This window comes from Streptomyces sennicomposti, assembly GCF_019890635.1.
Lineage (GTDB): Bacteria > Actinomycetota > Actinomycetes > Streptomycetales > Streptomycetaceae > Streptomyces > Streptomyces sennicomposti.
Genome location: NZ_JAIOAB010000005.1, coordinates 57672 through 112626, shown reverse-complemented (window position 1 = coordinate 112626; position 54955 = coordinate 57672). Strand labels below are relative to the sequence as shown.

The window sequence follows — 54955 nt, the reverse complement described above, 5'->3', positions numbered from 1 at the left end:
AGCCGCTCGAAGTGGTGGAACTCCGCCGACGCCATCTTCGCCAGCTCGGCCTTGTCCGCGAGGGTGGGCGCCAGCTTGGCGTCCTCCGCGAGCCGTTCGAACGCCGCCAGCTCGCCGTAGGCGAGGGCGCCGAGCAGGTCCACGACCGCGGCGCGGTACTGCGGGTCGGCGGCGGCCGTCGTCCAGTCCTGGGCGGCGATCTGGGTGCGTGCGGCGGAAGAGTCGGAGACGTGGTCGGGCTTGTCGGAGCTCGTCATGAAGCGCACAATAGCCCGCTCGCCGGGCCTCGGAAGGACCTGGTCAGGGAGTGTGACGACGACTACGTGACCAATTCGGCCATCGCGTGTGCGGCATTCCGGGGTATGGTGGTAATGCGCCCGCCGAGTACGCCGATGCATTCCGACGTATGCCGACAGGGCGCACGCATGAGGATGCCCGGTCGGTGGCCCGATCGGCTCCGACCCGACAGCCCTCCCTGACCGTACGGCACTGTGCGTACGACGATCGGAGGGAGACCCTCAGCGGTACGAGCGCTAGAGCGTCGGCTGTGGTCCTGTGCCATCGAGCCGCCCCCGAAGGCGGCCGACGTCCCCGGCACGGTCAGACGACACGACCCCCGCGCTCGCCTCGCGCCGCACATACACAGAAGAGGCAGCACCCTGACTACCACGTTCCGAGAGCTCGGCATCCTTCCCGAGACCGCCGAGGCGCTGGAAGCCGTCGGCATCACCACCCCCTTCCCCATCCAGGAGATGACGCTGCCCGTGGCCCTCACGGGCACGGACGTCATCGGCCAGGCCAAGACCGGCACCGGAAAGACGCTCGGCTTCGGCCTTCCGCTCCTCGAGCGCGTGACCGTCCCCGCCGACGTCGAGGCCGGCCGCGCCAAGCCCGAGGCCCTCACCGACGCCCCGCAGGCGCTGGTCGTCGTCCCGACGCGTGAGCTGTGCACGCAGGTCACCAACGACCTGCTGACCGCCGGCAAGGTGCGCAACGTCCGGGTCGTCGCGATCTACGGCGGCCGGGCCTACGAGCCCCAGGTCGAGGCCCTGAAGAACGGCGTCGACGTCGTCGTCGGCACCCCCGGCCGGCTGCTCGACCTGGCCGGCCAGAAGAAGCTCAACCTGAAGCACGTCAAGGCGCTCGTCCTGGACGAGGCCGACGAGATGCTCGACCTGGGCTTCCTGCCGGACGTCGAGAAGATCATCGGCATGCTGCCGGCCAAGCGGCAGACCATGCTGTTCTCGGCAACCATGCCGGGCGCGGTGATCGGCCTTGCCCGCCGCTACATGTCGCAGCCGACCCACATCCGTGCCACCGCGCCGGACGACGAGGGCGCCACGGTCGCGAACACCACGCAGTTCATCTACCGCGCGCACAACATGGACAAGCCCGAGATGGTCGCGCGCATCCTGCAGGCCGAGGGCCGCGGGCTGGCGATGATCTTCTGCCGCACCAAGCGCACGGCGGCCGATCTCGCCGACCAGCTCAAGCAGCGCGGGTTCGCCTCCGGCGCGGTCCACGGCGACCTCGGCCAGGGCGCCCGCGAGCAGGCGCTGCGCGCCTTCCGCAACGGCAAGGTGGACGTGCTCGTCTGCACCGACGTCGCCGCCCGCGGCATCGACGTCGAGGGCGTCACGCACGTCATCAACTACCAGTCGCCGGAAGAGGAGAAGACGTACCTGCACCGCATCGGCCGCACCGGCCGCGCGGGCGCCAAGGGTACGGCGATCACGCTCGTCGACTGGGACGACATCCCGCGCTGGCAGCTGATCAACAAGGCGCTGGACCTGGGCTTCAGCGACCCGCCGGAGACGTACTCCACCTCCCCGCACCTCTTCTCCGACCTGGGCATCCCCGAGGGCACCAAGGGCACCCTGCCCCGGTCCGAGCGCACCCGCGCCGGGCTGGACGCGGAGGTGCTGGAGGACCTCGGCGAGACCGGCGGACGCGGTGCGCGCGGCGGCCGTGGCGACCGTGACCGCGGTGGCCGGGACCGTGGCGACCGTGATCGCGGCGGCCGGGAGCGCGGCGGTCGTGACGAGGCGCGCGCCGGTGACCGCGAGGGCGAGCGTTCGGCGCGTACTCCGCGTCGTCGCCGCCGTACGCGGGGCGGTACGCCCCTGGACGCGGCGGCGCCCTCGGCCCCGGCGGCCACGCCGGCCGAGTCCGCGGTGACCGACGAGGCGAGTGCCACCCGCACCCCGCGCCGTCGCCGCCGCACCCGCAGCGGCGCCCCGGCGCAGCAGGTGGCGGCCACGGCGACGACGGCGAGCGAGCCGGTCGCCGAACCGGCCGCGCAGGCCGTGGCGGCCGTGGAGACCGTCGCGCCGGTGGAGTCCGCGGTCGCGGCGGCCGAGGCCGTCGAGGCCCCGGCGAAGCCGCGCCGCACCCGGACCCGCAGGTCCGCGCAGGACAGGGCGGCGACGCCGGTCGAGGCGCCGGCCGCGGCCGAGACGGTCACCGCCGCGCCCGAGGCGGAGGAGGCCGCACCGGCCCCGCGCCGCACCCGCAAGAAGGCGGCCCCGGCCGCCGAGGCGGCGGTGGACACGGCGGAGGCCACCGAGGCCAAGCCGCGCCGCACCCGGAAGGCAGCGGCGGCCCCCGAGGCGGCGGACGCCGCCGAAGGCACCGCCGTCGAGGCGGAGGCCAAGCCGCGCCGCCGCACCCGCAAGGCCGCCGAAGCCGTCGAGACGGCGGAGGCCGCCCCGGCGGAGACGGTGGAGGCCGTCGAGGTCGCACCGAAGCGGACCCGCGCCCGCAAGGCGACGGCCGCCGTGGCGACCCCTGAGGCCGCGGAGGTGGCCGAGGCCGCCGAGGCCGCGCCCAAGCGCACCCGCAAGAAGGCGGCCCCCGCCGCCGAAGCGGTGGCGGACACGGTCGAGGCCACCGAGGCCAAGCCGCGCCGCACCCGCAAGACGGCCGCCGCGACGGAGACGACGGAAGACGCCGAGGCCAAGCCGAAGCGCACCCGCAAGACCGCCGCCACGGCCGCCACCGCCGACGAGGCCGCGGAGCCCGCCCCCAAGCGAACCCGCGCCCGCAAGGCGACGGCCGCCGAGGCGACCGTCGAGGCCGGCGAAGCCGCCGAGGCCGCGCCGAAGCGCACCCGCAAGAAGGCGGCCCCGGCCGCCGAAGCGGCGGTGGACACGGCGGAGGCCACCGAGGCCAAGCCGAAGCGCACTCGCAAGGCCGCCGCCACCGCCGCCACGGCGGAGATCCCGGCGCAGGCCACCGGCGAGCCGGAGGCCAAGCCGCGCCGCCGCACCCGCAAGGCCGCCGAAGCCGTCGAGACGGCGGAGGCGACCGGCGAGGCGGCCGAGGCGAAGCCCGCCACGCGCCGCACCCGCAAGACGGCCGCAGCGGAGGCCTGATCCAACGCCCGCGCAAGCGGCACCCGCACCACCCGACGGCCCGGCCCCCCACCACGTGGGACCGGGCCGTCGGCGTACGCGCCCCGTCCCGCACACCGCACGGCCCCACGGCCGTTCGCCCGCGCCCGCACCCAGCACCCAGCACCCAGCACCCAGCACCCAGCACAAGCCCGCCACACGACCAGCCCGCCACACGCAATCGGTGCGGATCAACCCCTTGTGCGGTCCGTCCACACCGAGATCTCCTCGGCGCCCCGCCGGACGGCCTCTCCTCGCTCCCGCGCGAGCGTTCCGCAGGCCTCCGGCCCGTTCCTCTTCTCCGCCACCACCGGGCCGCGTCCCCTGGCCCCACGAAGGAGAGCAGGCCCCGGACCGATCCGCCGCCCCGCTCCTGGCCGAGACCCGGCGCCCCACGACAGGCGGCCGATCCGGCCCGGCCCTCGGGGCCGGTAGCCTCCTGGCATGAGCAGGCCTCCTTCCTTTGTTCCGCCCGCGGGTGCGCGGGCGTACCGGCTGCGTACCGTGCGGGGGGAGTTCGCCGTGGTCGACGCGCCCGTGGCGGGCGGGGTCGAGCCGAAAGGCGTCGCGCTGCTGCTGCCCGGGTTCACCGGCAGCAAGGAGGACTTCAACCCGCTGCACGAGCCGCTGGCGGCGCGCGGCTACCGCACGGTCGCCGTGGACGGACGCGGTCAGTTCGAGTCGGCCGGGCCGGTGGACGACGCCTCGGCGTACGCGCAGGAGGAACTCGCGCGGGACGTCCTCGCCCAGGCCGAGGCGCTCGGCGTTTCCCTGCACCTGGTCGGGCACTCGCTCGGCGGGCAGATCGCGCGGGCGGCGGTGCTGCTGGACCACGCCCCGTTCCGCTCGCTCACGCTCATGTCCTCCGGACCGGCCCGAGTCTCCGAGCCGCAGCAGCAGCGCGTGAAGCTGCTGCGGGACGCGCTCGGGGTGCTGACGATGGCCGAGGTGTGGGAGGCCATCCAGGCGATGGAGCCGCCCGAGGAGACCGACGCCGGTCTGGACGCCGGGCTCGCCGACCGGGCGGACCTGCGCCGCCGCTGGCTCGCCAACAGCCCCGCTCAACTCCTGGCCACCGGAAGCCAGTTGTGCACCGAGCCGGACCGGGTCGCCGAACTCACGGCGACGGGGCTGCCGTTCCATGTGCTGTCGGGCGCGCACGACGACACCTGGCCGGTGCCGCTCCTGGACGACATGGCCGTACGGCTCGGCGCACGGCGCACGGTGATCGAGGGCGCCGAGCACTCCCCCAACTGCGACCGCCCGCTGCCCACCGCCCACGCCCTGGCCGACTTCTGGGACGGGTGCTGAGCCCCGGCGTCCCGTAGCGCGGGACCGCGCCCGTACCGCTAGTACTGCGCCTGGAGGTGGTCCCAGAAGCCGTCGCGCAGGGCGCGCCGCAGGTCCGCCTGGCCGCGCAGCGAGTACCGCAGCAGGCCCTCGGCCTCGACCAGGAGGTCCTGGTCGACGGAGCCGGGCAGATACGGATGGCCGGGCAGGAGTTCGAGCACGGTGTCCCGGCCGCGCTCCATGAGCCACTTGGCGGCGATCTGCGCGCCGACGAAGCGGACGTCCTCGCGGGTGGGGCGGGCCGTGCCGGTCGGGTCGTAGGTGACCGCGGTGCGCCGGGAGACGTAGGGCTTGAAGAAGTCGAGGTCGAGGGTGCGCTGGCTGTCGACCTCCCACAGCAGCGGCTCGGCCTGGTTGCGGCCCTCGGGCGCCTCGATGCCCCACAGGTGGACCCGGGCGCCGTAGCCCTGGGCGGCCTCGACGGCCGAGACCAGGTCCTCGTCGCCGCCGAGCAGCGCGGCGTCGCTGATGGCGCGGTGCCGGGCCAGGGACTCCAGGTCGGAGCGGATGAGGGAGTCGACGCCCTTCTGCTGGTTGTTGGCGTTGAGGTTGCCGAGGCGGACTTTGACGTCGGGCAGTTCGGCGATGGACTGCTGCTCGGCGGTGTGGATACGGCGCCGGGCGCCGTCGTACCAGTAGACGCGCAGCAGCCGGCTGTCGGCGAAGACCGTGCGGGCGCGGTCGATGAGCGCGTCGATCAGGCCCTCGGCGTCCAGGTCGAAGGCACGGCGGTCCTCGGTCCCGGCCACCAGCCGGCCCGCGGCGGCGTAGAGGTACCCGGCATCGACGAAGATCGCATGGGTCGAGGGGGTCTTGGCCACCTCGGCGAGCATGCGCTCCAGCAGCTCGTTGGTGCGGTCGATGCGGGCGGCCAGCGCCGCGGGGTCCTGGTTCATGGCCTCGTTCATCCCTGCCATTGTCCCGGTGGTCACACTGCGAACACAACCGGTCCCGGTCGGTCGACGGACGCAACCCTCCCGATCCCGGTCGGGAGGCGGTGCTACCGGTGGGTAATTAGACGTTCGAAAAATTTATTTAGCGTAGGGAATGTTTGTGACGTGCGGCCCGTTAGATACGTATGGAACACGGGCACCGACGCCCCTGCGCCTCCATCACTAGTAATTCTCCGCAGGAGGATGACCAGACGAAGGGAGAAGCCCCATGCGCTTCGAGATCATGCGACTCGACGAGGTCGACGGGACCACCGTGGACACCACCGTCGTGGACGCCGCCTCCGTCAACCGGATCGTTCAGCAGGCCGCCGCGATCGGCCAGCGACTCTGGATCCGCCCGGCCGACACCCCGGCCTCATAACAGCGGGTCCGCTCCACAAGCTTCGAAGCCCCCGTACGGCGACCGGCCGTACGGGGGCTTCGTGCCGTGGGCCGGACGCCCGGGGCCGCCCGGGCGTCCGGCGGGCTCAGCCGCCGCGGACCACCTGGGTGATCCCGTTGATGATCTGCTGGACGGCGATCGCGGAGAGCATCATGCCCGCCAGCCGCGTCACCAGGACCACGCCGCCGTCCTTGATGACCCGGATGATCAGCAGCGAGTAGCGCATCACCAGCCACAGCACGACATGGATGGCGAGGATCGCCGACCACACCGAGATCTGCGTGGCGACGCTGTCGGCCTTCTGGACGGCGAGGATGACGGAGACGATCGCGCCGGGGCCGGCCAGCAGCGGCATGCCCAGCGGGACCAGGGCGACATTGACGTCCTTGGTCGCCTTGGGCTCGTCGGTCTTGCCGGTGAGCAGGTCGAGCGCGATGAGCAGCAGGAGCAGTCCGCCGGCGATCATGAGCGCCGGCACGGACACGTGCAGGTAGTCGAGGATCTGGTGGCCGAGCACGCCGAACACGGCGATGACGCCGCCGGCCACGCAGACGGCCTGGAAGGCCATCCGCTTCTGCACCTTGCCGGGGCGGCCGGCGGTCAGCGCCAGGAAGATCGGGGTGATCCCGGGGGGATCCATGATGACGAACAGGGTGAGGAAGAGGGAGCCGAAGACGGCAGCGTCGAACATGGGTGTGGAACAGCCTTGCGAAAGCAGCACGGGGACAGACCCGTACCGGGAAGTGGACAGGTGGCGCGGGGCGGGGGTCAGACTCCGCCGGCGCCCGGGACGGGGAACGCCCCGGTCGCCCGTCGCGTGATCTCCCCGTACACCTCGGGGTCGGTCGTGGACGCGCCGAGGGCGACGGTCTTGCGGCTGCCGTGGTAGTCGCTGGAGCCGGTGGTCAGCAGCCCCAGCTCCTTCGCGAGGCCGCGCAGCCGCGCCCGGGTGTCGGGGTCGTGGTCCATGTGGTCGACCTCGATGCCGTCGAGGCCGGCGGCGGCCAGGTCGGCGATCCGGGACTCGGGGACCGTACGGCCGCGCTTGGCGGCGGCCGGGTGGGCGAAGACGCAGACTCCGCCGGCGTTCTTGACCAGCCGGATCGCCTCGAACGGGTCCGTCTCGTGCTTGCCGACGTAGGCCCGGCCGCCGTCGGCCAGCCACTGGTCGGTGAAGGCGTCGCTCACGGTGGGGACGACGCCGAGTTCCACGAGGGCGGTGGCGACGTGCGGCCGGCCGACCGAGCCGTCGCCGGCGATCCGCGCGACCTGCTCCCAGGTGACGGGCACGCCGAGCGCGTTCAGCTTGGCGATCATGCCCTTGGCGCGCGGCACCCGGTCGTCGCGGACCAGCTCCCGCTCGGCGAGCAGGGCGGGCTCCTCGGGGTCGAAGAGGTAGGCCAGCATGTGCATGCTGATGCCGTCGATACGGCAGGAGAGTTCGGCGCCGGTCACGAGGGTGAGCCCCTCGGGCAGGGCGGCGAGGGCCTCGGCGTGGCCTCGGGTGGTGTCGTGGTCGGTCAGCGCCACGACGTCCAGACCGGCAGCGGCGGCGTTGCGCACCAGCTCGGCCGGGGTGTCCGTGCCGTCGGACGCGGTGGAGTGGGTGTGCAGGTCGATGCGCACGACACGGACTCCAGGCGGTGACGGGACGAAAGGGGACACCCAAGGATAACGGGAGCCCGGGAGTGCCCTGTCACACCCGCCACCCCGGCCCGCCCCCTACACCCAGGGGTGGCTGGGGGTGTCCCGGGGGGTGAGTGGTGGATTCGGGCCAGATCGAGGGACGCCAGTCGGACCGACCGCGCGACCGTGGCCCGAACCGACCACTCACCCCCGAATCCGTGACCGACCTCGCGGCGACCCGCCGCCCCTGCGGCGCCTGCCCCGCCTCACGGCCGCACCCCCGCCCCAGGGCCGCACCCCCGCCCCACGACCGCAGCCCCGCCTCACGGCCGCAGCAGCCGGGGCGACAGGGCACCGCACGGGACCAGGTCGACCTCCGCGCCCGCGTCCCGCAGGTCGGCGAGGACCAGTTCGTCGTACATCAGCAGGCCCGACTGCTCGGGCCAGACCACCGCCCACAGCCACAGTCCGCACGCCTCGCCCACGAAGACGGCGCGGTCGACCGGTGTGCCGGAGACGTGCCACAGCGGGGTGGGCCGGCCGCCGGCCAGGACCTTGGCGTCCGGCGGCTTCTCGACGTTGAGCCAGGGGCCGGGGTCCGGGCCGTCGAGACCGGCGTAGCGCGCGCCGAGGCCGACGCCGAGTTCCTCGGCGACCAGGATCAGCTCGCCCATGCCGCCGAGCGGGCCGGGCCCCGAGCAGGCCACGGCGGCGGCGCGACCGCCGCTGCGGTCGTCGCCGGCACTGGCCACGCCCGTGAACAGCCAGCCGACCGGCAGTGGCCACGGCATCCACACCGGCACCTGGGTGCGGTGCACGACGACGCCGAGAGCCTCGACGCTGGGCGGTATCACGGGCTGCACCGGGTGCACGGTCCCGTGGACGTCGCACTGCCAGGAGTCGTTGAAGAGTCCGGGAGCCCTGACCCGGCCACCGCACTTCGGGCAACTGGGTTCGCCCCTCATAGGGCTCCACGGTCCTACCCCGACCGCGTCACGTCAAGGACGATCACCCGTCCGGCGGGCACTCCCACCAGGCCGAACTAGATGCACGTTGCATTAATTAGCTGCGCTAACTTACTATGTGCATACACCAACTATCTGCCGTCGAGATCTCACCGGGACCCGTCCCGGGATTGGAGCAAGGCATGGCCTCGGACGACCCCTTCGACGCGGGGGCGGGCAGCCTCCTGCGGCAGCCGAAGGCAGTCTGGGCGACGGCCGGCGCGTCCGTCGTCGCCTTCATGGGCATCGGGCTCGTGGACCCGATCCTCCCCTCCATCGCCAAGGGCCTGAACGCCACCGCCAGCCAGGTCTCCCTGCTGTTCACCTCCTACTTCCTGATCACCGCCGTCGCGATGCTGGTGACCGGCTTCGTCTCCAGCCGCATCGGCGGCAAGAAGACGCTGCTGCTCGGCCTCGCCTTCGTCGTGGTCTTCGCGGGGCTGGCCGGCACCTCCGGCTCGGTCGGCCAACTGGTCGGCTTCCGGGCCGGCTGGGGCCTGGGCAACGCCCTGTTCGTCTCCACCGCGCTCGCGGTCATCGTCGGCGCGGCGGCCGGCGGCAGCGCGGCGGCGATCCTGCTCTACGAGTCGGCGCTCGGCCTCGGCATGGCCTGCGGGCCGCTGCTGGGCGCGCTGCTCGGCGACGCCAGCTGGCGCTACCCGTTCTTCGGCACCGCGTTCCTGATGGCCGTCGGGTTCCTGTGCATCACCGTGTTCCTCAAGGAACAGCCGAAGCCGGCCCGCAGGACCTCGCTGCTGGACCCGATCAAGGCGCTCGGCCACGGGGGACTCGCCTCGGCGGCCGTCTCCGCGTTCTTTTACAACTACACCTTCTTCACGGTTCTGGCCTTCACCCCGTTCGTGCTGAACATGACGCCGTATAAATCGGGTGCGGTGTTCTTCGCGTGGGGTGTGCTGCTGGCCGTGTTCTCGGTGATCGTCGCGCCGCGGATGCAGGAGCGGTTCGGGTCGCTGAAGGTGCTCGGCGGGTCGCTGGTGCTGCTGGCCGCGGACGTCGTCGTGCTGGGGTACGGCGATCACACCACCGCGATCGTGTGCACGATCCTGTCCGGGGCGTTCATCGGGGTGAACAACACGGTGTACACCGAGCTGGCGCTCGGGGTGTCCGACGCGCCCCGGCCGGTGGCGAGCGCCGGGTACAACTTCGTGCGGTGGTTCGCGGCCGCCGCCGCGCCCTATCTCGCGCCGAAGATCGAGGAGTGGAGCGACATCCACGTGCCGTTCGTCGTCGCGGGGGCGACCGCGGTGGTGGGGGCGCTGGTGGTGCTGGTGCGCAGGGGCGCGCTCGCGCACGAGGCCGAGGAGCTGCAGCCCCGGCACGCCACCGAGGACGGGGTCGCTGTCTTTGTGAAGTGACCTTCGGGGGCGAGGGGTTGACGGTGTCCGTCCGGGGGCGGGCGGTGGTCAGCGGGACGCGCGGTTCCCCGCGCACCCAGGTCGCCGCCCGCGCACCCAGGTCGCCGCCCGCGCCCCGGAGGCATTCACGTCACGCCGTGGGGTTCGTCACTCCAGCGGGACCGACGTGCGCCTCGGGTCTCTCAGGTCCGTGCCGTTCGTGAGCCAGCGTTCCTGGAGGGCCTGGGCGCCGTGGACCCGTTTCCAGGCGGCCTCGTTCGGGGTCATCGGGAGGAGGGGGAGGAAGCGGACCGGGTCCAGCGGGGCGTCCAGTTCCAGGTCCTCCACCAGGCCGCCCGGCTCGGCCACCAGGACCGAGGTGAACGGCGCGCCGGGCCACAGCGCGTCCCCCACGTCCAGCGAGGCGCCCGGCGCCACGACCAGGCCCTCGACCTGCGGGGACGCGCCGAGCACCGCGAGCGGGCGGAGCACCTTGTCGGTGTCGGCGAGACCGGCCCGTACCGACAGGACCAGCTCCGCGCGCGGCCCCTGGACGGGGTCGGCGACCACGGCCGTGGGGTCCGTCATGGGATGGGCGGACATGCCGAGCGTGGCGTAGCGGACGATGGCGCCCTCCGCGTCCGAGTCCCGGAAGCGCAGCACCTCGATACGGTCCGTGCCGAGGAAGGTGACCGCCGCGCGCGCGTCCGGTTCGCCCAGTGCGGAACGCAACCGGGCCTCGACCAGAGGAAGAACATCTGCCATGCCGCGAGCATAGAACTCGTCAGTACCCGGCAAAGCGGCACCTTGACACGTCGGCTGACTGATAGTCTTACCCGGCGGTTCGGGGCAGCACGCAGAAGCGTCGCGTATCGAGTCCCGACGCCGTTGAAACTCCCCTGACGGGGCACCCTTCAAACAGGGTATGGATCGTCCCTCACGAGGGACCGGCCGGAGGAGGTGGGGCTGTCATGGATCGAAGTCGACCGTGCAGTAGCACCCGCTCTTCCCGCCGCTGATGTAGCTGTTCTGGCTCCGGCTGACCCGCCGCCTCTCGCGTTCGTGCCTTTGTGCGCGTCATACGGAAGAGCACTTCGTCTCGTCCGCCGGATCGTCCGATCCGGCTGGTCCGTCTGGTTCGTCTGATCCGAGTCAGTGACGAAGCCCGCCACCGCGACGGTGCGGTGCTCCCCGCTTTGTGGACGTGCGAAACATCCTTCTTCTGCCCGACGGGCGGAAGACCCTTGGCAGGACGTCCTCATTCCGGGCAGTTCCGACCGGCGCCCGGCGTCACTTCGTCGCTCGTCACGAAGGAGCCCCGCCATGTCGATGATCCGTGACCTGCGTGCCGTAGTCCGCCCGTCCCGCCCGGCGCAGCGCAAGGACAACGGCGGCACGTACGACGCCACCCGCGACCCGGCGACGCCGTCGGCCGTCGTCGACTGCGCCGTCTACCGCGACGGCACGCGCCTTCAGACTCCCGCGCCGCTGACCCCGCAGGAGGCGGTGCGCCTGGTGCGGCGCGACGGGGGCTTCGTGTGGATCGGGCTGCACGAGCCGACCGAGGCCGAGTTCGCGGGCATCGCCGCGGAGTTCGGGCTGCACCCGCTGGCCGTGGAGGACGCCGTCCAGGCCCACCAGCGGCCCAAGCTGGAGCGCTACGACGACACCCTGTTCACCGTCTTCAAGACCATCCACTACGTCGACCACGACCGGCTCACCGCCACCAGCGAGGTCGTGGAGACCGGCGAGGTGATGTGCTTCACCGGCCGGGACTTCTTCATCACCGTCCGGCACGGCGGCCAGGGCTCCCTGCGCACCCTGCGCCACCGCCTCCAGGAGGACCCCGAGCTGCTGGCGAAGGGCCCCTCGGCGGTGCTGCACACCATCGCCGACCATGTCGTGGACGGCTACATCGCCGTCGCCCACGCCCTCCAGGACGACGTGGACGACGTGGAGACGGAGGTGTTCTCGCCGGGCCGGGGCGGCACCGCGCGCGGCACCGACGCCGGGCGGATCTACCAGCTCAAGCGCGAGGTCATGGAGTTCAAGCGGGCGGTGTCGCCGCTGCTGCGGCCCATGCAGCTGCTGAGCGAGCGGCCGATGCGGCTGATCGACCCGGACATCCAGAAGTACTTCCGGGACGTGGCCGACCACCTGGCCCGCGTCCAGGAGCAGGTCATCGGCTTCGACGAACTGCTCAACTCCATCCTCCAGGCCAACCTCGCGCAGGCGTCCGTGGCGCAGAACGAGGACATGCGGAAGATCACCGCGTGGGCCGCGATCATCGCCGTGCCGACGATGGTGTGCGGGGTGTACGGGATGAACTTCAAGTACATGCCCGAGCTGCACTGGCGCTACGGCTACCCGGTGATCATGAGCATCACGGTCGCGATCTGCCTCGGCATCCACCGCACGCTCAAGCGCAACGGCTGGCTGTGAGGCGGCCCGGCGGGGCCCCGCGCCGCCTCGCTACCCTGCTGCCATGACCAGCGCGCTGCTCGACCGGGCCCTCATCGAGGAGGCCACGAAGAAATCCGGCCTGATCTGGGTCAAGGGCCCCGGCACGCCCGCCCGCGCCCTGTGGCACGTGTGGCACGAGGGCGCGGCCTGCCTGGTCGGCGACGGTCCCGGCGAGCAGCCGCTGCCGGGACTGGCCGACGGGGCGGCGGCCGAGGTGACGGTGCGCAGCAAGGACAAGGGCGGCCGGCTGGTGACCTGGCCGGCCCGGGTCGTGGAGCTGGCGCCGGACTCGCAGGCGTGGCGGGAGACGGTGGCGGAGCTGAAGGGCAAGCGGCTCAACGCCCCGGACGGCGAGGCGATGCCCGAGCGGTGGGCCCGGGAGTGCCGGGTGCTGCGGCTGGAGCCGGCCGGGGCGACCGTGCCGCTGCCGGACGGTCCGCTGGCCGAGGCGCCGCTGCCGACTCCGGCGACCACTCGCCGCCCGGCCCCGGCGGGGCTGCCGCGGCTGCTGCTGAAGAAGCGCCGCCGCACGTGATCCCGGGCGGCGGGCGGCTCAGGACGTCGGGAGCTGTTTGCCGTAGTCGACCGTCTCGTCCTTGGCCGGTTCGGTCAGCGGGAAGTCCTTGTTCCACTCGGAGAAGCTGAGGGTGCCCGCGCCGCCGGCGCGTTCCAGGCGCAGCGGGTAGGGGGCGCCCTCCAGGGAGACGTCGAGGGCGCCGCCGGTGCCGTCGCCGCCGGTGAGGCGGATGGTGCGGACGCCGGACGCCTCGTGGTGGCCGTCGGTGGCCAGGGCGCCGTGCAGGGTGAGCAGGCCGTCGAGGAGCACCTTCTTGTCGGTGAAGCCGCTGAACCGCTGGTAGGAGGGGTCGCCCTGCGGGACCTTCACGTATTTGCCGTCGAGCTTGCCGGCGGCCCCGCTGTCGCTCTTGCCGTCGTCGGCGTGGTTCCAGAAGGCGGCGTCCGCCTTGAGGTACAGCTTCTCGCCGACCCGCAGCAGCCCGAAGGTGACGCCCTGGGCGGTGACCGAGCCGGTGCCGCCGTCGGACTTCAGGCGCATGTCGAGCCGGTAGGTGCGGCCGTTGCTGACGACGTTGCCGGACAGGTGGACGGCGCCGGCCGACTCGGCCGCCGTTCTCGTCTTCGCCTGGATCTGGGCGGGTGGCAGCTTGCCGACGCCGTTGGTGCCCGCGTCCGGGTCGTCCCCGGAGCATCCCGTCAGCCCCGTGCCCGCTGCGACGGCCACGGCGCACAGCGCGCCCCTCAGCACGGCCCGGCGGATACGGCCCTGGGGAATCGCAGTCACAGGTGGCGCTGCCTTTCTGACGCGAGCGGCGGGGTGCGCGGCGTACACGGGACACGCGGGGCGGGGCCGCGGATGCGCGGCGTACGCGGGCGGGCGCGGCGGGCGGCTCCCGACGCGGCGTACCGCAGCGTACCGGGGCCGCGGCGGGCCGGCGGAGCCAGTCCGTCCGGACCCCTCACCAGGGCGTATCCGAACGGGACGGGCTAGCCTGAACCCGACCTGAGCGGGCAGGGGAAGGGCACCGCGGAGAACACCACCCCACCCACGAGATGCCGTACGCATCACGCAGCACGCAAAGGAGGCGCACCCATGGCAGCCGGCGCCCCCCGGATCTTCGTCTCGCACCTCGCCGGCGTCGCCGTCTTCGATCCCAGCGGCGACCAGGTGGGACGTGTGCGCGACCTGGTCGTGATGCTGCGCGTCGGGCGCAAGCCGCCCCGGCTGCTCGGTCTGGTGGTCGAACTGACCACCCGGCGCCGGATCTTCCTGCCGATGACCCGGGTGACGAGCATCGAGTCCGGACAGGTCATCTCCACCGGTGTGCTCAATGTGCGGCGTTTCGAGCAGCGGCCCACCGAGCGGCTGGTCTTCGGCGAGCTGATGGACCGGCGGGTGACGCTGGTGGAGACCGGCGAGGAGGTCACCGTCCTGGATCTGTCGGTGCAGCAGCTGCCCGCGCGCCGGGACTGGGAGGTGGACCGGGTCTTCGTCCGCAAGGGCCGCAAGAGCAGCGCGTTCCGGCGCAACAAGGGCGAGACGCTGACGGTGGAGTGGTCGGCGGTGACCGGGTTCTCGCTGGAGGAGCACGGGCAGGGCGCGGAGAACCTGCTCGCCACCTTCGAGCAGCTGCGCCCGGCCGACCTGGCGAACGTGCTGCACCACCTCTCCCCCAAGCGGCGCGCGGAGGTGGCCGCCGCGCTGGACGACGACCGGCTCGCCGATGTGCTGGAGGAGCTGCCGGAGGACGACCAGATCGAGATCCTCGGCAAGCTGAAGGGGGAGCGCGCGGCCGATGTGCTGGAGGCGATGGACCCGGACGACGCGGCCGACCTGCTGGCCGAGCTGCCCGTGGAGGAGCGGGAGCGGCTGCTGAGCCTGATGCAGCCGGCCGACGCGGCCGACATGCGCCGGCTGATGTCGTACGAGGAGCACACGGCGGGCGGTCTGATGACGACCGAGCCGATCGTGCTGCGCCCGGACGCGACGGTCGCCGACGCGCTGGCCCGGGTCCGCAACCCCGACCTCTCGCCCGCGCTGGCCGCGCAGGTCTACGTGTGCCGGCCGCCCGACGAGACGCCGACCGGCAAGTACCTGGGCACGGTGCACTTCCAGCGGCTGCTGCGCGACCCGCCCTACAGCCTGGTCGGCGCGCTGCTGGACGACGACCTCCAGCCGCTGGCGCCGGACGCGGCGCTGCCGGTGGTCGCCGGGTTCTTCGCGACCTACGACATGGTGGCGGCGCCCGTGGTGGACGAGTCGGGTTCGCTGCTGGGGGCGGTGACCGTGGACGACGTGCTGGACCACATGCTGCCGGAGGACTGGCGGGAGACGGAGTTCCATCTGGACGGGGAGGGGGTGGCCGGCGATGGCGGCTGAGCGCGAGGGCAACCGCGAGCGGCATCCGGTGGGCGCCACGGCTGCGGGACGGCCGCAGCGTACGCGCCTGGACCAGCCGCGCGCGCTGCGCCGCAGGCTGCTGCCGGAGTGGGACCCGGACGCCTTCGGCCGGCTCTCCGAGCGCATCGCGCGTTTCCTGGGCACCGGGCGGTTCATCGTCTGGATGACGGTGGTGATCATCGTCTGGGTGGTGTGGAACATCGCCGCGCCGCGCCCCCTGCGGTTCGACGAGTACCCGTTCATCTTCCTGACGCTGGCCCTGTCGTTGCAGGCCTCCTACGCCGCCCCGCTGATCCTGCTGGCGCAGAACCGGCAGGACGACCGGGACCGGGTCAACCTGGAGCAGGACCGCAAGCAGAACGAGCGGTCCATCGCCGACACCGAGTACCTGACGCGGGAGATCGCCGCGTTGCGCATGGGCCTGGGCGAGGTGGCGACGCGCGACTGGATCCGCTCGGAGCTGCAGGATGTGATCAAGGAGCTGGAGGAGCGGCAGAACGGCCACCGCCCGCATGCCGTATTCCCGGCGGATCACCCGCGCGGACGTGACATGGACGACCGCTGACGGGGGTCCCTGCGCGACGGCCGCGCGCCGTACCATCGTTGACATGGTTACGGAAGACGCGGTGCGCGAAGCGCTGGCGACGGTTGACGACCCCGAGATCCACCGGCCCATCACCGAGCTGGGCATGGTCAAATCGGTGGAGATCGGCGCGGACGGGACGGTCGCGGTCACCGTGTACCTGACGGTCTCCGGCTGCCCCATGCGCGAGACGATCACGCAGCGGGTGACCGACGCGGTCGGGCGCGTCGAGGGCGTCACCCGGGTGGACGTCTCCCTGGACGTGATGAGCGACGAGCAGCGCAAGGAGCTGGCGAACGCCCTGCGCGGCGGCCAGGCCGAGCGCGAGGTGCCGTTCGCCAAGCCGGGCAACCTGACCCGGGTCTACGCGGTCGCCTCCGGCAAGGGCGGCGTCGGCAAGTCCTCGGTCACGGTGAACCTCGCGGCGGCGATGGCGGCCGACGGGCTGAAGGTGGGCGTGGTCGACGCCGACATCTACGGCCACAGCGTGCCGCGCATGCTGGGTGCGGACGGGCGTCCCACCCAGGTCGAGAACATGATCATGCCGCCGTCGGCGAACGGCGTGAAGGTCATCTCCATCGGCATGTTCACCCCGGGCAACGCGCCGGTGGTGTGGCGCGGCCCGATGCTGCACCGCGCGCTCCAGCAGTTCCTGGCGGACGTGTACTGGGGCGACCTGGACGTCCTGCTGCTGGACCTGCCGCCGGGCACCGGCGACATCGCGATCTCCGTGGCCCAGCTGGTGCCGAACGCCGAGATCCTGGTCGTGACGACGCCCCAGCAGGCCGCCGCCGAGGTGGCCGAGCGGGCCGGTTCCATCGCCGTGCAGACCCACCAGAAGATCGTCGGCGTGGTCGAGAACATGTCCGGGCTGCCCTGCCCGCACTGCGGCGAGATGGTCGACGTGTTCGGCACGGGCGGCGGCCAGCTGGTCGCCGACGGCCTGACCCGCACCACGGGCGCGTCGGTGCCGGTGCTCGGCTCCATCCCGATCGACGTGCGGCTGCGCGAGGGCGGCGACGAGGGCAGGCCGGTCGTGCTGTCCGACCCGGACTCCCCGGCCGGTGCGGCCCTGCGCGCCATCGCGGGCAAGCTCGGCGGCCGCCAGCGGGGCCTTTCGGGGCTGTCGCTGGGGATCACGCCGAGGAACAAGTTCTAGGGGCGTGCGGGGGCCGTACGGCCCCTGCGGCCTCGTACGTCTGCGTACGGCCTCAGTACGTGTGCATACGGCCTCAGTACGTGTGCGTACGGCTTCGTACGGCTTCGTACGGTGAAGGGCGTCGTCCCCGTGGGGGCGGCGCCCTTCGTCGTGTCCGCGGGCCGGTCAGGCGTAGGCGGTGATGTCCTTGACGACGGCGAAGCCGAGCCCGTACGCGCTCATCCCCCGCCCGTACGCGCCCAGGTGCACCCCCTGCTCGGTGGTGCCGGCGAGGACCCAGCCGTACTCGGACTCGCGGTAGTGGAAGGAGGCGGGGACGCCGTCCACGGGCAGGGACAGCGTGGACCAGTCGGGGCCGGACAGGTCGTCCGCCAGCACCCACGCGGTCTCGGTCTGCTGCTCCAGCCAGTCGTCGCGCAGGGCGTGGTCCATCTGCATGGGCCAGGTGAAGGACAGCAGTCCCACCCCGGCCAGCCAGGCCGCCGAGGAGACCGTGGTGGCCTCCAGCCGGCCGGTGCCGTCGGCGAGCTGCCGGACGGGGTTGGCGGCGACCGTGACGACGACGGCGAACTTCTCCTTGGGCTCGTCCGGGGACCCGGAGACGAACTCGTTGCGCACGGAGGGCTCGTCGCCGTGTCCGATCGAACCGTGTTCCACGGAGCCGTCGGCGGAGGCGCCGACCTGCATCAGCCAGCGCGGGCCCGTGAAGGCCTCGTCGAGGCCGTACCACGGGAAGGGCGCCAGCAGGTAGCCGTCGACCGCGCGCCGGGCGGCGGGGGCGGCTAGTCCGCCCTCCCCGGCCGGCGCCTGCGCCACCGCCCTACTTGTCGTCTCCATCTGCCCGGACGCCTCCTCGCTCTCGTCGGACCGGGGCGGCCCGCCCCCCTTCGGGCGCACCCGTCCGGTCCGCACAACAACTCGGCAGCATATCCACCCCGCCTCGGGCAGCCCGGAGGCTCCCGGCGCGTGGGGCGCGGGAGGACCCGTTCAGGCCGCGCGTGCCGCGCCCGCGACACGACGGCGATACGACGATATGACGCGGATCACGGCGATATGACGGTATGACACGCCTCACATCACCGATGGCGGCGCGGGAGGCGCCGGTCGGCGGGTCGGGTGGCGTCGGCGGACGGCTCAGGTGGCGTCGGAGTCGAAGGGCGGCCGCTCGTCGCGGTCGGGGCCCTCGGGCTTCTTCGTCATGTCGATCCGGCCGCCGGAGGAGGGCGAGGAAGGCGACGAGGGCGAGGGGTCGCTGTCGCGGCCGTGCACCGCGTCCGTGACCTCGGCCATCTCCTTCTTCAGGTCGAAGCCGTTGCGGATCTCCTTCAGCCCCAGGTCGTCGGTCTCCAGCTGCTTGCGGAGGAACGTCTTGGGGTTGAGGTCCTCGAACTCGAAGTCCTTGAACTCCGGGCCGAGTTCCTGGCGGATGTCCTGCTTGGCGCTCTCGGAGAACTCGCGGATCTTGCGGATCGTGCGGGTGACGTCCTGGATGACCTTGGGGAGCTTGTCCGGACCGAACACGAGCATGGCCAGGACGATGATCGTCGCCAGCTCGGGCAGTCCTATGTCGTTGAACACCTGAAGCTCCTTGCGATGTCCGTGGTCCTCGGCCCTCGGGCGGTCCGGTCTGTACGGGTCCATCCATGGTCCGGGCCGGCTCCACGGTACCCGCAGCACGCGCGCGACCGGTACCGTCCCGAGGTGTCGGACCGCGTGTACACGACGAGTTTTGCCGTGTGTTCGCCTGACGGCAGCCCGGCGTTGCCCCGGGGGCACGCCCGCCGGGGGCCGCTCGGTACGGGTCGGTGACCGCCCGCGGGGCCGGTCGGTACGGGGCGGTGGTCGCCCGCGGAGCCGGGCGGTACGGGGCGGTGGTCGCCCGCGGAGCCGGTCCGTACAGAGCGGTGGTCGCCCGCGCGACCGCTCGGTGCGGGGCGGTCGCCGGCTGCGGAGCCGGGCGGTGCGGGGCGGTGGTCGCCCCCGGAGTCCCGGTGCGGGGCGGTCTCCGTCGGCGGGACCGCTCCGCGCGGGTCAGTCGCCGCCCGCGGAGCCGAGGACGAGGGTGACCTCGCGGTCCCGGCCGTCGCGCCGGACGGTCAGCGCCAGCCGGTCGCCGGGGCGGTGGGCGCGGGTCCGGACGATCAGCTCCTCCCCCGAGTGGACCGGCTTGCCGTCCACCGCGGTGATCACGTCGCCGGCCTTGATGCCCGCCTTGGCTCCGGGGCCGCCCGGAGCGACCGGGGAACCGCCGTCGTGGCTCTTGGCGCCGACCTTGGCGCCGTCGCCGGTGTAGTTCATGTCGAGCGTCACGCCGATCACCGGATGGCTGGCCCGGCCGGTGTTGATCAGCTCCTCGGCGACGCGCTTGGCCTGGTTGACCGGGATGGCGAAGCCGAGCCCGATGGAGCCGGCCTGGCCGGTCTGCACGTCGGAGCCGGTGTCGGCGCTGCGAATGGCCGAATTGATGCCGATGACGCGGCCGTGCGAGTCCAGCAGGGGGCCGCCGGAGTTGCCCGGGTTGATGGGCGCGTCGGTCTGCAGCGCGTCGACGTACGACACGTCGCCGCCGTCGCCCTTCTCGCCGCCGGCCGTGATGGGACGCTCCTTGGCGCTGATGATGCCGGAGGTGACGGTGTTGGCGAGGTCGAAGGGCGCGCCGATGGCGACGACGGGGTCGCCGACCTGCACGTTGTCGGAGTTGCCGAGCGGCATGGGGGTCAGGCCGCGTACGCCGCTGACCTGGACCACGGCCAGGTCGTAGCCGGTGTCACGGCCGACGATCCGCGCCTTGGCGGTCTGTCCGCCGCTGAACGTCACCGATATCGCGCCGCCGGAGGCGGCCGGTTCGACCACGTGGTTGTTGGTGAGGATGTGGCCAAGGCCGTCCAGCACGAAGCCGGTGCCGGTGCCCTGCCCGTCCGAGCCGGACACGTGCAGGGTGACCACGCTCGGCAGGGCGCGGGCGGCGATCCCCGCGACGCTGTCCGGGGCGCGCCCGGCGGGCTCCTTCCCGGCCTGCGGCAGCTCTACGGCGCCGATGCCGCCGTTGCGCTCGAAGTACGCCCCGGCGACGCCGCCGAGCAGTCCGGAGACGACCGCGAGGGCGACGGCGCCGCCGACGAGGGCGCGCCGCACCCGCCTGCGCCGCCGCTCCGCGCTGCCCTGCGCGGCCCCGCTCTCCTGGAGCGGCGCGGCGGCCCAGGGGTCGTACCGCCCCCAGGGGTCTCCGCCCGCGGGCGCACTCTCCACTCCGACGGGGCCGACCGCAGCCGGGCCGCCGCCCACGGAGTCCACTCCGACTACTCCGTCGGCTGTCGCCGGGGGGTGGAGGGGGTGCGGGGCGCCGTGACCGGCGGTGGCGGGGTGCGGGGCGGGGTGTCCCTCGGGGGCTTGGTGCGGGGTGGTGCCGGGCCCGGTGAGCGGCGTCTGCGGGACGGGGGTGCCGTGCCCCGTGGGGGCGGGCCGCGGAGCGGGGATGCCGTGCCCGGCGGGCGGCGTCTGCGGGGCGGGGAGGCCGTGCCCGGCGGAAGCGTCCGGGGCGCCGGGCACGAGGGGGCCTCCAGGGGCTCCGGTCTCGGCCTGAGGCTGCGCGAGCGCGGGCCTGCCGGGCCCGGCGGGCGGCGTCTGCGGGGCGGGGAGGCCGTGCCCGGCGGGGGCGTCCGGGGCGCCGGGCACGAGGGGTCCTCCAGGGGCTCCGGTCTCGGCCTGGGGCTGCGCGGGCGCGGGCGTGCCGGGCCCGGCGGGGGGCTGCGCGGGCGGCGGCACGGGGGCGCCCTGGCCCGCCGGGGGGTGGGCCAGGTGCGGGGCGGGCATGGCGGGCCCCGCCAAGAGGTGGGCGGGGGGCGGAACAGGCGCACCCGCACCGGCCGGTACCGGCGCGGAGAGCGCGCCCGCCGGGCTCGGTACGACCACGCCGGCCCCCACCGGGGCGTGCCCGGACGGCGGCACGGGCGCGGGCGGCGGCACGGGCGCGGGCGGCGGCACGGGCGCTGGCGGCGCCGCCGCCAGCGTCGGGTGCTGGACGGGCGGCGCGGGCGCCCAGGGGCCGGGTTCGCCGTAGGGCGGGGTGTCGTAGGGGTCGGGGTCGTGCAGGGGCTTGGGACGGTCTGTGGGCGGGGCGACGGGGGCGGGAGACGCGGGTCCGGCCACGGGCTCAACGGCGGCCTCCCCGGCGGGGCGGGAAGGCGCGTCCGACGGGCCGCTTCCGGGCGCGGCGACGCCCTCTCCAGCAGAGCCGGAGGGCGTGCCCGCGGCACCGACCTCGGACGCGGCGGCTCCACTCGCGGAGCCGGAAGGCGTACCCGAGGAAGCGGCGGGCGGCAGAACAGCCTCACCGGCGGAGCCGGAAGGCGCGCCTGCCGGGCCGCCCCCAGGCGCCGAGGCCGTCTCGGCCGGGGCCGAGGGCTCGGTCGACGAGGTGGGCTCGTCGGCCGTGGTGGCCCCAGGCTCGGGGGGCCGGGGCGTGTCCGTCGGAGCGGGGCGGGCCAGTTCGTAGTCGCCCTCGTGGTCCTCCCGTAGGGACGGCGTGACCGTACCGGCCTCCCCCTGGGGGCCGGCCGGCGAGGCAGCGCCCTCCGAGCCGGTCGCCGGGGCGTCCCCGGGACGGCCGGCCGAGGCAGCGTCCCCGGAGCCGGGCGAGAGGACGTCGGCACCCGTGCCGACCCCTGCGGCCGAAGCGGCGTCGGCGCCCGCGTCAGTCACAGCGGCCGAAGCATCCCCGCTGCCCGCGCCGCTCCCGGCGGCCGAAGCGGCGGCGCCCGCGCCGCTCCCGGCGGCCGAGGCCGCGTCAATACCCGGGTCGATGCCCGCGTCGCCCCCGGTGGCCGGTGGGGCGGCTGGGGGGCGGGGGCGGTTGAACCACCTCGGGCGGGTGGACTTCGTGGGCTTCCCCTCGTTCATGTTCTCCCCACAGGTGCCCGCGGCACGCGTCGTCTGCGCGCCCCGACCGGTGTCATGGGCGCGACCACCTGGATTCAACCAGGTTCGCGGGCCACCGCGCAGGGACCGGTGGGCGGCCGGTCAGTGCGCGGTGCGGGACGCGGCGGTGGCGGACGGGTCCGGCGCCGGGGTGGGGGCGGGTGCGGCGAGCAGACCGGGCGGGGTGAACCCCGGGTTCGCGGACCAGCCGGTCAGGGAGATCGGCGGGCGGGCGCCGAGCGGGCGTATCAGGGGCGAGAGGACGGCCGCTCCGGCCGTGACCGGCGCCGTCAGCGCCCGTACCCCGGACGGCTGCTGTGCCGTCGCCGGCGGCTGCGCACCGGGCAGCAGCGGCGCGGACAGGGAGGTGGGCACCAGCGGTGTGCCCGACGAGGTCCGCTGGCCCTGCGGGGAGACGGGGCCGGCCGCCCGGCGCCGGGCGGCCTCGGGCCACGTCACCGCGCCCGCGCCGCCGCCCGCCGTACGCGCCGGAGTCACATTGCTGCCGGCGCCGGAGCCGCCGCGGGCCTCGGCCGCCGTGTCCCCCACCGCGCCGGTGGTCACCCCGCCGAGGGCGACCGCGGCCAGCGACACCGCCCCGGCGGCGACGAAGGCGAACCGCAGTCCGCGCGAGGCCGAGCGCTCGGTGTCGGGGCGGCCGACGTGGTGGATGCGGAAGCCGTCCGCGCAGTCGGGGTCGGAGTCGAGTGCGCCGCCGTGCGGGCCGGCCGGGACGTAGCCGAACTCGAACCGCTCGCTGCGGCGCACGCCGAACACCCCGGGCGCCCCCGAGGAGCGTCCGGGCAGGCCGGGGAGGCCGCCGTCGCCCAGGGGCGAGCCGCCGTCACCGCCGGGCAGGCCCTGGAGGCGGGCCAGGAAGCTCTCGGAGGGCGGCGGCGGGGCCGCCTCCGCGAAGACGTTCTTCAGGCGGCGCTGCGCCTCCACCTCCGCCTTGCACTTCGCGCAGGTGGCCACGTGCGCCAGGACGCGCTCACGCGCCTCATGACCCAGCTCTCCGTCCACCAGGGCGGAGAGCCGGTCTCCCAGATGCTGTTCCGCGAGGCCGCTCGCGGCGGGGTCGGGTCGTGATCCACTCACGCGGTCGCGCCCCCTCCCCCCAGCGCGGGGACCCGGGCCACGAATCCGCGCCGCTCGGCCCGGCGCGCCTCGGGCGAACGGTGCGCGAGGGCCTTGCGCAGCTGCGAGCGGCCCCGGTGGATACGGGAGCGCACCGTGCCGAGCTTGACGCCGAGGGTGGCGGCGATCTCCTCGTAGGACAGCCCCTCGATGTCGCACAGGACGACCGCCGCCCGGAACTCCGGGGCGAGGGTGTCCAGCGCCTGCTGGATGTCCGCGTCGAAGTGCGCGTCGTTGAACAGCTGCTGCGGGGTGGGCTCCTTGCTGGCCAGCCGCTCCGCGGCGTCCTCGCCGAGCGCGTCGAAGCGGATGCGCTGCTTGCGGCGGACCATGTCCAGGAAGAGGTTGGTCGTGATGCGGTGCAGCCAGCCCTCGAAGGTGCCCGGGGTGTAGGTCGACAGGGAGCGGAAGACGCGGACGAAGACCTCCTGGGTGAGGTCCTCGGCGTCGTGCTGGTTGCCGGTGAGGCGGTAGGCCAGGCGGTAGACGCGGCCGCTGTGCGTGCTGACGATCTCCTCCCAGGTGGGCGGAGTCCACGCCTGCGCGTCCGCGTCGGTGGAGAAGGTCGCGGTCGCGGCGAAGCCGTCGGCGTGGCTCGGGTCAGCAGCGGTGTCGTTCACGGATTTCGGCCTGCCCGCCGATCCGAGAAAGCGCCGCAGCACTCCTCCCCGATCCACAGGCACAGCCGCACCTCCCCTGTCGGCTCTGGTGGTGTCCAGTGGAGCCCCTACCATAACCACCTCGCCCGTTAGCTCCGGATAAGCGGTTTTACGAGAATTTGACACCGGCTGCCTGGGGCCGTCCGGCCGCGTCAGGACTTGCCCCGCGTTCCGTTCCATCCCATATCCCCCGTCCTGCCCCCGGCCCGTGCCGGCGCCTCTTCCTCACCCCTTCAAACGACCGGTCCCATCTGCGGGTTCCCGGCCCCAACGGATACAGTCACGCCCGAGGCATCCACGGGACATAGGAGAGGGTCATTACCGGCAACCGGCAGACGAGCTCGGCGTTCGCCGACGCCTATGTCGCCGAGGACGAAGCACTGCTCTGGGCCCGGGACCGGGCCAGTGAAGCGGGGCTGCGCTCGGTGTCGCCCGGCGCGGGCGCGGCCCTGCGCCTGCTCGCCGCCACCGTGGACGCCAAGGCGGTCGCGGAGATCGGGACCGGGACCGGCGTCTCCGGCATCCACCTGCTGCACGGCATGCGCCCGGACGGGGTCCTGACCACGGTCGATCCGGAGCCGGAGCACCAGCAGTTCGCCCGGCAGGCGTTCCGGGCGGCCGGCTTCGCCAGCAACCGCGCCCGCTTCATCCCCGGACGCGCCCTGGACGTGCTGCCGCGGCTCGCCGACGCGGGGTACGACCTCGTCTTCTGCGACGGCGACCGGCTGGAGTTCCTGGACTATCTCGCCGAATCGTTGCGCCTGCTGCGACCGGGGGGTCTGGTCGTGTTCGAGGGCGTCTTCGCGCACGGGCGGACGGTGGACTCGGGTCCGCAGCCCACGGAGGTCCTGCGGCTGCGGGAGCTGCTGCGCACGGTGCGCGAGAGCCCGGACCTGGTGCCGTCGCTGCTGCCGGTGGGCGACGGCCTGCTGTGCGCGGTCAAACGCTGAGCGTCTGGGCCACGGCGGCCGCCGTGCCGCCCGGTGACCGCCCGGCGCCCGGAGAACACCCGCCGCCGGGCGAGACAACCGCCCCGGCACCTCATCGAGGGCCGGGGCGGTTGAAAGGGTATGGTCGCTTGCGCGTCAGCCGACGACCTTCTTGAGGGCGTCGCCGAGCGCGTCGGCCTCGTCAGGGGTCAGCTCGACGACGAGTCGACCGCCGCCTTCGAGCGGAACGCGCATGACGATGCCCCGCCCCTCCTTGGTCACCTCGAGCGGGCCATCACCCGTCCGCGGCTTCATGGCCGCCATGCTCGTTCCCCTTCCTGAAACCCAGCTCATCGTCAAAGCCGACGCCCCACCGAAGGGCACGCGCGAACCGTGCCCAAAACAGCCCAGGACACGCGACACCGGCATCGAACACATTGCTTCCCAGCCATTATCCCGCATCCCAGGACCCGATGACCAACATCAGTAGGCATCGCTTGGGCAACGCGCGCGAGCAAAACCACCCAATTCGGCGATGTGGCTGCGATACTGCGCCCCCGCGCCGGCATCCCCCGCCACCTGGCACGTCGTATTTCTTTGACGCAGGTCACACGACCGCTCCGCGCCGCGGCCGGTGATCTCCGTCATGCTGTCCTTCGGACCCAGCAACGTACTGAGCGGTACGTCAGTGCCGCGACACCGGAGGGGATGTCCCATGGCCGACACCGTGCTCTACGAGGTGAGCGACGGACTCGCGACGATCACGCTCAACCGCCCCGAGGCGATGAACGCGCTCGACGCCGCGACCAAGGTCGCCCTGCGCGACGCCGCCGAGGCCGCGGCGGGCGACGCCGCCGTGCGCGCCGTGCTGCTCACCGCGGCCGGGGACCGGGCGTTCTGCGTGGGACAGGACCTCAAGGAGCACATCGGGCTGCTGGCCGCCGACCGGGAGAGCGGCGAGGGCCGGACGATGAGCACCGTCGCCGAGCACTACAACCCGATCGTGCGCGCCCTGGCCGGCGCGGCGAAGCCGGTGGTGGCCGCGGTCAACGGCGTGGCCGCCGGCGCGGGCTTCGGCTTCGCGCTCGCCGCCGACTACCGGATCGTGGCGGACACCGCCGCCTTCAACACCTCCTTCGCGGGCGTGGCGCTCACCGCGGACTCCGGCATCTCCTGGACCCTGCCGCGCGTGGTGGGCCCCGGCCGCGCCGCCGATCTGCTGCTCTTCCCGCGCAGCATCTCCGCGCAGGAGGCCTACGAGCTGGGGATCGCCAACCGGGTGGTGCCGGCGGCCGAGCTGCGCGCCGAGGCCGAGAAGGTCGCGCGGGGCCTCGCCGAGGGCCCGACGGTGGCGTACGCGGCGCTCAAGGAGGCCGTGGCCTACGGTCTGACGCATTCGCTGGCCGAGACCCTGGAGAAGGAGGACGAGCTGCAGGGGCGGGCGGGCCAGTCCGAGGACCACGCGATCGCCGTACAGGCGTTCGTCAACAAGGAGAAGCCGAAGTACCTGGGTCGCTGACCCTGCCCGGCCCCGCCTGACCCGCTGCCCGTCCGGCCCCTGCCCGCCGCGCGCCCGCGCCCCGTCCGGCCCCTGTCCGCCGCGCGCCCGCGCCCCGACCGCTCAGGGGCGGCGGCGCGCGACGCAGGCGGCGAGGTGGTCGTCGACCAGGCCGCAGGCCTGCATCAGGGCGTACGCCGTCGTCGGGCCGACGAAGCGCAGGCCGCGCTTCTTCAGGGCCTTGGACAGGGCCGTGGACTCGGGCGTGACGGCCGGGACGTCGCCCAGGGACCGCGGCGCCGTACGGCCGTCCGGGTCGGGGGCGTGGGACCAGATCAGGGCGTCCAGGTCGCCCGGGGCCCAGTCGGCCAGCACGCGCGCGTTGGCGAGGGTCGCGTCGATCTTGGCGCGATTGCGGATGATGCCCGCGTCGGCGAGCAGGCGTTCGCGGTCGTCGTCCGTGAAACGGGCCACCGCGGCGATCTCGAACCCGGCGAAGGCCGTGCGGAAGCCCTCGCGGCGGCGCAGGATCGTGATCCACGACAGGCCGGACTGGAACGCCTCCAGGCTGAGACGTTCGTAGAGGGCGTCGTCGCCGTGGACCGGGCGGCCCCACTCCTCGTCGTGGTACGCCACGTACTCGGGCGCGGACAGCGCCCACGGGCAGCGCAGGCCGCCGTCCGGGCCCGCGACCGGCGCGCCCGCCGTGATCGCGGCGCCGACGGTGGCCTCGGTGGTCAGCGCGTCGGCCGGGGCGGCGTCGCCCGCGGGCTTCGGTGCGGCCTTCGGCGCGGCGGTCGTCCGGGCGGCGGCCGTCGGGGCGTCGTCGGTCACTGCTGGTCCTCCGCTTCGGGCTTGGCCAGGCGTACGTGGGCCGCGGCGGCGCGGGCGCCGGCCAGGGCCGACTCCAGGTCGGCGATCCGGGCGTCGCGCTCGGCCAGCTCCGCGCCGAGGCGGCCGAGGGCGTCGTCCACGTCGGCCATCCGGTAGCCGCGGACGGTGACCGGCAGGCGCAGGCTCTCCACGTCGGCGCGGCCGAGCGGGCGGTCGGCCGGCAGCGGGTCGTACACCAGCTCGGGCGGCGCCTCGGCCAGCGGCCCGCGGCCCTCGCCGCCGCCCACCACCGCGAGGGTGACCGCGGCGACCACGACGGCGAGCGCCACGACCAGGAACAAGAACATAACCATCGCTGGGGTCCCCACGGAGTCCGTCGTATGTGTCAGGGTCCGATCGTGCCATGCGACGCTGACGGTTAGGGTCGCAGGCGGCCGAAGACCGACAGCGGACGAGGAGAGGTCACAGGGGATGCTCAGGCTGGGCAGGCGTGAATTCGACACGCACGAGCCGGTGATCATGGCGATCGTGAACCGGACCCCGGACTCCTTCTACGACCAGGGGGCCACGTTCCGCGACGAGCCGGCGCTGGCCCGGGTGGAGCAGGCCGTCGCCGAGGGGGCCGCGATCGTCGACATCGGCGGGGTGAAGGCGGGGCCCGGCGAGGAGGTGTCCGCCGAGGAGGAGGCGCGGCGGACGGTCGGTTTCGTGGCCGAGGTGCGGCGGCGGTTCCCCGAGGTGGTCATCAGCGTGGACACCTGGCGGGCGGAGGTCGGCGAGGCCGTGTGCGAGGCGGGGGCGGATCTGCTGAACGACGCGTGGGGCGGCGTCGATCCGCGGCTCGCGGAGGTCGCCGCGCGGTACGGGGTGGGGTTGGTGTGCACGCATGCGGGGGGTGCGCAGCCGCGGACCCGGCCGCATCGGGTGACCTACGAGGACGTGATGGCGGACATCCTGGACGTGACCGTGGGGCTGGCCGAGCGGGCCGTCGCTCTGGGGGTGCCTCGGGAGTCGGTGCTGATCGATCCCGGGCACGACTTCGGGAAGAACACCCGGCACAGCCTCGAGGCGACTCGGCGGCTGGGGGAGATGGTGGCCACCGGGTGGCCGGTGCTGGTGTCGTTGTCCAACAAGGACTTCGTGGGGGAGACGTTGGACCGGCCCGTGAAGGAGCGGGTGGTGGGGACGCTGGCCACTACCGCCGTGTCGGCGTGGCTGGGGGCGCAGGTGTACCGGGTGCATGAGGTTGCCGAGACTCGGCAGGTGGTGGAGATGGTGGGGGCGATTGCCGGGCATCGTGGGCCTGCTGTGGCCCGGCGGGGGCTGGCGTAGGGGGGTGGGGGCCTGGGGCTGTGCCCCTGGCCCCCGGTGGCCCTGCGGGCCTGCGCCTCAGGGGGTGGGGGCGGGGGTGCGTTCGCGGCTGCGGGCCGGTGGGGGCTGGTCGCGCAGTTCCCCGCGCCCCTTACGGGGCGCTGCAGTCCCCCGTCGCCTTACGGGCGCTGCCATCCGGTCGCCCTGCGGGGCGCGCCCACGCGGCGGAGCCGCACATCGACACAGCCGCGCCCCTGAAGGGCGCTACTTGCCCGCTTCCTTCGACATCAAAGCCACCGCTTCCTCCACGTCGTCCGTGACGTGGAACAGGGTGAGGTCCGCCGCTGCCGCCTTGCCCTCGGCGATCAGGGTGTTCTCCAGCCAGTTCACCAGGCCGCCCCAGTACTTCGTGCCGAACAGGACGATGGGGAAGCGGGTGACCTTCTTGGTCTGGACGAGGGTGAGGGCCTCGAAGAGTTCGTCCAGGGTGCCGAGGCCGCCGGGCAGGACGACGAAGCCCTGGGCGTACTTCACGAACATCATCTTGCGGACGAAGAAGTAGCGGAAGTTCAGGCCGATGTCGACGTAGGGGTTCAGGCCCTGCTCGAAGGGCAGCTCGATGCCGAGGCCGACCGAGGTGCCGCCGGCCTCGCACGCGCCCTTGTTCGCCGCCTCCATCGCGCCCGGGCCGCCGCCCGTGATCACCGCGAAGCCCGCCTCGACCAGACCCCGCCCGAGCCGCACCCCCGCCTCGTACTCCGGCGAGTCCACCGGGGTGCGGGCGGAGCCGAACACGCTGATGGCGGGCGGGAGTTCGGCCAGGGTGCCGAAGCCCTCGATGAACTCCGACTGGATGCGCAGGACCCGCCAGGGGTCGGTGTGCACCCAGTCGGTGGGGGCGCGCTCGTCCAGCAGCCGCTGGTCGGTGGTGCTGGCCTGGACCGCGCCCCGCCGTCGGAGGACCGGCCCCAGGCGCTGCTCGTCCGGTGGCTGCTTCTTGCCCTCGGGATTGCCAGTAGGCATGTGCGCTCCCTCCGCTCGCAGGACGTTCCACCTCAGCGTAGATCCACTCGGGTTACGGGCGGGGGACCTCGGCGTGTCCGCCCGGCTGCGCGGCGCCCGGCCCGCGGTTCAGTCGGTCAGCCAGGCGCGCAGCCGTTCCTCGCCGGCCAGGATCTTCGCGGTCTCCACCCGCTCGTCCCGCTTGTGCGCGAGGAGCGGATCGCCCGGTCCGTAGTTGACCGCAGGGATGCCCAGCGCGGAGAACCGCGACACATCCGTCCAGCCGAACTTGGGCTTCGGGGTGCCGCCGACCGCCGCCACGAAGGCCGCCGCGGCCGGCCGGCCGAGACCGGGCAGGGCGCCGGGGCTGTGGTCGTCGATCACGAACTCCGTGACGCCGCAGCCCTCGAACACCTCGCGGACGTGGGCGATCGCCTCCTCCTCCGTACGGTCGGGCGCGTAGCGGAAGTTGACGGTGACGACGCACTCGTCGGGGATGACGTTGCCGGCCACGCCGCCCGAGATCCGCACCGCGTTGAGGCCCTCGCGGAACTCCAGGCCGTCGATGACCGGGTACCGCGGCTGGTACTCGGCGAGCCGGCGCAGGATGGGCGCGGCGGCGTGGATGGCGTTGGAGCCCATCCAGGAGCGCGCCGAGTGGGCCCGCTCCCCCGCGGTCTTCAGCAGGACCCTCAGGGTGCCCTGGCAGCCGCCCTCGACCTCGCCGTCGGAGGGCTCCAGCAGGATCGCGAAGTCGCCCGCCAGCCAGTCCGGGTGGGCCTCGGCGACGTGCCCCAGACCGTTCAGCTCGGCGGCGACCTCCTCGTTGTCGTAGAAGACGAACGTCAGGTCGCGGTTGGGGGCCGGGACGGTAGCCGCGATGCGCAGCTGCACGGCCACGCCGGACTTCATGTCGCAGGTGCCGCAGCCCCACAGGACGCCGTCCTCGTCCAGCCGGGAGGGGACGTTGTCCGCGATCGGCACGGTGTCGATGTGGCCGGCCAGGATCACGCGCTCGGACCTGCCGAGGTTCGTGCGGGCCACGACGTTGTTGCCGTGGCGGTCCACGGTCAGGTGCGGCAGGGCGCGCAGGGCGGCCTCGATCGCGTCGGCGAGCGGCTTCTCCGTGCCGCTCTCCGAGCGGAAGTCGACGAGCCGCGCGGTCAGCCGCGCGGCGTCCAACGTGAGGTCAAGCGGTGTGTCGGGCATGTTCTGGACCCTAACCCGGCGAACCGGCCGTGTGCCGCAGCACATTGCCCGCACCGGACTCGGCAGCCCCCTTCGCCTCCAGTACCTTGTACGCGTGTCAGAGCCGTCCTCCTCTTCGAAGCGCCGTGGCCGCCTCCTCAGGACCGGGGCGGCCCTCGTCGTCCTGCTCGCGGTCGCCGGCTATCTCGTGGTGCAGTACGTCACGGGCGGCACCGGGCCGGGCTGCAAGGTCGTCTCCGCCGACGGAGGCGCCGCGTCGTACGAGTTCACGCCGGAGCAGGCGGTGAACGCGGCGACGATCGCGGCCGTCGGCACCAACCGCGGGCTGCCCGAGCGGGCCGTGACCATCGCGCTGGCGACCGCCCTGCAGGAGTCGGGCCTGCGCAACATCGAGCACGGCGACCGGGACTCCCTCGGCCTGTTCCAGCAGCGGCCCTCGCAGGGCTGGGGCACCCCGAAGGAGATCATGGACCCGGCCTACGCGGCGGGCATGTTCTACGAGCACCTGGCCAAGGTGCCCGACTACCAGCGGCTGCCGCTGACCGTGGCCGCGCAGCGGGTGCAGCGCAGCGGTTTCCCGGAGGCGTACGCCAAGCACGAGCCGGACGCCACCCTGCTCGCCGCCGCCCTCACCGGGCGCGCGGCGGCCACCCTGACCTGCCAGGGCCGTCCCGGCACCGCCCGGACCACGGGCCCGGACGCGGTACGGGCCGCCCTGGTACGGGACTTCGGGCGGGACGCGGTCGAGGAGGCCGGCGCGGAGGTGGGCGGCGCGGCGACGCCGACGCCCTCGCCGAGCGCGGCCTCCCCGGGCTCGGACTCGGGCACGGGCTCGGACTCGGGCGACCGGACCGTGACGCTGCCGGTGCCCGCCCGCGGCGGCGCCGACGGACGCGATGTGCTGGAGCGGGGCTGGCAGTTGGCGCACTGGGCGGTGGCCAACGCCTCCGCGCTGCACATCGAGCGGGTGGCGTACGCCGGGCGGGAGTGGACCGCCGGGGTGACCGACGGGCAGTGGCACGCCACGGACGCGAAGAACGGCGACGGGTCGGCGGGCGCGGCGGGCGCGGTGCGCATCACGACGGGCGGCTGAGCCGGTCCCGCCCAACCGCCGCGCCGGGCCGCCGGGTCCGCTCCCGGCGCCCGGACAGCCGTGCGGTCCGTCGCTCGGCCGGGTCATGTGACGCGGGTCCGGGCGGCGGGGTGCGCAGGTTTTCGTGCCGTCACCCCCGTGATCACCGAAACCCTTGGGAACACGGGGCAGCAGGGACACGACACCCTCTCCCTCGGGGTGCGTTTTGTCCTACTTCCTCCGGAACCGATAATGCGACACATTGCCAACTCTTTACGTCGGCGCGCCGCAACCTTCGCGGGCTTCGAGCGGTAGTCACTGCGTCCGAGCCCGGAGGGTCAACTTCCGGGCCGGGTCGAAGACTTCAGGTTCACTTCCGTCGAAGGAGCAACATGTCCCTCCCCCTGACCCGCCGGATCGCCCGTGCCGCGCTGCTCGTCGCTGCGGGAGCGGCTGCCGGGGTCGGTGCGGCCGGCTCCGCCGGCGCTGCCCCGCAGCTGCCCGCCAACCCCAACCTCGGCGGTCTGACCGCGCTGGACGGGGCGCACGTCGGCAACACCGTGGACGGCGCCGCGCAGCACGTCACCGGGGTCGCGGGCGACACCGGCGGCAAGGCGGTCAAGCAGACCGTGCCGACCGCCGGCAAGACCGGCGGCAAGCTCGTCAAGCAGACCGCCCCGGTGGCGCAGAAGGCGGCCGGCGACGCGGCCGGTTCCGCGGGCGGCGTCCTCGGCGACACCGCGAAGACCGCCACCAAGGGCGGCGTGCCGGCCGCGAAGGGCCTGCCGGTCTCGGGTCTGCCGCTGAGCTGAGCGGAGGCGCTCCCGCGCCGCGAACGCCCCGACGGGGGTCCAGGAGAAACCTGGACCCCCGTCGTGCTGTGCGCGAAGCCCCGGCGGGCTCAGAGGCGGGCGGCCGCCGCCGCGATCCGCTCGTCCGTCGCCGTGAGGGCGACGCGGACGAACCGGTCGCCGGCCGGGCCGTAGAAGTCGCCCGGCGCGACCAGGATGCCGCGCTCGGCGAGGTGGGCCACCGTGTCCCAGCAGGACTCGTCCCGGGTCGCCCACAGATAGAGGCCGGCCTCGCTGTGCTCGATGCGGAAGCCGTGGCCGAGCAGCGCCTCGCGCAGCCGGGTGCGGCGGGCGGCGTAGCGCTCGCGCTGCTCGTGGACGTGGGCGTCGTCGCCGAGGGCCGCCACGACGGCCGCCTGGGTGGGCGCGGAGGTCATCATGCCGCCGTGCTTGCGGATCTCCAGCAGCGGGCCGAGGACGGCCGGGTCGCCGACCAGGAAGGCGGCGCGGTAGCCGGCCAGGTTGGAGCGCTTGGACAGCGAGTGGACGGCGACCAGGCCGTCGTAGGAGCCGCCGTTGACGTCCGGGTGGAGGATCGAGACCGGGTCGGCCTCCCAGCCGAGTTCGAGGTAGCACTCGTCGGAGACGACGAGGACGCCGTGCGCGCGGGCCCAGGCCACGATCCGGGTCAGCTCGTCCTTGCCGAGGACCTTGCCGGTGGGGTTGGACGGCGAGTTCAGCCAGAGCAGCTTGAGCCCGGCCGGGTCCAGCTCGGTCGGGTCGTCGTAGGCGAGGTGCCCGGCGCGGGCGAGGCGGGCGCCGACCTCGTAGGTCGGGTAGGCCAGGCGCGGGAAGGCGACCGTGTCGCCGGGGCCGAGGCCCAGCTGGGTGGGCAGCCAGGCGACCAGTTCCTTGGAGCCGACGATCGGCAGGACGTGGCGGTGGGTGACGTCGCGGGCGCCGAGGCGGCGCTCGGCCCAGCCGGTGATCGCGTCGCGCAGCTCGGGGGTGCCCCAGACGGTCGGGTAGCCCGGCGAGTCGGCCGCCGCGATGAGCGCCTTCTGGATCAGCTCGGGCACCGGGTCGACCGGCGTTCCGACGGACAGGTCGACGATGCCGTCCGGGTGGGCGGCGGCCGTCTTCTTGTACGGCTCCAGCTTGTCCCAGGGGAAGACGGGAAGCCGGTCGGAGACTGCGGACACGGGGATCAGGCTCACTTTCTGCGACGGAAAACGCCTCGGTCCCGTACGGCGGCCGAGCGCCAGGGGCGATCAGGGCCTGTATGGAGTTCCCCGTCGTCGCCCGGAGGGCGGCCTCGCGGCGTTCGGTGCGGTGCATCGCTGTGCGGCCGCTTCGGCCTCGTACTGGGCGTACTCGGGCGGAGCGGCCGTGCGGCGAGGTGCCGTGCCGGGCGTCGCGGGGCAGGCGGGGAACTCCATACAGGCCCTAGGCCGTACGGGACCGAGGCGGCGCGGCGAAGGGCCTTCGGTCGGGCCCTGGTGCCGCCGGACGGCTATTCGGCCTGCGGCGGGAGCGCGGCGACGAACGGGTGGTCACGCTCGATCAGGCCCAGCTTGCTGGCGCCGCCGGGGGAGCCCAGCTCGTCGAAGAACTCGACGTTGGCCTTGTAGTAGTCCTTCCACTCCTCCGGCACGTCGTCCTCGTAGAAGATCGCCTCGACCGGGCAGACCGGCTCACAGGCACCACAGTCGACGCATTCGTCCGGGTGGATGTACAAGGACCGCTGGCCCTCGTAGATGCAGTCGACCGGGCACTCCTCGATGCACGCCTTGTCCTTCACGTCGACACAAGGCTGCGCGATGACGTAGGTCACGCTGTCGTTCCTCCTCGATAGGGCGCTGGCGGGCCTCCACAGGCTCCGCCGCCTGGCGCGCGGGAGCGCGGCGTCGTCGATGCCCCCTCTAGTATCTCCGTTCTTGGGCATGATCCGAACAGGAGGGGTGAACTGACCTGTGGAAATCTCGGCCGCAGGACGACTCGTGGTCCGTATCACCGCTGCTGACGTGGGGAAACGGGTCTCCGTGCGGCGCTTGGCCGAAACGGGTGGTACGGGCGCGAAGTTCACCGACACGGTCGGCGTTCTCACATCATGGACCGACGGTGTGCTGCTGATCACACAAAAGGACGGTCGGACCGTCCGGATCGCGGAGACGTCGCTGGTCGCGGGGAAGGTCGTGCCCCCGGCCCCGGCGCGCCGGCGCGGTCCCGCGGCCTCCTACGCGGAACTCGCCCGGGTCGCCGCGCGGGCGTGGCCGCCGGTGGAGAGCGAGCGGCTCGGTGACTGGGAGCTGCGGGGCGCCGGGGGGTTCACGCGGCGGGCCAACTCCGTGCTGCCGCTCGGCGATCCCGGCGTTCCGCTCGACGCGGCCCTGGCCGCCGTACGACGCTGGTACGGCGAGCGCGGGCTGCCCGCGTACGTCCAGACCGCCACCGGCGCCGAGGGCACGCAGGAGCTGCTGTGCGCGGAGCTGGAGCGGCGGGGCTGGGTGCGCGAGGTGACCGCCGAGCTGTGGACCGGCGCGCTGGCGCCGGTCGCCGACCGGGCCGAGGGCGCCGGTGGAGCCGGGGTCGTGCTGTCCCGCACGGCCGACGAGGCGTGGCTTGCGCGGTATCAGCGCAAGGGGGTGAGCGAAGTGGCCCTGAAGGTCCTGGGCGGCGGTCCCTCGGTGTGGTTCGCGTCCGTGCCCGGTGAGGGCGAAGGCGCGCCCGCCGCGATCGGGCGCTGTGTCGTGGACGGGCGGTGGGCGTCCTTCGCCGCCGTGGAGGTGGACCCGGCGCTGCGGCGGCGGGGTCTGGCGACCGCGGTCATGGCGGCGCTCGCCGGGCGGGCCCTGGAGGAGGGCGCGTCGGCCGGCTGGCTCCAGGTGGAGAGCGACAACACGGGCGCCCGCGAGCTGTACGCCCGCCTCGGCTTCGCGCCCCATCACGCCTACCACCACTACCGCGCGCCGGATTCGGCGGCAGGCCCCGCGCCGAAGCCCGCAGAGGTAGAGGGTCCCTCGTGAGCGGGTACGAACTGGCCATGGGCGCTCCCTGTCCCCCGCCGCCGGAGCGGTCCGCCGAGGTGCTCCGGCGGTTCGCCGAGGAAGCGCGGAGCGAGCGGCCCGACCTGTCCGCGCTGTGCCTGCTGGTCGGCGCGGCGGGCGACGGCGCGCTGGACGAGGACGGCTTGGACGCGGCGCAGATGGAGCTGGACCGGCTGGCCGGGGAGCTGCCGTACCGGCCGGGCGGGCCGCTGGCCTGGGCGCGGGCGCTGTGCGAGCTGCTGGGCGAGCGGTACGGGTTCGGCGGCTCGGCCGCCGACTACCAGCGGCTGGACTCCTCGCTGCTGCACGAGGTGCTGCGGCGGCGGCGCGGGCTGCCGATCCTGCTGTCGGTGGTGTGGATGGAGGTCGCCCGGCGGGCCGGTGCGCCGGTGTACGGGGTCGCGCTGCCGGGGCACTTCGTGGTCGGGTTCGGCCCGGCCGGCGAGCAGGTCCTCGCCGATCCGTTCGACGGCGGGCGGGTGCTCACCGGGGCCGACGCCGAGCTGCTGGTTGCCGGGGCGACGGGTGCCCCGCTCAAGCCCTCGATGCTGGAGCCCGCCGATCCGCTGGACGTGGTGCTGCGCATCCTGAACAACGTCCGCGCGTGGGCGGCGGTGCGGCCCGAGCGCTCGGACGTGGCCCTGTGGGCGGTCGAACTGTCGCTGGTCCTGCCCTCGCACCCGGCCCGGCTGCGCTACGAGCGCGCCCAGCTGCTCGTGCAGCGCGGCGACTTCGTGGGCGGCGCGCTGGAGCTGGAGGCGTACGCGGATCTGGTGTCGGTGGTGGACGAGTCCACGGCGGAGCAGGTCAGGGGCCAGGCGCAGGCGGCCCGCGCGCTGCTGAACTGAGCCACGGGCCGTACCGAACCGCGTCACGCGACTGAGCCGCGGCCCCCGCTGAACCGGGTCACGCGGCGAGCCGCGCCCCGTGCCGCACCGGGCCACGCGGCTGAGCCGGCCCCCTCCGAACCGGGCGTCGGCGGCCACCGGCGGCCCCTACAGCCAGCCCTTCTCCCGGGCCGTGCGCACCGCCTCCGCGCGGTTGCGGACGGCGAGTTTCTGGATCGCGGTGGAGAGGTAGTTGCGGACCGTGCCCTGGGAGAGGTGGAGGACGGCGGCCAGCTCGGCGTTGGTGGAGCCGTCGGCGGCGGCGCGCAGCACCTCGCGCTCCCGGTCGGTCAGCGGGTTCGCGCCCTCGGCGAGGGCCGCCGCGGCGAGCGTGGGGTCGATGACGCGCTCGCCGGCCAGCACCTTGCGCACGGCGGCGGCGAGCTGCGCGGCCGGTGCGTCCTTGACGAGGAACGCGTCGGCGCCCGCCTCCATGGCGCTGCGCAGATAGCCGGGGCGGCCGAAGGTGGTGAGGACGACCAGTTTCACCGCGGGCAGTTCCCGGTGCAGCCGGGCGGCGGCCTCGATGCCGGTGCAGCCGGGCATCTCGATGTCGAGCAGGGCGACGTCCACGCCGTGCGCGCGCGCCGCCGCGACGACCTCGTCGCCGCGCGCCACCTGGGCCACGACCTCGATGTCGTCCTCGAGGCCGAGCAGGGCGGCCAGGGCCTCGCGGACCATCGACTGGTCCTCGGCCAGGAGGACCTTGATCGTGCTGCTCATGCCGGGGATCCTACGTCCCCTCCCCCGCCCTGCGGCACCCGCGCGGCGGCGGCCCGCGGGACCCGCGCGACCAGCCGGAAGCCGCGCTTGAGGCGGCCCGCCTCCAGCATGCCGCCGGCCTTCTGCAGCCGTTCGGACAGCCCGGTCAGGCCGTTGCCGGGCAGCCCGCCCGCGCCGCCCTGGCCGTCGTCCTCCACGGACAGTTCCAGCACCGGCCCGTCCAGGGTCTCGCGGCGCACCAGGTCCACCGCGCACCAGCGGGCGCCGCTGTGCCGGACGACGTTGGTGACAGCCTCGCGCAGCGCCCACGCGAGGGCGGACTCGCTCTCCTCGGACACGTCGTCGAGGCCGGGTTCGGCGGGCAGCCGCGCCTCCACCCCGGCCGCGGTGAGCGCGACCCGCGCTCCGGCCAGCTCGGCGGCCAGGCGGGGGCGGCGGTAGCCGGTGACGGCCTCGCGGACGTCGACCAGGGCCTGCCGGCTGACCTGCTCGATGTCGGCGACCTGCTGGGCGGCCTTGTCGGGGTGGCCGGGCAGCATCCGCCCGGCCAGCTCGCTCTTGAGGGTGATCAGGGAGAGCGAGTGCCCGAGCAGGTCGTGCAGGTCGCGGGCGAGGCGCAGCCGTTCCTCGTTGGCGGCGAGCTGCGCGACGGTGGCCCGGGCCTCGCGCAGTTCGATCGTGGTGCGCACGAGCTGGCTGACGCCCACCATCGCGAAGCCGATGAGCAGCACCAGCAGGATGAGGCTCCGGGCGTCGGCCACGTCGGTGCCGAGGCCGGTCAGCATCATCACGGCGGCGGTCGCGGGGATCGCCCCGTAGGCGGCCCGCACCGGCAGGGTGGCCCCGCAGGCGACGGAGACGTAGCAGAACAGGCCGAGCCAGGCCGGGCCGAGGGTGAGGCAGAGCAGGACGGCCAGGGCGCCGAGGAAGACGATGAGGCCGACGACGGTCCGGCGGCGGAAGGGGCGGCCCCAGTTCCGGAAGACCAGCGCCAGGTAGGCGGCGACGAAGACCGCCAGGCCCGTCCAGCCGCCCACCCGGCCGGCGGCGCTGTGGTTGCCGGCGGCCAGGTCGTGGACCGGCGAGCTGAGGAAGACCAGCCAGACGCCGATCCACACGATCTTGCGCAGCACTTCGCGGCGGTTGCGGGGCGACTGGCCCATGGTGATCAGGCGGTCGTCCCGCTCGCGGCCGCGGTCCTCGGTCATGACGCTCACGCCTTCAGCGTGTCCTTCCGGTACAGCCAGGCCGCGCCGCCCGCGAACAGGACGAAGTAGACGGCGAGCACGGCGATGTCCTGGGCGCCGGGGGCCTGGCTCTGTTCGATCGCCCGTCCCAGAGCAGCGTACGCGTGCGTGGGCAGCCACTCGGCGATGTCCTGGAGCCACTGCGGGAAGGTGGTGGAGGGCATCCACAGACCGCCGAGGATCGACAGGCCGAAGTAGATGATCATGGTGATGGGGCGGACGGCGTCCCCGCTGGCGAGGTAGCCGATGGCGACGCCGAGCGCGGCGAAGACCAGGCTGCCGGCCCAGATGACGCCGGTCAGGGCCAGCCACTGCCAGGCGTCGAGGCGTACGTGCTTGATCGCCCCGGCGACGGCGAAGACGACGACGATGGACGGCAGGCTGACCACGGCGGCGCCGGCGGTCTTGGCGAGGACGTAGCCGCGGCCGGGCAGGCTGGTCAGGCGCAGTTGCCGCACCCAGCCGCTCTCGCGCTCCTTGGCGATGCGCTCGCTGTTGCCCATGAGGACGGCGGTCAGCGCGCCGAAGGAGGCCATCGACACCATCAGGTAGGTGGCGACGGTCAGGCCGGTGCCGTCGACCCGGTCGTCGGAGCCGGAGCTGCTGGAGAAGATCAGGAACAGGATCGAGGGGTAGAGCACCGAGAAGAACAGGAACTTGCGGTTGCGCAGGGCGCGGGCGAGTTCGAGCTTGATGAGGCTGGTCACGACTGCTTGGCCTCCTCGGCCTCGGTGATGGCGACGAACGCCTGCTCGAGACCGAGCCCGGCGACTTCGAGATTGCGGGGGTAGACGCCGAGCCCGTACAGGGCGTGGACGGTCGCGTCGGCGTCGGCGGACTGGATGCGGACGGTCTGGCCGCTGACGTCCAGGGAGGTGAGGAAGGGCAGGCCGCGCAGGGCGGTCTCGTCGATGACGCCCTCCAGGTCGAAGCGGACGCTGCGGGCGCCGGCCTTCGCCTTGATCTCGGCGGCGGTGCCGTCGGCCAGCAGCCGGCCCCGGTGCAGCACGAGCACCCGGTCGGCGATGGCGTCGGCCTCCTCCAGGTAGTGGGTGGCGAACAGCACCGTACGACCCTGGTCGGCCTGCTCGCGCATGGTGGCCCAGAAGGCCTGGCGGGCGGAGACGTCCATGCCGGTGGTCGGCTCGTCCAGCACGATCAGATCGCTGTCGCCCGCGGTGGCGAGGGCGAAGCGGACGCGCTGCGCCTGGCCGCCGGAGAGCTTGTTGACCTTGCGGTCGGCGATCTGGGAGACACCGGCGCGGGCCATCACGTCCTGGACCTTGAACCGCTTGGGGTGCAGATCGCAGGCGAGGCGCACCAGTTCGGCGACGGTGACCTCCTCCATCAGCCCGCCGCTCTGGAGCATCGCGCCGACGCGCCCGGCGACAATCGCCTCGCGGGGGCCGGTGCCGAAGACGGAGACGGTGCCGCTGTCGGCGTGCTTGAGGCCGAGCAGCAGGTCCAGGGTGGTGGACTTGCCGGCCCCGTTCGGCCCGAGCAGGGCCACGGTCTCCCCCGGGTGCAGGGCGAGGGACAGTCCGTCCACGGCCCGTACGTTCCCGTAGCTCTTGGTCACCTGGTCGAACGCCACCACCGAGGTGGCCTTCGCCGCGGCGGTCTCCGCTGTCGTCGTCATGCCCCCATCCTGGCCGGGGGGCGGGGGCGGGCGGCAGTGTCGGGGGTCCTGAGCGCGGGATGACAGATGTCATGCGGAGGGCATGACAGGGCCGGGCAGGACAGGGCGGGGCAGGGCGCGACCTGGCGGGGTACGGCGGAGGGGGCGGCCGGTGTCACACCGGCCGCCCCCTCACCGCCACGCCGTCAGCTGGGGTTCGTGTCGATGACGCCGACGCGGTTGGTCTTGCTCATCAGGGCCGGGCGCAGGGCGCTGATCACGTCCTGGACCGTGACGGGCGTCTTCTGGCCGGTGCCCCGGGTGATCAGGACGCCGTCGAAGGCCCCGCCGTACAGGTCCTTGAGCCTCGCCTCGTCGTAGGAGTCGACCAGCTTGCCGTTGACGGCCTTGACCTGGAGGAACTTCCACAGCGACTTCTGGGGGCTGAACAGCACCACATGCCCGGGTCCCGCCGTGACCGAGACGGCGTTCGACATCGCCGGTTCGGCGAACTTCTTCATCATGCGGTCGACCTCGGCGTTGGACACCGTGGGCTGCCGGCTGGTGGTGGCCACCTGCACCGGGGTGGCGGCGCCGGTCTCCACCTGGGTGCGGTACGCCTGCTCGACCGCGCGGGCCGAGCGGGCGGCGTCGATGCCCTTGCCCGGCTTGCCGTACACGGCGACGGCCTTGCCCGGCTCGAACTTGATGGTGCCGTCGTTCGAACCGGCGCCGCCCGCGGCGTTCTGCAGGGCGGCCTGGAGCTTCTCCTCGTCCACGGGCATCTGCGGTTCGACCACCCGGTGGTTGCCGAACAGCGAGCCGATCACCGAGACGGGGTTGTAGTCGCTGGTGGCGGCGGCGCTGGCGGTGGCCTGGGTGTCGAACTGGAGTCCGGCCTGATCCGGCTTGAGGGTGACGGTGCGGCCGTCGACGGACAGCTTCAGCGGCCGGCCGACCCGGTCCTTGAAGGCGTCGTCGAGCTTCTTGACCGCGTCGTCACGGGTGCCGCCGCCGATGTCCACGCCGAGCACGGTGGTGCCCTTGGGCACGTCGGAGTGGTTCATCAGCAGTCCGGCGCCGTAGGCGACGCCGGCGACGAGGACCAGGCCGCCGCAGAGCAGCACCAGCTTGCTGCGGCCCTTCTTCTTGCCGGCCTTCGCCGCCTTGCCCTTGGCCGCCTTGCCCTTGGCGGGCTTGGCGGGCGCGGCGCCCGGCTGGGGCAGCTCGGACAGCTTCGGGAACGCCGGGGAGGCCGACCCGTCGCCGTCCGCGCCCGGCCGGAACGGCGAGTCCGCGCCGGGCGTGATGACCGGCATGCCGCTGGTGACGGTGTGACCGGAGACGTTGTCCGGCCGTCCCGGCCTGCCTCCCGCGCCCGGTTCGGGGGCGGGCTTCTGCGGGGTGAGGATCGCGGTGTCGTCGCTCAGACCGCCGCCGGGGTGGGCGGTGTGCGCGCCGGGACCGGCCGTCGGGTTCGGACCGGTCGCGGCGCCGGGGCCGCCCGCGGCGGCCGCGTACAGCGCGCCGTCGCCGGTCACCGGACCGCCGGTCGGTCCTGCGGGGCCGCGCCGGCCGCCGGAGCCTGCCGGACCGCCGGGGCCGCCGGGCACGCCCGCGCCGTTGGTGCCGCCGGGAGCGCCCGCCGCGCCGCCCTGGTGGTCGTAGCCGGCCTGGTCGCCCTGGCCGTTCTCCGTGAAGTAGGGGAGGTCGTCGCGGCGCGGTTCGCCGCCGCCGGGGCGGGAGCCGCCGGAGAGCGGGCCCGCGGCCAGCGCCTCGGTCACGTCGAAGGAGCCGGTGCCGCCGCCGTGGCCGGGGGCCACGGGACCGCCGGTGGCGCCGGGCAGACCGGCGCCATTGGTGGAGCCGGTGCGCGCGCCGCCGCCGGGCATGTTCATGGAGCCGACCACACCGCCGGGCCGCCCGCCGGGCGCCGGACGGCCGCCGCCGGACGCGCCGGGACCGGAGGCCGCGGGGGCCGCCGCGCCCGCACCGGACGCGGCCTGCCCGGAGGGGCCGAGGCCCGCCCCGGCGCCGTTCCCGGCCGCCGCGCCCGAACCGCCGGGCAGTCCGGCGCCGTTGGTGCCGCCTGTGCCCTGACCGCCCTTGCCCGACTGGGGCTTGCGGGGTGCGAACCAGTCGCTGGTGGGCTTCTCCTCGGCGGGCGCCGCGCCTTCGGCGGCGGACGGCTCACCGGCGCCGCCGGTCAGCGGGGCGTCGCCCGGTCCGGACAGGTCGCCGCGGACGCCGTCACCGGCGGCCGGGCTCGCGCCGGACCCCTTGGGGCCGCGTGAACCCCGGGCGCCGTTCGCGCCGTTGGCGCGCTTGGCACCGCCGGAGCCCAAAGCGGCGTCGCCCTCGGCCTCGGTCGCGGTCCCGTTCTCGCCGACGGTCTTGCGCACGACCACGGGCGGGATCGGCCGGGACCCGGGGATGTTGATCCGGATCCGGGTCGTCAGCGTGGTCTCGGTCTTGCGTTCCTCCGGCCGCGTGGCCGAACGGCCCGCGTCCGCGCCGTCGTCGGACACCGCCGGGATGCCGTACGGCGGGGTCCCCGAGGGGTAGGCGGCTCCGCCGCGCCCGTTGGGCCCGGAGGACGGAGTGTCAGTTTCACGACTCAAGGCAGGTTCTCCCGGTTGGCTCCGCCGCCCGTCACGACCTCACTCTGCGGGCAGCTCGGCGGCGCGCACCACCATACTGGCCGCTTCCCACGCCTATCCCGGGACCGTTGTGGAAAACCACACCGGACGCGCACGGGAGTGATGGGAAGAAGTGGTACGTCCATCACCAAGTCGGACGCCGTGGCCACCGCGGTTACCGGCCACGCCCCAAAGTGGCACAGATCACAGCCAACGCCATGCCGCCGAGCAGGAAGAGATAGGAGCCTCCGCCCGCCGCGAACAGGAAGTCCCCTTCCGGGCGACTGGCGGTCAGCAGCATGACGGCGATCAGCCAGCCGGCCGCGCCCGCCACCGCCCCGCCCCGGCTGCGGGCGGCCCGCGCCCCGCCGAGGAACAGCCCGGCCGAACCGGCCAGCGCGAGCAGCAGCCCGCCCGGGAACCAGGCGGCCTGCAGCAGCGCCCCGGCGAGCCCGACGACCGCGCCGAGCACGAAGAGTCCCAGGTAGGCGGCGGCGCGTCCGGCGGACGGCGGTTTGAGGGGCTGGGCGAGCAGCGGGCCGCCCTGGGCGGGCTCGCGGCGGGACGGGCTCATGACGTCTCCTCCTCGATCCCGGCGAAGAGATCGGTCCGGACGGCGCCGTCGGCGGGGCCGGTGGGCCCGTCCTCGCGCACCGCTTCGTAGTACTCGGTGGTGAACAGGGGCTGGGCCAGCTCGTTGGAGAGCGCGAAGCTCGCGCCGGCGACCTCGATCTGGGTGGCGTGGGCGGCCATCGCGGCGGCCTTGGCGGCGGCGTGCGCGGGCCGGCCCTCGATCCGGGCGGTGATCCGGTCGTCGGCGACGACGCCGGGTACGTCGTCCACGGCGGCGCACTTGTCGAACGGCAGCGCGGGCAGCGCGTCCTGGAGCCGTGCGAAGGCCTCCTCGGCGACGGCGCGCGGCGTCCGGTTCCAGTACACCCGGGCGATCCGCCAGGGCGCGCCGAGGTCGGGCCGTACGGCCGGGTCGGCGGCGAGGTCCGCGGCGCGCATGGCGACGCGGTGGGCCTGGATGTGGTCGGGGTGGCCGTAGCCGCCGTGGTCGTCGTAGGTGACGAGGACCTGCGGGCGCACCTCGCGGATGACGGCGACGAGGTGTCCGGCGGCCTCGTCGAGGTCGGCCTGCCAGAAGCAGTCGGGGTCGTCGTTGTCGGGCAGGCCCATCATCCCGGAGTCCCGGTACCGTCCGGCGCCGCCGAGCAGCCGGACGTCGGTGACGCCCAGTTCGCGCATGGCGTCGGCGAGTTCCGTGCGGCGGTGGGCGCCGAGCGCCGCGCCGGTCAGGTGCCGCAGCCCGGGCGGGATCACCTCGCCCCGCTCCCCCAGGGTGCAGGTCACCAGGGTCACCAGCGCGCCCTCGGCCGCGTACCGGGCCATGGTCACGCCGTTGTTGATCGACTCGTCGTCCGGGTGCGCGTGCACCAGCAGCAGACGCCGGGAGGGCAGTTCCGTCATGGGACCACCCTACGAGGCGCGACCGCGCGGCCCCTCAGCCGTCGTCCTCCTGGGCGAAGATCTCGTGGGCGGAGGGCACGGTGACGGCACGGGCGAGCCGGCGCCGCAGCAGTTCGGGGTCGTCGCACGCGGTGATCCGCCCGCGGATGTCGTCGGGGACGTCGATGCCACGGGTCTCCAGGACGAGCAGGATGTCCTCGGCGCCCCGCTGGGCGCGGCCCTCGTCACGGATCTCTTCCGAGAGGTACGACTTGTAGAAGGAGAGGTCCACGGCCACCAGGTTCCTCCAGAGTTCCGCGGCTCGCTCAGACGCCGGCTTCTGCGGCGCGCTCGTCCTGGTAGCGGGGCGGGCCCTCGGACGGCAGGTCCGCCGTCGGCGCCCGGCGTACGGCCGCCGGGCCGACCTCCCGCTCCAGCCAGGCCGCCACCCCCGGCGCGAGGTGCGCCGCGTCGCGGGCGGAGAGCAGCAGCCGCTCTGTGGTTGTGTCGCCGAGCGCGGAGCCGCCGGGGGCCGCCGAAACCGCCCGAGCCGGATGTTCACCCGCCCGAGTGAGCGCACTCCACGGGCGGGAGGGGTGGGGCTTGGTCGGGTGTTTTCTTCCCCGTCGTCCTTGGTCTTTCAGTCGCCGACGCCACCGGAGCGCGGGAATCCGGGTTCCGGTGGCGACAGGCTCAGTTCGGCCCAGACCGTCTTGCGCGGGAACCGCTCCTCCGCCACCCCCCAGCGGTCGGCCAGCGCCTCCACCAGCAGCAGCCCCCGCCCCGACTCGCCGGCCGCGTCCGGCTCCCTCAGCTCCGGCCGCCGGTCGCCCCGCGTGTCGCTGACCTCGATCCGGAGCGTGCCGCCGACCACGTACAGCGTCAGCCGGAAGCTGCGGCCGGGCACCCGGCCGTGCGTGGCCGCGTTGGCCGCCAGCTCGGCCACGACATGACTCGCCGCCTCCTGCGGGATGTCCCAGCTCCGTAGCTGTTCCACGGCGAACAGCCGGGCCAGACGGGCCCCTCGCGGGGTGCACGACAGCAGCACGCTGAAGTTGCGGACGGGGACGGCCACTTGAGAAGTGCCTGCGGTGATTTCCTGATTCACATCACTCAGAGTGGCCGAATCGGCTTACCGTGATGAGTGATCGCCCGCATACGTACGGTCACTGTCCATCGGTTGTCCGGTGCTGTCCGGACTGTCGACGGCGACCCTGCGGGCAGGCACGTGACAGTTCGGCGTGGCACGACGGAGGGGCGCGGCATGTCCATCGACGAGGCGGTACGACCCGAGGGCGGCGGTACGGAGGAACCCGACGAGCCGGGTTGGGAGGTGGATCCGGACGACGACTGGGCACTGGCCGTCATCGCCACGGTGGGACGGCAGTTGAGGCTGCGGCGCGAGGCGATCGGGATGCGCGTCACCGACTTCGCCAAGGCCGTGGGCTACGGCGAGGACATGGTGTACAAGGTCGAATCCGGCAAGCGGATTCCGCGCCCGGACTACCTGGACACCTCGGAGAAGATCCTCCGCGCGGACGGCCTCGTGGAGGCGATGAAGGAGGACGTGAAGAGGGTTCGGTATCCGAAGAAGGTTCGAGACCTGGCACAGATGGAAAGCCGGGCGGTGGAGCTTCAGCTCTACGATCCGCTGAACATCCACGGATTGCTGCAGACGCCGGAGTACGCCCGCGGGCTGCTGCTCATGCGGCGTCCCGCCTACTCGACGGATGAGGTGGAGCGGTTCATCGCCGCCCGCGTGGCCCGCAAGGCCATCTTCGAACGCGACCCAGCGCCTGAGATCAGCTTCGTCCTGGAAGAGTGGTCCCTGCGGCGCCCTCTGGGTGGGAAGGCAAATCTCCGCAAGCAACTGGAGCACCTGCTTGAGATCGGTGAACTGCGGAACGTCGAGCTGCAAGTGATGCCGATGGACCACGAGGAGCACGCGGGCCTGGCTGGCGGCATCGAGGTTCTGAAGTTCGAGGACGGCTCCATGGTGGGACGCTCCCAAGCCGTTGCCAACGGCCGCCCGGTCTCCGATCCCAGGTCTCTCCGTATCCTGGAACTCCGGTATGGAATCATCCGGACGCAGGCCCTCACGCCCCGCGCGTCGGCTGTGTTCATCAAGGAACTGCTGAGGGAGACATGACCCGCATCACCTCGCCCAAGGGCACCTCCGACATGATGTGGTTCAAGAGCAGCTACAGCAGCAGCAGCGAGGGCGACTCCTGCGTGGAAGTCGCTCTGGACTGGTTCAAGAGCAGCTACAGCAGTGGCCCGGAGGGCGACTCCTGCGTAGAGGTCGCCACCGAACCCAGCACCATCCACGTCCGTGACTCCAAGAACCTCCAGGGTCCCCGGCTGGCGTTCCCGCCGGCCGCCTGGAGCGGCTTCGTCACCTACGCCGCCGAGGCGTAACCCCTTCACACCGCGAGCACCCACAGGCCCGCGGTGAACACCATGAGCACCGGGCCGGCCGCCGCTCCCAGGAGGAGCAGGCGGCTGTCCCATGCCATGCGGCGGACGGGCGGGACGAAGGCGAGCGCGGTCAGCACGCCCGCAGCGATGGCCAAGGGGAGGAAGTACCACAGGAGGAAGCCGCCGACGGCCTCGCCCTCCGCCGCGCCCCACGCGGTCACGAGGACGATGTAGGCCGTCAGCCCGGCGAGCGGCAGCAGGGTGAGAGTCCACAGCACGACGGCCAGCACCACGACGGCAGGGCGCGCGGTGCGCCGTACCGGCACGTGAGGGCCGTACAGCCGCGCGTACGTCCTGGGGTCCATCGCGGGGGTTCCTTCCGTCGTCGCCTTCGGGAAGGAAAGCCTGGCCGCACGGGGGACGCCCCGGCAATACGCGCCGGTACTCACTCCGCCCGGGACGGGTACTCAGCCCGTCCCACGGCGGAAGCGCGGAGCAAGTCGGCCCGGCGGCTCAGAACTTGATGCTGCCGATCATCCCCGCGATGTTCGTCGTGAGATCGCTGATCGTGGGTGCGATCGTCGACGAGGCGAGGTAGAAGCCGAGCAGCATGCACACGATGGCGTGCCCTGCTTTCAGTCCGGACTTCTTGATCAACAAGAAGACGATGATCGCCAGCAGCACCACCGCCGAAATCGAGAGTGCCACGGCGGCTCACCTCCAAAGATCCCAGGACGCGGGGGGTGTCGGGGGTCGGACTATGGGGGCTAGGGAACTCCACACAACGGGCACGTCGTTCATACCCACTGTGCGCTATTGATCATAACTATCCGCACGCGCGCACCAGCCCGCGCACAGTCGTACAAGGGGGCGCATGGCCAATATGGTCAGGGCATGACGACAGAGCCTGTCTCCTTCCCCCGACGGCACGCCCGCACCCTGCGGTTCACCCTCGGCGCGCCGCGCGCGTTCACGGTGGCCCCCGACGCCTCCCGGGTCGTGTTCCTGCGCTCCGACTCCGGTACGGACCGGGCGAACGCGCTGCGGGTCCTCGATCTGGACGACCTCCAGGAGCGGGTCGCGGCCGACCCGCGCGCTCTGCTCGGCGGGTCCACGGAGGATCTGTCGCCCGAGGAGCGGGCCCGCCGCGAGCGCACCCGCGAGGGCGGCGCGGGCATCGTCGGATATGCCACTGACACAGCCGTCGAGTTGGCGTCTTTCGCCTTGTCAGGGCGGCTTTTCACGGCGGAGTTGCGGGCCGCGACCACGCGTGAACTGTCCGTCACCGGACCGGTGATCGACCCGCGTCCGTCGCCGGACGGGCGGCACGTCGCGTACGTCGCCGGCGGGGCGCTGCGCGTGGTGGGCGCCGAGGGGGACGGCGACCGGGCGCTGGCGGAACCGGAGTCGGAGTCGGTCGCCTACGGGCTCGCGGAGTTCATCGCGGCCGAGGAGATGGACCGCGCCCGGGGCTTCTGGTGGGCGCCGGAGTCGGACCGGCTGCTGGTGGCGCGGGTGGACGACACGCCGGTGCAGCAGTGGTGGATCTCAAATCCCGCGCGGCCCGAGCAGGCGCCCGGCCAGGTGCGTTACCCGGCGGCGGGCACCGCGAACGCGGACGTGCGGCTGTTCGTGATCGGCCTGGACGGGGCCCGCACGGAGGTGGTCTGGGACCGCGCCCGCTACCCGTATCTCGCGCGAGTGCACTGGTCAGCGGCGGGTGCGCCGCTGCTGCTCGTGCAGGCGCGCGACCAGCGCAGCCAGCTCTATCTGGCCGTGGACCCGGACTCCGGGCAGACCCGGATGGTGCACGCCGACGAGGACGCAACTTGGCTTGATCTTTTCCCCGGTTCGCCGTGCTGGAGTCCGTCCGGGCACCTGGTCCGGATCGCCGACGAGGGGGGCGCGCGGGTCCTCGCGGTGGGCGAACGGCCGCTCACCGGGGCGCAGTTGCACGTCCGGGCGGTTCTCGACGTCACCGCCGACGACGTGCTGGTCTCCGCCTCGGCCGGGGCGGAGGCGACCGCTCCGGAGACCGGCGAGGTGCACGTCTACCGGGTCAACGAGCTGGGCTGGGAGCGCGTGAGTCAGGAGCCCGGCGTGCACTCGGCCGTGCGCGCGGGGGGCGTGACCGTCCTGGCCACCGCCACGCTGGACCGGCCGGGCGCCCGGGTCCGGGTGCTGCGGGACGGAAAGCATGTGGCGACCATCGCCTCGCACGCGGCGGACCCCGGATTCTCCCCGCGCGTGACCCTCACCGAGGGGGGCGCACGCAAAATTCCGTGCGCCGTGCTTATGCCTACGGACTACCCGCGTGACAAGGACAACGGGGCCGAACGGCCCTTGCCCGTCCTGCTCGACCCCTACGGCGGCCCGCACGCCGCCCGCGTGGTCGCCGCGCACAACGCGCACCTCACCTCCCAGTGGTTCGCCGACCAGGGCTTCGCGGTGGTCGTCGCCGACGGGCGCGGCACCCCGGGCCGCTCCCCCGCCTGGGAGAAGGCGATCCACCGCGACTTCACGGTCACCCTGGACGACCAGATCGACGCCCTGCACGACCTCGCCGAGCGCTACCCGCTGGACCTGACCCGGGTCGCGATCCGCGGCTGGTCCTACGGCGGTTACCTCTCCGCGCTGGCCGTGCTGCGCCGCCCCGACGTCTTCCACGCGGGCATCGCGGGCGCCCCGGTCACCGACTGGCGGCTGTACGACACCCACTACACCGAGCGGTACCTCGGCGACCCGGCCGCCGACCCGGCGGCGTACGCGAAGAGTTCGCTGGTCACCGACGACGGGCTGGCCGAGGCCGCCGAGCCGCACCGGCCGCTGATGATCGTGCACGGCCTCGCCGACGACAACGTGGTCGTCGCCCACGCGCTCCGGCTGTCCTCCGCGCTGCTCGCCGCCGGCCGGCCGCACGAGGTGCTGCCGCTGTCCGGGGTCACCCATATGACCCCGCAGGAACAGGTCGCGGAGAACCTGCTGCTGCTCCAGGTCGACTTCCTGAAGCGGTCGCTGGGCCTCGGCTGAGCCCCCGCGCACACGGCACCGGGCCGGGGGCGCAAGCGCCCCCGGCCCGTCCACGGCACCCGCACGGCCGTACGTCGTTCAGCCTGACGCGTCCGTATATCGGTACCGCTTCACCGACGTTGCCCCCGCGTTAACGCACGACCTGCCGCTCCGCGGCGAACAGGCACGCCGAGTCGTGGGCCGCGGGCCCCTGTTGATGCCGGAACTCGGCGGGCACCGCCAGCTCGGGCACCTCCAGGGCGCACCGCTCGCGCGCCTTGAAGCAGCGGGTGCGGAAGCGGCAGCCGGAGGGGACGGCGGCCGGGGACGGCACGTCCCCGGAGAGGATGATCCGGTCGCGGTGCGCGCGGGCCTCCGGGTCGGGCACCGGCACGGCGGACAGCAGCGCCTGGGTGTACGGGTGCGTCGGATGCTCGTAGATCTCGGTGTCCGTGCCGGTCTCCACGATCCGGCCGAGGTACATCACCCCCACCCGGTCGGAGATGTGCCGCACGATCGACAGGTCGTGCGCGATGAAGACGTACGACAGGTCGAACTCGTCCTGCAGCCGCTCCATCAGGTTGATCACCTGCGCCTGCACCGACACGTCCAGCGCCGAGACCGGCTCGTCGGCGACGATCACCTCCGGGCGCAGCGCGAGACCCCGGGCGATGCCGATGCGCTGGCGCTGGCCGCCGGAGAACTGGTGCGGGTAACGGTTGACGTAGTCGGGGTCGAGGCCGACCACGTCCAGCAGCTCCCGCACCCGGCGCCGCCGGTCGCCCTTGGGGGCCGCCTCGGGATGGATCTCGTACGGCTCCCCGACGATGTCGCCCACGGTCATACGGGGGTTGAGGGAGGTGTACGGGTCCTGGAACACCATCTGGACGTTGCGGCGCACGGCCTTCAGGGCGCGCCCGGACAGCCGGGTGACGTCCTCGCCGCGGTAGCGGATCGTGCCCGCCGTCGGCCGCTCCAGATGGCACAGCAGTTTGGCGACCGTCGACTTGCCGCAGCCGGACTCGCCGACGATGCCGAGGGTCTCGCCCCGGCCGAGGACGAAGTCCACCCCGTCGACCGCCCGGACCGCGCCGACCTGCTTCTTGAACAGCACGCCCTGGGTGAGCGGATAGTGCTTGACGAGCCCGCTGACCTCCAGCACGGGTTCGGCGGGCGCGGTCGTCGACGCCCTCCCTCCGGGCGCGGCCGGCTCAGCCATCGAGGCACTCCCTCCAGAAGTGGCAGGCGCTGCCCCGGTCTTCGGACACCTCGTACAGCGGCGGCACGTCGGTGCGGCACACGTCCCGGGCCATCGGGCAGCGCGGATGGAAGGCGCAGCCGGGCGGGACCGCCCGCAGGCTGGGCGGCAGTCCCTTGATCGCGTACAGCTCGCGGCCCTTGCGGTCCAGGCGCGGGACGGAGTCCAGCAGGCCCCTGGTGTACGGGTGCGCCGGGCGCTTGTAGATGTCGTGGACGGGCGCCGTCTCCACGATCCGGCCCGCGTACATGACCGCGATCTTGTCGGCCACGTCGGCGACGACGCCGAGGTCGTGGGTGATGAGGACGAGCCCCATGTCGTACTCGCGCCGCAGCTCCGCGAGCAGGTCCATCACCTGGGCCTGGACGGTCACGTCGAGGGCCGTGGTCGGCTCGTCGGCGATGATCAGGTCCGGCTCCAGGGCCAGCGCCATCGCGATCATGATGCGCTGGCGCATACCGCCCGAGAACTGGTGCGGATAGTCGCCGACGCGCTGCGCGGCGGCCGGGATGCGCACCCGGTCCATCAGCCGCACCGCCTCGGCCCGCGCCGCCCTGCGGGACATCCCCCGGTGCACGCGGAACATCTCGCCGAGCTGGTCGCCCACGGTGAGCACGGGGTTGAGGGCCGACAGCGCGTCCTGGAAGATCATCGCCATGCCGGCGCCCCGCACCCGCCGCCGTTCCTCCTCCTTCAGCGTCAGCAGGTCACGGTCCTGGAAGCGGATCTCGCCGCCGGTGATCCGGCCGGGCGGCATGTCGAGGATGCCCATGACCGCCTGCGCGGTGACGGACTTGCCGGAGCCCGACTCGCCGAGCACCGCGAGCGTCTCGCCCGCGTCCACCGCGTAGGTGACCCCGTTGACGGCGTGGGCGGCGCCGTCGCGGGTGCGGAACTCCACGTGCAGATCGCGGACTTCGAGGAGCACGGCGGCCTCACCTCAGCTTCGGGTCGAGGGCGTCGCGCACCGCGTCGCCGAGCATGATGAACGCCAGCACGGTCACCGCGAGCGCGCCGGCGGGCCACAGCAGGGCGTGCGGGGCGTTGCGGACGTAGGGCGAGGCGGCGGAGATCTCGATGCCCCAGGACACGCTGGGCGGCTTCAGTCCGACGCCGAGGTAGGACAGGGTCGCCTCCAGGGAGATGTACGTGCCGAGCGCGATGGTGGCGACGACGATCACGGGGGCGACGGCGTTGGGCGCGATGTGGCGCAGCAGGATCCGGGCGTCGGAGGCGCCGAGGGCGCGGGCGGCCTGGACGTAGTCGTGCTGCTTGGCGGTGATGACCGAGCCGCGGGCGATGCGGTAGATCTGCGGCCAGCCCAGCAGCACGATGAACCCGACCACCGGCCAGACGGTGTTGCTGGTGACCACCGACAGCAGGACCAGGCCGCCGAGGACGACCGGGATGGCGAAGAAGACGTCGGTGATCCGGGACAGCACCGCGTCCCAGCCGCCGCCGAAGAACCCGGCGAGCGCGCCGAGCACGGAGCCGAGGACCGCGACGCCGAGGGTGGCGCAGACGCCGACCGTGACGGAGGCGCGGGCCCCGTGGACGGTGCGGGTGTACACGTCGCAGCCCTGCCCGTCGAAGCCGAACGGGTGGCCGGGGCTCGGCCCGTCCTGCGCCCTGGCCAGGTCGCAGCTCAGCGGGTTGCCGGGGGCGATCAGGGAGGGCCAGATCGCGATGAGGACCAGGAAGCAGATCACCAGCGCGGAGACGAGGAAGACGGGGTTGCGGCGCAGGTCGCGCCAGGCGTCGGACCACAGCGAGCGGGGCCGGTCCTGCGGCCTCGCGCCGTCGGGCCGCTCCGGGTCCGGCTCCAGGGTGGCGGCCTCGCTGGCGGCCAGGTCCATTCCGCCGCCCATGCCGGTGCCCGCGACGGCGCGTTCGGGCTCGTAGGGCTGCTGCTGGTCAGGCATAGCGGATCCTCGGGTCGAGTACGGCGTAGAGGAGGTCCACGAGCAGGTTGGCGACCAGGAAGACCAGCACGAGGACGGTGACGAAGCCGACGACGGTCTGGGTGTTCTGACGCAGGATGCCCTGGTAGAGCTGGTAGCCGACGCCGTGGATGTTGAAGATGCGCTCGGTGACGATGGCGCCGCCCATCAGCGCCCCGATGTCGGTGCCGATGAAGGTGACCACGGGGATCAGCGAGTTGCGCAGCAGGTGCCGGACGACGACGCGGCGGCGGGGCAGACCCTTGGCGACGGCGGTGCGGACGTAGTCGGCGCGGCGGTTCTCCGCGATGGAGGTGCGGGTGAGCCGGGTGACGTAGGCGAGGGAGACGGAGGCGAGGACGAGGCCGGGCAGGATCAGCTCGTCCAGCGGAGCCTGCGGGGAGACCGAGGGCCGGACCCAGCCCCACTTCACGCCGAGCAGCAGTTGCAGCAGCAGGCCGGTGACGAAGGTGGGCACGGAGATGACGACGAGGGTGCCGAGCAGGACGGCCGTGTCGACGGGACGGCCGCGGCGCAGTCCGGTGACGACGCCGAGGGCGATGCCGATGACGATCTCGAAGACGATCGCGACGAGGGTGAGCCGGATGGTGACGGGGAAGGCGGTGGCCATCAGCTCGGTGACGGGCTGGCCGTTGAAGGCGGTGCCGAAGTCGCCGGTGAAGACGTTGGCCATGTAGGTCGCGTACTGCTGCCACACCGGCTTGTCGAGGCCGAACTCCCGCTCCAGCTGGGCGGCGGTGGCGGAGTCGCAGGCGCGTTCGCCGCACAGTCCCGCGACGGGGTCGCCCATGACGTTGACCATCAGGAAGATCAGCAGGGTGGCCCCGACGAACACCGGGATCATCTGGAGGAGCCGTCGGACGAGATAGCGTGCCATGGCGGCTCAGCCCACCTCGATCTCGTTGTAGACGGGGACGCTGAACGGGTTGAGCGCCACGTTGCGCAGCCGCTCGGAGTAGCCGGCGCTGCCGTTCTGGTACCAGAGCGGGATGGCGGCCATGTTGTCCCGGACGACCTTCTCGGCCTGCTGGAACAGCCCGATCGCGGCCTTCTGGCCGGTCTCCGCGTTGGCCCGGTCCACCAGCGCGTCGAACTGCTTGTTCGACCACTTGCCGTCGTTGGAGGAGGCGTCGGTGTAGTACAGCGGCTGGAGGAAGTTCTGGATGAGCGGGTAGTCCATCTGCCAGCCGGCCCGGAACGGTCCGGGCATCTTGTGCTGGGAGATCTGGTTGCGGAAGTCGGCGAAGGTGCCGACCGGATTGCCCACGCACGCCCGGTCGTCGCCCAGCGCGTTGTTGATGGAGTTGCACACGGCGTCCACCCACTCCTTGTGCGACCCGGTGTCCGCGTTGTACGTGATCCGCACCTGGCCGCCGGGCAGTCCGCCGCCCTCCTGGACCAGCTTCTTCGCCTCGGCGGGCCGGTACTCGCAGGCGGCGCCGCACAGCCCGGCCTGGTAGCCGCCGTCCTCGCCGAGCACCGGCGAGGTCCAGTCGGTGGCGGGGGTGCGGGTGTTACGGAACAGGGTCTTGGTGATCTGTGCGCGGTTGATCGCCATGGACAGCCCGGTGCGGACCTTGCGCGCGCCCTCGGTGTTCCACGCCTTGTCGTAGAAGGGGAAGGCGAGGGTCTGGAGGATGCCGGCCGGGGTGTTGATGTAGCGGCCGTCGAGATCGGAGGAGACGTTCTTGAGCTGGCCGGCGGGGATGTCGTCGGCGAGGTCCAGGTTGCCGGCCAGGACGTCGGTGTAGGCGGTGTTGCTGTCGGTGTAGACCATGAGGGTCACGCCGTCGTTGCGCGCCTTGTCGGGGCCGGGGTAGCCGGCCCACTTCTTCAGGTACATCTGCGCGCCCTTGGTGTACGACTCCACCGTGTAGGGGCCGTTGCCGATCGGCTTGTCCAGCCAGGCCTTGTGGTGGGTGAAGAACGCCCGGGGCAGCGGGGCGAAGGCGGCGTAGCCGAGGGTGTCGGGGAAGGTGGAGAACTTCTGGCCGAGGGTGACGGTGAAGGTGCGCGGGCCGGTGACCTTCAGGCCGGAGAGGGTGTCGGCGGTCTGCTTCCCGCTGTCGGGGTGGACCTTGTCGTAGCCCTCGATGTAGCCGAAGAAGTAGGCGTTCTTCTGGTTGTTCCTCAGGCTCGCGCCGTAGTTC

The 54955-nt window shown here is 73.3% G+C and carries 54 protein-coding genes and 2 pseudogenes (2 of these 56 only partly in view); 19 read left to right on the top strand and 37 right to left on the bottom strand.

Annotated elements, in window-relative coordinates:
• Positions 1 to 266: the beginning of a ferritin-like fold-containing protein gene (locus K7787_RS04860; RefSeq protein ID WP_009190486.1), read on the bottom strand. Its footprint begins 490 nt before the window's first position; 266 of the gene's 756 nt are visible here — the first part of the coding sequence; the start codon lies at positions 264 to 266; its stop codon lies beyond the left edge, outside the window.
• Between the two features lie 486 nt (positions 267 to 752).
• On the opposite strand from K7787_RS04860, the gene K7787_RS04855 reads away from it, so the two are divergent.
• Together K7787_RS04855 and K7787_RS04850 are read left to right on the top strand one after the other, a co-directional pair.
• Positions 753 to 3374, top strand: a complete 2622-nt coding sequence (locus tag K7787_RS04855) for a DEAD/DEAH box helicase (protein WP_223000591.1) — start codon at positions 753 to 755, stop codon at positions 3372 to 3374.
• A 462-nt stretch (positions 3375 to 3836) separates the two neighbouring features.
• On the top strand, positions 3837 to 4703 hold the full coding sequence (locus tag K7787_RS04850) for an alpha/beta fold hydrolase (RefSeq protein ID WP_223000590.1): 867 nt from the start codon (positions 3837 to 3839) through the stop codon (positions 4701 to 4703).
• A gap of 38 nt (positions 4704 to 4741) precedes the next feature.
• Here the strand turns inward: K7787_RS04850 and K7787_RS04845 are convergent, their stop codons facing one another.
• Positions 4742 to 5650: an NYN domain-containing protein gene (locus K7787_RS04845; protein WP_019980332.1), complete on the bottom strand. Its 909-nt coding sequence runs from the start codon at positions 5648 to 5650 to the stop codon at positions 4742 to 4744.
• Positions 5651 to 5903: 253 nt separating this feature from the next.
• Between K7787_RS04845 and K7787_RS04840 the strand changes: the two genes are divergently transcribed.
• Positions 5904 to 6056: a DUF8834 family protein gene (locus K7787_RS04840; RefSeq protein ID WP_019980331.1), complete on the top strand. Its 153-nt coding sequence runs from the start codon at positions 5904 to 5906 to the stop codon at positions 6054 to 6056.
• Positions 6057 to 6162: 106 nt separating this feature from the next.
• Here K7787_RS04840 and K7787_RS04835 read toward each other — a convergent pair whose 3' ends face one another.
• From K7787_RS04835 to K7787_RS04825, 3 genes are all read right to left on the bottom strand, one after another.
• Positions 6163 to 6768 carry a MarC family protein gene (locus K7787_RS04835; protein WP_009190482.1) on the bottom strand — a complete coding sequence of 202 codons (606 nt, stop codon included), beginning with the start codon at positions 6766 to 6768 and terminating at the stop codon, positions 6163 to 6165.
• 77 nt (positions 6769 to 6845) lie between these two features.
• The gene (locus tag K7787_RS04830) at positions 6846 to 7703 is read right to left on the bottom strand and encodes a PHP domain-containing protein (protein ID WP_009190481.1); all 858 of its coding nucleotides are present in this window, start codon (positions 7701 to 7703) and stop codon (positions 6846 to 6848) included.
• A gap of 323 nt (positions 7704 to 8026) precedes the next feature.
• Positions 8027 to 8668 (bottom strand): DUF6758 family protein, encoded by a 642-nt coding sequence (locus K7787_RS04825; protein ID WP_009190480.1) that lies wholly within the window; start codon positions 8666 to 8668, stop codon positions 8027 to 8029.
• Between the two features lie 182 nt (positions 8669 to 8850).
• Here K7787_RS04825 and K7787_RS04820 point away from each other — a divergent pair, with 182 nt between their 5' ends.
• Complete coding sequence (locus tag K7787_RS04820; protein WP_223000589.1) at positions 8851 to 10083, top strand: MFS transporter; 1233 nt, start codon at positions 8851 to 8853, stop codon at positions 10081 to 10083.
• 147 nt (positions 10084 to 10230) lie between these two features.
• Here K7787_RS04820 and K7787_RS04815 read toward each other — a convergent pair whose 3' ends face one another.
• Positions 10231 to 10827 carry a suppressor of fused domain protein gene (locus K7787_RS04815; RefSeq protein ID WP_009190478.1) on the bottom strand — a complete coding sequence of 199 codons (597 nt, stop codon included), beginning with the start codon at positions 10825 to 10827 and terminating at the stop codon, positions 10231 to 10233.
• 558 nt (positions 10828 to 11385) lie between these two features.
• Here K7787_RS04815 and K7787_RS04810 point away from each other — a divergent pair.
• Positions 11386 to 12504 carry a magnesium and cobalt transport protein CorA gene (locus K7787_RS04810; protein ID WP_043261259.1) on the top strand — a complete coding sequence of 373 codons (1119 nt, stop codon included), beginning with the start codon at positions 11386 to 11388 and terminating at the stop codon, positions 12502 to 12504.
• A gap of 43 nt (positions 12505 to 12547) precedes the next feature.
• Positions 12548 to 13060: a hypothetical protein gene (locus K7787_RS04805; RefSeq protein ID WP_223000588.1), complete on the top strand. Its 513-nt coding sequence runs from the start codon at positions 12548 to 12550 to the stop codon at positions 13058 to 13060.
• An 18-nt stretch (positions 13061 to 13078) separates the two neighbouring features.
• Here the strand turns inward: K7787_RS04805 and K7787_RS04800 are convergent, their stop codons facing one another.
• Positions 13079 to 13828 carry a hypothetical protein gene (locus tag K7787_RS04800; RefSeq protein ID WP_223000587.1) on the bottom strand — a complete coding sequence of 250 codons (750 nt, stop codon included), beginning with the start codon at positions 13826 to 13828 and terminating at the stop codon, positions 13079 to 13081.
• Positions 13829 to 14137: 309 nt separating this feature from the next.
• Here K7787_RS04800 and K7787_RS04795 point away from each other — a divergent pair, with 309 nt between their 5' ends.
• The 3 genes from K7787_RS04795 to K7787_RS04785 are packed head-to-tail and all read left to right on the top strand — an operon-like array spanning position 14138 to position 17187.
• The gene (locus K7787_RS04795; RefSeq protein WP_009190474.1) at positions 14138 to 15424 is read left to right on the top strand and encodes a magnesium transporter MgtE N-terminal domain-containing protein; all 1287 of its coding nucleotides are present in this window, start codon (positions 14138 to 14140) and stop codon (positions 15422 to 15424) included.
• On the top strand, positions 15414 to 16010 hold the full coding sequence (locus K7787_RS04790; RefSeq protein ID WP_169437792.1) for a DUF1003 domain-containing protein: 597 nt from the start codon (positions 15414 to 15416) through the stop codon (positions 16008 to 16010). The genes K7787_RS04795 and K7787_RS04790 overlap by 11 nt, the downstream gene beginning before the upstream one ends.
• 43 nt (positions 16011 to 16053) lie before the next feature.
• Positions 16054 to 17187 carry an Mrp/NBP35 family ATP-binding protein gene (locus K7787_RS04785; protein WP_009190472.1) on the top strand — a complete coding sequence of 378 codons (1134 nt, stop codon included), beginning with the start codon at positions 16054 to 16056 and terminating at the stop codon, positions 17185 to 17187.
• Between the two features lie 165 nt (positions 17188 to 17352).
• Here K7787_RS04785 and K7787_RS04780 read toward each other — a convergent pair whose 3' ends face one another.
• From K7787_RS04780 to sigE, 5 genes are all read right to left on the bottom strand, one after another.
• Positions 17353 to 18024, bottom strand: a complete 672-nt coding sequence (locus K7787_RS04780) for a hypothetical protein (protein WP_027757768.1) — start codon at positions 18022 to 18024, stop codon at positions 17353 to 17355.
• A gap of 297 nt (positions 18025 to 18321) precedes the next feature.
• Positions 18322 to 18765, bottom strand: a complete 444-nt coding sequence (locus tag K7787_RS04775) for a sec-independent translocase (protein WP_009190470.1) — start codon at positions 18763 to 18765, stop codon at positions 18322 to 18324.
• Between the two features lie 453 nt (positions 18766 to 19218).
• On the bottom strand, positions 19219 to 21000 hold the full coding sequence (locus K7787_RS31575; RefSeq protein ID WP_372456603.1) for a trypsin-like peptidase domain-containing protein: 1782 nt from the start codon (positions 20998 to 21000) through the stop codon (positions 19219 to 19221).
• A 1206-nt stretch (positions 21001 to 22206) separates the two neighbouring features.
• Positions 22207 to 23202, bottom strand: coding sequence for an anti-sigma factor family protein (locus K7787_RS04765; RefSeq protein ID WP_223000586.1), 996 nt, complete (start codon positions 23200 to 23202; stop codon positions 22207 to 22209).
• On the bottom strand, positions 23199 to 23903 hold the full coding sequence (sigE, locus tag K7787_RS04760) for an RNA polymerase sigma factor SigE (RefSeq protein ID WP_078512095.1): 705 nt from the start codon (positions 23901 to 23903) through the stop codon (positions 23199 to 23201). The genes K7787_RS04765 and sigE overlap by 4 nt, the downstream gene beginning before the upstream one ends.
• Positions 23904 to 24217: 314 nt before the next feature.
• Between sigE and K7787_RS04755 the strand changes: the two genes are divergently transcribed.
• Positions 24218 to 24850: an O-methyltransferase gene (locus K7787_RS04755; RefSeq protein WP_086025494.1), complete on the top strand. Its 633-nt coding sequence runs from the start codon at positions 24218 to 24220 to the stop codon at positions 24848 to 24850.
• Positions 24851 to 24985: 135 nt separating this feature from the next.
• Here the strand turns inward: K7787_RS04755 and K7787_RS04750 are convergent, their stop codons facing one another.
• Together K7787_RS04750 and K7787_RS04745 are read right to left on the bottom strand one after the other, a co-directional pair.
• Positions 24986 to 25153 (bottom strand): DUF3117 domain-containing protein, encoded by a 168-nt coding sequence (locus K7787_RS04750; protein ID WP_003966491.1) that lies wholly within the window; start codon positions 25151 to 25153, stop codon positions 24986 to 24988.
• A gap of 159 nt (positions 25154 to 25312) precedes the next feature.
• Complete coding sequence (locus K7787_RS04745; RefSeq protein WP_156301908.1) at positions 25313 to 25477, bottom strand: hypothetical protein; 165 nt, start codon at positions 25475 to 25477, stop codon at positions 25313 to 25315.
• Between the two features lie 67 nt (positions 25478 to 25544).
• Between K7787_RS04745 and chcB the strand changes: the two genes are divergently transcribed.
• Positions 25545 to 26348 carry a 2-cyclohexenylcarbonyl CoA isomerase gene (gene chcB, locus K7787_RS04740; RefSeq protein ID WP_223000585.1) on the top strand — a complete coding sequence of 268 codons (804 nt, stop codon included), beginning with the start codon at positions 25545 to 25547 and terminating at the stop codon, positions 26346 to 26348.
• 102 nt (positions 26349 to 26450) lie between these two features.
• Here chcB and K7787_RS04735 read toward each other — a convergent pair whose 3' ends face one another.
• Entirely contained in the window at positions 26451 to 27038 is a 588-nt protein-coding gene (locus K7787_RS04735; RefSeq protein WP_223000638.1) for a DNA-3-methyladenine glycosylase I, read from the bottom strand.
• Positions 27039 to 27157: 119 nt separating this feature from the next.
• Positions 27158 to 27514 (bottom strand): DivIVA domain-containing protein, encoded by a 357-nt coding sequence (locus tag K7787_RS04730; protein WP_009190462.1) that lies wholly within the window; start codon positions 27512 to 27514, stop codon positions 27158 to 27160.
• A 118-nt stretch (positions 27515 to 27632) separates the two neighbouring features.
• On the opposite strand from K7787_RS04730, the gene folP reads away from it, so the two are divergent.
• The gene (folP, locus tag K7787_RS04725) at positions 27633 to 28493 is read left to right on the top strand and encodes a dihydropteroate synthase (RefSeq protein ID WP_223000584.1); all 861 of its coding nucleotides are present in this window, start codon (positions 27633 to 27635) and stop codon (positions 28491 to 28493) included.
• Between the two features lie 243 nt (positions 28494 to 28736).
• Here the strand turns inward: folP and K7787_RS04720 are convergent, their stop codons facing one another.
• Positions 28737 to 29495: an LOG family protein gene (locus K7787_RS04720; RefSeq protein ID WP_009190460.1), complete on the bottom strand. Its 759-nt coding sequence runs from the start codon at positions 29493 to 29495 to the stop codon at positions 28737 to 28739.
• Positions 29496 to 29603: 108 nt separating this feature from the next.
• Entirely contained in the window at positions 29604 to 30683 is a 1080-nt protein-coding gene (dapE, locus tag K7787_RS04715; protein ID WP_223000583.1) for a succinyl-diaminopimelate desuccinylase, read from the bottom strand.
• A 94-nt stretch (positions 30684 to 30777) separates the two neighbouring features.
• On the opposite strand from dapE, the gene K7787_RS04710 reads away from it, so the two are divergent.
• Together K7787_RS04710 and K7787_RS04705 are read left to right on the top strand one after the other, a co-directional pair.
• Positions 30778 to 31776 (top strand): heavy metal transporter, encoded by a 999-nt coding sequence (locus tag K7787_RS04710; RefSeq protein ID WP_223000582.1) that lies wholly within the window; start codon positions 30778 to 30780, stop codon positions 31774 to 31776.
• A gap of 371 nt (positions 31777 to 32147) precedes the next feature.
• Positions 32148 to 32567, top strand: a complete 420-nt coding sequence (locus tag K7787_RS04705; protein WP_019980308.1) for a hypothetical protein — start codon at positions 32148 to 32150, stop codon at positions 32565 to 32567.
• A gap of 89 nt (positions 32568 to 32656) precedes the next feature.
• Here K7787_RS04705 and K7787_RS04700 read toward each other — a convergent pair whose 3' ends face one another.
• Both K7787_RS04700 and fdxA read right to left on the bottom strand, forming a co-directional pair.
• A complete protein-coding gene (locus tag K7787_RS04700; RefSeq protein WP_009190456.1) occupies positions 32657 to 33748 on the bottom strand; it encodes a bifunctional succinyldiaminopimelate transaminase/glutamate-prephenate aminotransferase in 1092 nt (363 codons plus the stop codon).
• A gap of 311 nt (positions 33749 to 34059) precedes the next feature.
• On the bottom strand, positions 34060 to 34380 hold the full coding sequence (gene fdxA / locus K7787_RS04695) for a ferredoxin (RefSeq protein WP_018571242.1): 321 nt from the start codon (positions 34378 to 34380) through the stop codon (positions 34060 to 34062).
• Between the two features lie 139 nt (positions 34381 to 34519).
• Here fdxA and K7787_RS04690 point away from each other — a divergent pair, with 139 nt between their 5' ends.
• On the top strand, positions 34520 to 35572 hold the full coding sequence (locus tag K7787_RS04690) for a GNAT family N-acetyltransferase (RefSeq protein WP_223000581.1): 1053 nt from the start codon (positions 34520 to 34522) through the stop codon (positions 35570 to 35572).
• Positions 35573 to 35589: 17 nt separating this feature from the next.
• Positions 35590 to 36441, top strand: coding sequence for a transglutaminase family protein (locus K7787_RS04685; protein ID WP_037724443.1), 852 nt, complete (start codon positions 35590 to 35592; stop codon positions 36439 to 36441).
• 147 nt (positions 36442 to 36588) lie between these two features.
• Here the strand turns inward: K7787_RS04685 and K7787_RS04680 are convergent, their stop codons facing one another.
• From K7787_RS04680 to K7787_RS04640, 10 genes and pseudogenes are all read right to left on the bottom strand, one after another.
• The gene (locus K7787_RS04680; RefSeq protein ID WP_223000580.1) at positions 36589 to 37203 is read right to left on the bottom strand and encodes a response regulator transcription factor; all 615 of its coding nucleotides are present in this window, start codon (positions 37201 to 37203) and stop codon (positions 36589 to 36591) included.
• Positions 37200 to 38411, bottom strand: coding sequence for a sensor histidine kinase (locus tag K7787_RS04675; protein WP_223000637.1), 1212 nt, complete (start codon positions 38409 to 38411; stop codon positions 37200 to 37202). The genes K7787_RS04680 and K7787_RS04675 overlap by 4 nt, the downstream gene beginning before the upstream one ends.
• 5 nt (positions 38412 to 38416) lie before the next feature.
• The gene (locus K7787_RS04670) at positions 38417 to 39157 is read right to left on the bottom strand and encodes an ABC transporter permease (RefSeq protein ID WP_009190450.1); all 741 of its coding nucleotides are present in this window, start codon (positions 39155 to 39157) and stop codon (positions 38417 to 38419) included.
• Positions 39154 to 40089: an ABC transporter ATP-binding protein gene (locus K7787_RS04665; RefSeq protein ID WP_009190449.1), complete on the bottom strand. Its 936-nt coding sequence runs from the start codon at positions 40087 to 40089 to the stop codon at positions 39154 to 39156. Before K7787_RS04665 ends, K7787_RS04670 begins: the two co-directional genes overlap by 4 nt.
• 185 nt (positions 40090 to 40274) lie before the next feature.
• Entirely contained in the window at positions 40275 to 42689 is a 2415-nt protein-coding gene (locus K7787_RS04660) for a hypothetical protein (RefSeq protein WP_223000579.1), read from the bottom strand.
• Between the two features lie 193 nt (positions 42690 to 42882).
• Positions 42883 to 43281: a DUF6113 family protein gene (locus K7787_RS04655; RefSeq protein WP_009190447.1), complete on the bottom strand. Its 399-nt coding sequence runs from the start codon at positions 43279 to 43281 to the stop codon at positions 42883 to 42885.
• Positions 43278 to 44180: an N-acetyl-1-D-myo-inositol-2-amino-2-deoxy-alpha-D-glucopyranoside deacetylase gene (mshB, locus tag K7787_RS04650; RefSeq protein ID WP_223000578.1), complete on the bottom strand. Its 903-nt coding sequence runs from the start codon at positions 44178 to 44180 to the stop codon at positions 43278 to 43280. The genes K7787_RS04655 and mshB overlap by 4 nt, the downstream gene beginning before the upstream one ends.
• 34 nt (positions 44181 to 44214) lie before the next feature.
• A pseudogene (locus K7787_RS04645) lies at positions 44215 to 44481 on the bottom strand (hypothetical protein); the annotation flags it as partial.
• A 49-nt stretch (positions 44482 to 44530) separates the two neighbouring features.
• Positions 44531 to 44653: pseudogene (locus tag K7787_RS31570) on the bottom strand (helix-turn-helix domain-containing protein); the annotation flags it as partial.
• A 146-nt stretch (positions 44654 to 44799) separates the two neighbouring features.
• Positions 44800 to 45267, bottom strand: a complete 468-nt coding sequence (locus K7787_RS04640) for an ATP-binding protein (protein WP_223000576.1) — start codon at positions 45265 to 45267, stop codon at positions 44800 to 44802.
• Positions 45268 to 45423: 156 nt separating this feature from the next.
• Between K7787_RS04640 and K7787_RS04635 the strand changes: the two genes are divergently transcribed.
• Positions 45424 to 46308 (top strand): helix-turn-helix domain-containing protein, encoded by an 885-nt coding sequence (locus K7787_RS04635; protein WP_164393414.1) that lies wholly within the window; start codon positions 45424 to 45426, stop codon positions 46306 to 46308.
• Positions 46305 to 46577, top strand: a complete 273-nt coding sequence (locus tag K7787_RS04630; RefSeq protein ID WP_247720540.1) for a DUF397 domain-containing protein — start codon at positions 46305 to 46307, stop codon at positions 46575 to 46577. The genes K7787_RS04635 and K7787_RS04630 overlap by 4 nt, the downstream gene beginning before the upstream one ends.
• Positions 46578 to 46582: 5 nt before the next feature.
• Here K7787_RS04630 and K7787_RS04625 read toward each other — a convergent pair whose 3' ends face one another.
• A complete protein-coding gene (locus K7787_RS04625; RefSeq protein ID WP_199293664.1) occupies positions 46583 to 46942 on the bottom strand; it encodes a hypothetical protein in 360 nt (119 codons plus the stop codon).
• A 148-nt stretch (positions 46943 to 47090) separates the two neighbouring features.
• Complete coding sequence (locus tag K7787_RS04620) at positions 47091 to 47285, bottom strand: hypothetical protein (RefSeq protein ID WP_009190440.1); 195 nt, start codon at positions 47283 to 47285, stop codon at positions 47091 to 47093.
• Positions 47286 to 47471: 186 nt separating this feature from the next.
• Between K7787_RS04620 and K7787_RS04615 the strand changes: the two genes are divergently transcribed.
• Complete coding sequence (locus K7787_RS04615; protein WP_223000575.1) at positions 47472 to 49607, top strand: prolyl oligopeptidase family serine peptidase; 2136 nt, start codon at positions 47472 to 47474, stop codon at positions 49605 to 49607.
• A 130-nt stretch (positions 49608 to 49737) separates the two neighbouring features.
• Here the strand turns inward: K7787_RS04615 and K7787_RS04610 are convergent, their stop codons facing one another.
• The 5 genes in view from K7787_RS04610 to K7787_RS04590 are tightly spaced (at most 7 nt apart) and all read right to left on the bottom strand, a layout consistent with a single transcriptional unit that may run on beyond the window.
• Positions 49738 to 50805, bottom strand: a complete 1068-nt coding sequence (locus K7787_RS04610) for an ABC transporter ATP-binding protein (protein WP_009190438.1) — start codon at positions 50803 to 50805, stop codon at positions 49738 to 49740.
• Complete coding sequence (locus K7787_RS04605; protein ID WP_164393408.1) at positions 50798 to 51772, bottom strand: ABC transporter ATP-binding protein; 975 nt, start codon at positions 51770 to 51772, stop codon at positions 50798 to 50800. The genes K7787_RS04610 and K7787_RS04605 overlap by 8 nt, the downstream gene beginning before the upstream one ends.
• A 7-nt stretch (positions 51773 to 51779) precedes the next feature.
• On the bottom strand, positions 51780 to 52766 hold the full coding sequence (locus K7787_RS04600) for an ABC transporter permease (RefSeq protein ID WP_009190436.1): 987 nt from the start codon (positions 52764 to 52766) through the stop codon (positions 51780 to 51782).
• On the bottom strand, positions 52759 to 53682 hold the full coding sequence (locus K7787_RS04595; protein ID WP_223000574.1) for an ABC transporter permease: 924 nt from the start codon (positions 53680 to 53682) through the stop codon (positions 52759 to 52761). Before K7787_RS04595 ends, K7787_RS04600 begins: the two co-directional genes overlap by 8 nt.
• 6 nt (positions 53683 to 53688) lie before the next feature.
• Positions 53689 to 54955: the 3' portion of a peptide ABC transporter substrate-binding protein gene (locus K7787_RS04590; RefSeq protein WP_223000573.1), read on the bottom strand. It continues 353 nt past the right edge of the window; the window shows 1267 of its 1620 coding nt (coding positions 354–1620); the start codon falls outside the window, past its right edge; the stop codon is at positions 53689 to 53691.

What these genes read in the sequence shown, in the direction of transcription:
- K7787_RS04705 (WP_019980308.1), top strand. Translation starts at nt 32,148, where the DNA reads ATGTCCCTCCCCCTGACCCGCCGGATCGCCCGTGCCGCGCTGCTCGTC.
- K7787_RS04635 (WP_164393414.1), top strand. Translation starts at nt 45,424, where the DNA reads ATGTCCATCGACGAGGCGGTACGACCCGAGGGCGGCGGTACGGAGGAA.
- K7787_RS04795 (WP_009190474.1), top strand. Translation starts at nt 14,138, where the DNA reads ATGGCAGCCGGCGCCCCCCGGATCTTCGTCTCGCACCTCGCCGGCGTC.
- K7787_RS04815 (WP_009190478.1), bottom strand. Translation starts at nt 10,827, where the DNA reads ATGGCAGATGTTCTTCCTCTGGTCGAGGCCCGGTTGCGTTCCGCACTG.
- dapE (WP_223000583.1), bottom strand. Translation starts at nt 30,683, where the DNA reads ATGCCCGACACACCGCTTGACCTCACGTTGGACGCCGCGCGGCTGACC.
- K7787_RS04840 (WP_019980331.1), top strand. Translation starts at nt 5,904, where the DNA reads ATGCGCTTCGAGATCATGCGACTCGACGAGGTCGACGGGACCACCGTG.
- chcB (WP_223000585.1), top strand. Translation starts at nt 25,545, where the DNA reads ATGGCCGACACCGTGCTCTACGAGGTGAGCGACGGACTCGCGACGATC.
- K7787_RS04780 (WP_027757768.1), bottom strand. Translation starts at nt 18,024, where the DNA reads ATGGAGACGACAAGTAGGGCGGTGGCGCAGGCGCCGGCCGGGGAGGGC.
- K7787_RS04835 (WP_009190482.1), bottom strand. Translation starts at nt 6,768, where the DNA reads ATGTTCGACGCTGCCGTCTTCGGCTCCCTCTTCCTCACCCTGTTCGTC.
- K7787_RS04790 (WP_169437792.1), top strand. Translation starts at nt 15,414, where the DNA reads ATGGCGGCTGAGCGCGAGGGCAACCGCGAGCGGCATCCGGTGGGCGCC.
- K7787_RS04600 (WP_009190436.1), bottom strand. Translation starts at nt 52,766, where the DNA reads ATGCCTGACCAGCAGCAGCCCTACGAGCCCGAACGCGCCGTCGCGGGC.
- K7787_RS04630 (WP_247720540.1), top strand. Translation starts at nt 46,305, where the DNA reads ATGACCCGCATCACCTCGCCCAAGGGCACCTCCGACATGATGTGGTTC.
- K7787_RS04720 (WP_009190460.1), bottom strand. Translation starts at nt 29,495, where the DNA reads ATGCCTACTGGCAATCCCGAGGGCAAGAAGCAGCCACCGGACGAGCAG.
- K7787_RS04845 (WP_019980332.1), bottom strand. Translation starts at nt 5,650, where the DNA reads ATGAACGAGGCCATGAACCAGGACCCCGCGGCGCTGGCCGCCCGCATC.
- K7787_RS04825 (WP_009190480.1), bottom strand. Translation starts at nt 8,668, where the DNA reads ATGAGGGGCGAACCCAGTTGCCCGAAGTGCGGTGGCCGGGTCAGGGCT.
- K7787_RS04785 (WP_009190472.1), top strand. Translation starts at nt 16,054, where the DNA reads ATGGTTACGGAAGACGCGGTGCGCGAAGCGCTGGCGACGGTTGACGAC.
- K7787_RS04730 (WP_009190462.1), bottom strand. Translation starts at nt 27,514, where the DNA reads ATGGTTATGTTCTTGTTCCTGGTCGTGGCGCTCGCCGTCGTGGTCGCC.
- K7787_RS04680 (WP_223000580.1), bottom strand. Translation starts at nt 37,203, where the DNA reads ATGAGCAGCACGATCAAGGTCCTCCTGGCCGAGGACCAGTCGATGGTC.
- K7787_RS31575 (WP_372456603.1), bottom strand. Translation starts at nt 21,000, where the DNA reads ATGCCCGCCCCGCACCTGGCCCACCCCCCGGCGGGCCAGGGCGCCCCC.
- K7787_RS04595 (WP_223000574.1), bottom strand. Translation starts at nt 53,682, where the DNA reads ATGGCACGCTATCTCGTCCGACGGCTCCTCCAGATGATCCCGGTGTTC.
- K7787_RS04745 (WP_156301908.1), bottom strand. Translation starts at nt 25,477, where the DNA reads ATGACGGAGATCACCGGCCGCGGCGCGGAGCGGTCGTGTGACCTGCGT.
- K7787_RS04675 (WP_223000637.1), bottom strand. Translation starts at nt 38,411, where the DNA reads ATGACCGAGGACCGCGGCCGCGAGCGGGACGACCGCCTGATCACCATG.
- K7787_RS04750 (WP_003966491.1), bottom strand. Translation starts at nt 25,153, where the DNA reads ATGGCGGCCATGAAGCCGCGGACGGGTGATGGCCCGCTCGAGGTGACC.
- K7787_RS04810 (WP_043261259.1), top strand. Translation starts at nt 11,386, where the DNA reads ATGTCGATGATCCGTGACCTGCGTGCCGTAGTCCGCCCGTCCCGCCCG.
- K7787_RS04625 (WP_199293664.1), bottom strand. Translation starts at nt 46,942, where the DNA reads ATGGACCCCAGGACGTACGCGCGGCTGTACGGCCCTCACGTGCCGGTA.
- K7787_RS04615 (WP_223000575.1), top strand. Translation starts at nt 47,472, where the DNA reads ATGACGACAGAGCCTGTCTCCTTCCCCCGACGGCACGCCCGCACCCTG.
- K7787_RS04665 (WP_009190449.1), bottom strand. Translation starts at nt 40,089, where the DNA reads ATGACGACGACAGCGGAGACCGCCGCGGCGAAGGCCACCTCGGTGGTG.
- K7787_RS04850 (WP_223000590.1), top strand. Translation starts at nt 3,837, where the DNA reads ATGAGCAGGCCTCCTTCCTTTGTTCCGCCCGCGGGTGCGCGGGCGTAC.
- K7787_RS04685 (WP_037724443.1), top strand. Translation starts at nt 35,590, where the DNA reads ATGGGCGCTCCCTGTCCCCCGCCGCCGGAGCGGTCCGCCGAGGTGCTC.
- K7787_RS04820 (WP_223000589.1), top strand. Translation starts at nt 8,851, where the DNA reads ATGGCCTCGGACGACCCCTTCGACGCGGGGGCGGGCAGCCTCCTGCGG.
- K7787_RS04855 (WP_223000591.1), top strand. Translation starts at nt 753, where the DNA reads ATGACGCTGCCCGTGGCCCTCACGGGCACGGACGTCATCGGCCAGGCC.
- K7787_RS04610 (WP_009190438.1), bottom strand. Translation starts at nt 50,805, where the DNA reads ATGGCTGAGCCGGCCGCGCCCGGAGGGAGGGCGTCGACGACCGCGCCC.
- folP (WP_223000584.1), top strand. Translation starts at nt 27,633, where the DNA reads ATGCTCAGGCTGGGCAGGCGTGAATTCGACACGCACGAGCCGGTGATC.
- K7787_RS04805 (WP_223000588.1), top strand. Translation starts at nt 12,548, where the DNA reads ATGACCAGCGCGCTGCTCGACCGGGCCCTCATCGAGGAGGCCACGAAG.
- mshB (WP_223000578.1), bottom strand. Translation starts at nt 44,180, where the DNA reads ATGACGGAACTGCCCTCCCGGCGTCTGCTGCTGGTGCACGCGCACCCG.
- K7787_RS04655 (WP_009190447.1), bottom strand. Translation starts at nt 43,281, where the DNA reads ATGAGCCCGTCCCGCCGCGAGCCCGCCCAGGGCGGCCCGCTGCTCGCC.